Here is a 55287-nt window from a genome sequence, read left to right as displayed (position 1 = left end):
TTAGTGGAATTCTGACTAGCGGATTTTCAATCTATCTGTTTTTCTTTTTTTCGGAGGTTTCAATAAAATGGATTTTGATAATTTATTCCATAACTTTAATTTTCGCGCCTTTATTCGTACTATTCGCTTGGATTTCTGATTGGTTTCTCAAAAGAAAACATAAAAAACGGATTCTTTCTAAAAGACCTTACTCGGAATTAGATAAGATAGGATTTACAAAAAGAGCGATTAAAACTAATCACAACAGTCTTAAAGATTATGTTCTATTTGGAGAAATAAATGGATGTCAAATTACTTTTGACATTTATGTTAGAACACCTAAAATAGTTGAATTTAGGATCTATGGACTGACTGAACATCTGAATTCTAAAGAATATATACAAAAAGCGAAAGAATATGATTATTCGAATATTGACTTCTCAGGTTACTCATTCACAAAACGAATTGATACAAGAAAAGAAAAGCTGAACTCAATACAAGAACTAGAAAAAATATTAACGGAATTGACTCATATTGTGAAAAAAGAAAAATATGAACCGATTCCAATAACCGAAATAAAGCCAGTTGGTAACAATGTATAACCGCAATTACGGCGGATTCGACTACGTCAGAATCCAATTAACTTTACAATCAAAAAATCGTAAATAATAATACACAAAACGTTGTAACCAATTAAATGAAACTTCGAGAATATCTTAAAAATATTAAGTCAATGTCAGATGAAAAAGCTGACTTAATTGCTACATATTTTAAAAACGAAACTTTGCATAAAGGAACTTTAATAATTCAAGAAGGTAAAACAAGTAGAAAATCTTATTTTTTAGAATCTGGAATTATTAGATGTTACATTATTGACTTGAATGGTGATGAAGTAACTACAAGGTTTTTTTCAGCACCAGACTTTTTAAATGATTATTTATCTTTTTTTGAGCAAAAACCCAGTGACGAAAATTATGAACTAATTACTGATTGTGAAGTGTATAGTATTAACTATGATAATGTGCAACATTGCTTCCATAGCATCCCTGAATTTAGAGAATGGGGAAGAATGCTTTTGACATTAAATTATGCCCATATTAATAAAAGAATGATTTCTTTCCATAAAGAAACAGCTCAAGATCGATATTTATATTTGAAAAATAATTGTCCAGAAATTATTGAAAAAGTTCCACTTCATATCATTGCTTCTTATTTAGGTATAACCAAATATTCTTTGAGCAGAATTAGAAAAGAAATTGAAATACTTTAAGCAAGTTGCCTTATGGCAATTTAATATCTAATACAATAATCCATCTTTGTGAAAAACAATAACAATTATGGAATTATCAATTACACAAGTGCCTATTTGGGTATCTTCTCTATTCATTATCAGCTTTAGTACAATACCTCTTTATCTAATTGCAAACGCAGTAAAATTAGCTTATAAAAATGATGGCGATAAAGTCAACTCATCTATAAATAAAAAAATATTTATTTTTTATTGGTCCTATTTTACAATTATAGCTTTAGTGTCATTAACTGGTTTTTTTGAAAAAAATGTGCTTCCTCCTAGAATAATAGCTTTTTCAGCAATACCTCTTTTTCTATTTTATCTTTTTTATATTCAAAAAACTAAATGGTTTAAGTTTGTATTTAAGCATATTAAACTTGAACAATTAATTTTAATACACCTTTTTCGGTTTGTTGGTCTATTTTTCTTTTTGGCTTATTTTTATAACTCTATACCTAAAGAGTTTGCATATATTGGAGGTACTGGTGATATTTTGACCGCTATTTTAGCCATTCCTGTTATGATAGCTTTAAGAAAAAGACTTTCATTTGCAAGACAATTGGTTTGGGTTTGGAATATAATTGGTCTCCTAGATATTCTATCTGTATTAACAACAGCAACAATTTTAACCAGATTTGCAATAGAAAATAATGAATCAGGTGTACAACAATTTGGAACATTTCCTTTTAGTTGGATTCCTGCTTTTGCACCAGCTACAATAATTTTCTTACATTTATTAGTCTTTAGAAAACTAAAAGAATGGAATAAATAACTGGTTACAACAAGGTGTATAATTAATTGCGGCTGAATTTCCTCAGCGGAAATTCAATCTTATTAATTATCTTTCCGCATCAACGGAAAAGAACTCGCGTCCTTTTCCCGCAAAAAAAAATCATACACAAATACGTTAGCGGGCATTTATAAAAACGAATTGACAACTTCAAATCGACATATTATAAAAACAATTTCATCTTCCATTGACATTAACGGAAGACCAGAAAAAACTTGGAGAAATATTACCAATGTTCAAATTGAACAATTTTCAGAACCAACTGCTTTTAAACTTATTGGAATTCCGAGACCATTGAAAGCAGACCTTTTAAAAGAGGGTAAAGGAGGTCAAAGAATTGCTTATTTTGATACAGGTAAAAAATTCATACAAAAGATAACTACCTGGGAACCATTAAAAGAATACTCATTCAACTTTAATCCAGAAAAGGGTTTTGTAGTAGGTCACTTTTTTGATATCTCAGATGGTGTTTTCAGAATCCTAAACGGATCTTACTATTTGAGCAAAAAAGGTGAGAAAATCCAACTTAAACTTTCTACAACTTATAGCCTCGATAGAAGAGTTTATTTATTGTTCAGTATTCCAGTAAAGCTCATTTTGACGGCTTTTCAGAAATACCTATTAACTTCAATAAAAAAGAATAGTGAATAAATGAAAAATATAAAGTTTACAGAAATTATTGAAATTAATTGTACTCCAGAAGTCGTTTTTGATTTAACGCAAGATTATAATCAAAGATTAAGTTGGGACACCTTTCTTAAAAAAGCTCACTTAATCGAAGGCGCAGTCAAAGCTGATAAAGGAGTAAAGGCATATTGTGTTGCAAAAAATGGACTCGGAATGGTTACAGAATATATAACTTACAATAGGCCAAAAGCGACAGCAATTAAAATGACTCAAGGTCCTCTTATCTTCAAATCTTTTTTAGGTTCTTGGACATTCAAGGAAATAAAAAAAGGTATGACAGAAGTAACTTTCTTGTATTCATTCCAATTACGTTTCCCTTTCAGTTTTTTTAATCAAATGGTAAAAAGAAATTTAGAATCAAACGTAAAGAAAAGACTACGTGACTTAAAAATAAAAATTGAAAAAAATGATCCGCTAAAAGAACTATAATAAATAATGACCTTCGGGACATTACTCCTCATAGCCAAATAGATAGATGATACTTTGAAAATAAGTTTCGAAATTTTTGAAGGTGCATCCACCGAAATTGCAGGAAATATCAATTTGAAAAAAGATTCACTAGTTTTAAAATTGGGAATTGAAAATTTATAATAAAAAAATAAATCTTTGAAATTAGAAAATGAAAAATCGAATAATGTATATAGAACACAAGACTGATCAAAGTAACCGAGGAGGTGCTTGGATCGGTAAAGTAGAATTTTCAAAATCAGGAAAGACAGTCTATTTCAACGGGAAAGCATTCAAAAATACAAGTGGATATGCATACGCTTATTCAGACTCTTCCAATTACTACGATTTAGAAACTAAAGATGGATATTGGATTTCTGGGGTAAAAAAGAATGGACAAGATAGACATTATACTGGCGGTGGAAAAATAATGATTGACAGGCAAATAGTTGATAAATACCTTGAATTGGTCGACTTTGATATTCTGGATAAAAATAATTTTGAATTAATTGACATCGTGCCAACTGACAAACAGAGGTTCTCTGAATTAGAAAACGAAAAAATAAACTAAACTCGGTACAACAAAATATATTCTTAATTGCTTGCGGATTTGTTCCTTCGGACTAAATCTCGCAAAACCAAAAGTTCATCACTTTTAATTAATTTTACAAATAAAAAACACACTGAACGTTGCGGTTCATTTAACAGAAATACTATGAATTTGAAGAAATTCCTTTTTTCATCAACTTTATTTTTGCTTCTTAGTTGTAATCAGAAACAGAGAAAAACTGAAAACGAAATCAACTCCAAATTTGAATCAAAAACTCAATCAGAATTTCGGAATTATAAAAACGAAGTTTCTGAATTCGCTATGAATTTTTCACCTAAAGGACCATCTGCTTTGGACTCAATTTCCGAAAATATAATTAATGCATTTAAAGAGTTAAGAACTACAGACAAAATTGCTCACAAAAAATATGTTAGTTTAGTATTCACCAAACTTTATGCAGAACACTTACAATGTTGTCATCAATCATATATTATTGAACATTTCCCTGCGGACAAATCCGATTATGATTTTGACAAACTTACTATGGTTAATGAATTTGCTTTTATGTCAAATTATCTCGACGATGAAAAGTTACCTGAAATTTGGACTTCAGGAATTATAGAAAAATGGTTGACTGAAAATCCCGAATTATTGAAATTTGAACCAATTGGAAAATATAATCAATTCATCAAGACAGTATCTGAAAAGATTAAAAATGGTGATTATTGGAATAAAAAATGAAAAACGACACCACACAAAACATATAGTTAATTACTTTCGAATTTAATCCTTCGGGCTAAATCTCGCAAAGCTAAAAGCTCATCACTTTTAATTAACTTTACAAACAGAATCGCAAATAATAATACGCAGAACGTTGTAGCAAATTTAAAAAATGAATCATAAGACAATTTTTGATAAGGATTTTGAAATTTTAGATAGCGATAGTGAATTCAAATATCAAGCGGAACTAACTAAAAAACTTGATTCTGACAACTCTGATTTTGACCAAAACAAACTGAATGAAATTGTTTTATGGAAAGTTAATCGCTATGCTGATTTTAACAGAGAATTGATTTCAGAATTAAACTCTTTGAATCCCATCGATGAACAAATTAACTTGGAAAAAACCAAGCGAATTTTAAAAATGTTATTAAAGACAAAAGGTGTTCAATTGGCAATGGCTTCGACAATTTTGAGGTTTAGAAATCCAAAAATCTATCAGATAATTGACCAAAGAGTGTATAGAATAATTTATGTTGGACAAGAATTGAATTTGAGTAGTTATTTGAGCGATAAAAATATCGATAATCAAATAGAGTTGTATGTAAAATATTTAGTGGATTTAAAAAAAGTTTGTTCAGATTTAAAAATTGATTTCACTAAAGCAGACAGAATCCTATTTATGGCAGACAGACGTGTTAATAAAAAACATAAGTTGCGAAATTATTAAAACTGTTCACAACAGTGTCTATAATTCATTGTAGTTTTGTCCCACACTAAAATAAATTATAAATCAATGGGGAATTTCTTAACGGAATCATAGCCAAAACCGTTAGCTATAAGTCAAAAAAATGAATCAAACATTCTCTATACTAATGAGCTTTTCTTGGATTTTGGGAATTGTATTAACATTTCTTTCAAATCCTAGCATTATTATATCTAAGATTGAAACCTCTGAAATAATAACAGACAAACCTACATATGCTTTTAAACATATTAGAAAAGCTATCTCTTTAACCTCAGATAAAAAAATCATTAAAAAATTAAATAGAAAAATACTGATGAGAAAAATAGGTTTTTCATTTTTAATAATTACTCCTATTTTCTTTATTCTTGGAGCAATATTTGGACAACGATAAAAATTGAGATGAAATTATACAGTGTTGAAAGATTTTATGAGAAATTATTCTGAAAATTAGTACTAAATCTCACAAAACCAAAAGTCATTAACTTTACAACCAAAAAGCGCAAATAACGTTATCCAAAAAACTAAAAATGGAAAAAGATCAACGAAATCCTAGTGAAACTATCGACTCTTATTGGATTTATGCTGAAAATGAGAAAAACAACTATACTGTAAAAAGAGCTAATAGCGGCAAATGGTTGATATTCGAACATAAAAGTAAAATAGATGAAATTTGGAGCTTAATTCGTAAAGCTACAACAGACGGAAAACTTGGAAATAGTTCTAAAACATCTACAAATAAACCGAATAAAAATGCCTCTAATGCTGACTATTGTGTTATCTGTGTTTTCACAGCTAATTATAATAATCACACAGATGTGAAAAGAATTGAACAAAACATTAGATCATTAGGAATAACAAACAAACTTATATATAAGCTTGATAAAGATGTAGGTAAGTATAAAAATCAAGGACATCAAAATTTAGATCAAGAATACAGTTACTCAAATGAATATTATCTAACGTTAGAATCAATCTCTAATGGAAAAGGTAAAGAAAACATAAATTTTATTGGTCTAAGTAGTTTAAATAAAAAAGAATTTAAATTCTTTAAACTCAATTTAACAACAAAAGAATACTTATCAGAAAAAAGAGAACTACATAGATTAGGGTTTAATATTCATAATGATTCAGATACTGATCATAGCTTTACTTTTTCTGAATAAAATCAATAAATAGTTAACATACGTGTCTTCCCTCGAACAAAACATATCAAAAACAAAAGTAAAATCCATTCAATTAACTTTACAAATAAAAGCGCAAATAACAATACACAAAACGTTATGACGTATTAAAATGAGACAGACATTTTACATATTGACAATTTTGTTTCTACTGATTTCTTGTAAGAATGAATTTCAAAAAAAAGTAAACGAAAACGATGAAAACTCAACGATTGTTGAAGTGGTTGAGTATAACAATAATTTCAATAAATGGTTAATTAATCAAGATTTAGAAAGAAAAATGATTGTAGATACCACAAGACGAAAAGTATTTGAGCTTTGGGCTTACAGTGATAAGTTAATTGAATCCGACTCAGCATTATATTGGTATCCTTCTAAAGATAGTTCATTTTACCTAATTACGAATTTTAACCGAGAAACTAAAAACAGAATAAGTACAGAATATTCCGATAACATAGATTTGAGATTTCTTAGAACGAGTAATCAAAAAGTTTACAGAGGAATATCTCTATTGGATAGTTTAAAAAAAAGAAGCATAGATTTCTATTGATATGATTCAACTTCACTCTTCTTTATCGAAAAAGAAAAAGCGAAAAATAACTTAACAAAATTAAAAGTAGGAATTGACAGTGTTTGGACTTACAAAATTGAAAAATAAAAAATGACACTACAATAATGGTTATAGTTAATTGCTAACGCAATTCATTTCTTCGGACTAAATCTCAAAAAACTAAAAAATGTAAATAAGAATTTGAGAAAAAACGTAACAAATACTTGAATTAAAACACTAATATTTTAAAATTATAATAGAATGAAAAAAATAACGAAAAGAAAAACATTAATTTTATTATCAATCGGAATATTTGTTATTGCATGTCAACAAGTTTTATCTCAATATTTTGAATTAACTGATTTTACGAAAGGTTCTTTTACAGGAGTTGGTATAGGACTATTACTTACGTCTTTATTTTTTGGAAATTTTAAAACTGTGCATAATTAAAAAGAACTGACTCTCTTTAATTTAATTATTCTGACTAAAATTAAACAAACGTATAAATCATAGTTACTTCATCACACTAACTCATAATAATAACGGTATCAAAAAATAAGAAAATGGAGCGAAAAATAGATACAATAGATAAAACTGAATATCAAGAAGTAGTAGATCTTTGGGAAGCTTCAGTAAGAGCAACTCACCACTTTTTAAAAGAAGAGGACATCGAATATTTTAAACCACTAATTTTAAACACATATTTAGATGCTGTTGAACTAAGATGCATCAGAAATAATGAGAAGAAAATAGTTGGCTTTCTTGGTGTAGCTGAACAGAATTTAGAAATGTTATTTATTGACCCAGAATATCGAGGAAAGAAAATTGGAAAAAAATTATTGAACTATTCTATTGACAATTTAAATGTTACTAAAGTTGACGTGAATGAACAGAATGAGCAAGCTGTAGGATTTTACAAACATTGTGGATTTGAAGTAATAGATCGCTCTGAATTAGATTCTTCTGGGAAACCTTATCCAACTTTACACATGGAACTAAAAAAATAAAACAGATACAATTAAATGTATTATTAACTCCTTAAGGATTTACTCTTAAGAACTAAACTTCAAAACATTAAAAGCTCATCACTTTTAATTAACTTTACAACTAAAAGCGCGACAACGTTGTAAACAATTATGAAAAAGAGATTAGCAATTATATTATTTCTGACTTTATCAATTTTCGGTAACGCACAGAGTTTTAAACTGAAAAAACCAAATGTAACAAAACTGAAGTCGGAACTGAAAAAGATAAACTACACACAAGAAGCCACATACCTATATCTAAATCAGAATTACAAAGCAGAATCTGAAAAATTAGAAGTTAAAAAGTATAAATATCCCGATTATAGCATTTGTGCCATTAAACAAAGGTTTGAAAACGGAATTGTATATTCTGAAGAGCAATGTAAAGAAGCTGGCGGAATATCATCAAAACTAACTTTACCAAAAACCGAAAAACAAAATCTAATTCAGTGGATAGAATTAATTTTTGAAAGTTCTCCTATGGAAATGGAGCACGGTTGGAATTCGGATAAAACTAAATTTGGACCGACTGACAATGGTGTTGGATGCTATTTTAAAATTTCAGAAACAAAGAACAATACAAAAATTGATATGTATTGTGGTTGTTAAATTAGAATTATGATATTTACCAAAGAAACAAAAGACAACGAACTTTATGTCTATATGAATGGAAAACTGATCTACAAAAGATGGTTCAAAACAGGGCAATCAAAAGTTTTTGATGTAATGGCTTATGATAAATACACCGAATATTCAATAAATGAAAATGAAAAGCACACTTAAAATTTCTTTCGCAATAATCCTAATGATTTTAATTAATGGATGTGGGAAGACTGAAAAAAAAGAACAAAAATCAATTGTGAAAGAAACACCCACAATTCAAAGAGAATTTGGAAAGTGGAAAACAAAAAATGATAATCTAAGCGTTGAACTAAATACTAAAAAGTTCAATAATTGGAATGATTTAATTGAACGTGTAAGAAAGATTCTTGATAATGATAGTATTCCTAAAATAACGTTTACGACAAATAATGAGATTAGAATCATTTACTTTCATAATCCTTTTCAGGAAGATGGTTCTCTTAAAATAATCAAATCAAAAAATGTTATTGATATTCATAATGACACAATTTTAAAACATGAATTAGGAACTTTTCCTTTAGACAGTTTACAAAGTGTTTTAAAAATGGATATCAACAATAATGGAGTAAATCCTATACTGAGTGAAAACTCAAAAAAACTAGTGATTTCTATTTCTTATGACAAGAAAAATGATTTTAATAAACTGCTTGAAAATTTGGAAGAATTAACCGAACAATACTTTGAAATAACAAATAATACAGATATTAAAATTTGGCTAACTGATAGAGAACTCTTTAAGATTCCAGCTATAAAACAATAGTTGAAATTGAATAAAAAACAAAAATTCTACATCATTCTTAAACTCAAAAAGTAATGAGTCGAAAAAAATGGACATCTGAAAAATTATTCTCTCGACTACTGAATAATAAAACTAAACGAACTTTTTGGGAGAATATAGCTGAATTAAGAAGGAGACCGAGTAATGAAGTTTATAATAAGGCATTCAAACTTGCTAAATTTGAAAGTGAAAAAGAAAAAATTATTGGAATTTATGTATTGGCTCAATTAGGCTTTAATCCAAGGTATCAACAGGATAAAACAGTCGACCTATATTTCGAATTATTAAACAATGAAAAATCTCCAAAAGTTATCTCAGCAATTTTATCATCGATAAGTCATAATAATGAAAATCTTAATCAAGAGCAGGTTTCAAAATTGATAAAGTTTAAAAATCATAATGATTCAAATGTAAGATTTGATCTAACTCTTGCTATTTCTTGCTTAAAAAATGAAGATGCAATAAAAACACTTATTGAGTTATCTAATGATAAACATTCTGATATAAGAAACTGGGCTGTTTTTGGACTTGGAACTCAAATTGAAAATGATACACAAGAAATTAGAACTGCATTGTGGAATAGAGTTAACGATAATCATTTTGAAACAAAATCTGAAGCTATAGTTGGACTAGCGAATAGAAAAGATAAACGAATTAAAAATGTAATTATTTCTGAATTAGAAGCTGGGAATTACGGCAGTTTGTTGTTTGAAGCTATTTTGACCATTAAAGACAAAGATTTTTTACCTTTCCTAAATAAGAACTTAAAAATTGCAAAAACTAACGAAGATGATATTAATAACGGTTGGGATTTGGCTTTAGAAGAAACAATGAATGAATTAAAAATATAATATGAAAAAAATATTAGTAGTCAATGGAGAAAAATATTGGCAAGATATATTACCTGAATTTCAAGTAACTCAAAAATCAATTCAAAAAACATCTTGGATACTAAAGAATGGTAAATTATTTGTAGCTGATGAAAATGGAGTTATTGAACCTGATGGAATATTATGGAGAGTTGGAGCAATTAAACCTACAGAAATTCAAACTACAGCTCTTAATTTAATTGAATTGTCTGGTATTCCTTGTGTGAATTCCGCTGAAACTTTAAAAATAGGTTTTGATCGGTTATCAATGCTATCAACCATTAAAAAACACGGTTTGCCAATTATTAACTTTAATGTAGTCACAAAATCTAATCATTTAAAAAATATAAGAATTGACTTCCCTTTTGTTGTAAAAGTTGGAAATTATCATGGAGGATATGGCAAAGTTCTAATAGAAAATGAAAAGAAATGGCAAGATATTAAAGATTTACTTTTTGTTACCGATCATTACATAACTGTTGAACCATACATTAATTATAAGAGAGATATTAGATATATAGTTATCAATGATAAAGTTTGGGCAATGTCAAGAAAAGGCAAGTATTGGAAAGCAAATATAGAGACTACCGATTTTACTGAAATTGAACCATTAAAAGATTTATCGGATAAACTTAAAACTTTACAAAAAGAAATAAAAGCAGACATTTTAGCAATCGATATTCTTGAAGAGGAAAATGGAAAACTACATATTGTTGAGTACAATGATATCCCTGGATTATCAGGATTTACTGATGAATTGAAATATGAATTAGCCGAAGTATTAAAAAGAAAATTGGTTACAACCACGAATAAAAACAATAATGATTAACAGAAAAATATTAATTCTTATATACATTCTAATTTCAAATAATTTACTTTCTCAAGATAAAAGAGTCAGAGATTACGGAATTGAAATTGGTGTTTTAAAACCTGGGAAATTAAATTCTATTACAGATGTTGAAGGAGTTAAAGTTGGTCATACAACGCTGATAGAAGGTGATAATGTTAGAACTGGGGTTACAGCTATACTTCCACATTCTGGAAATATATTTCAATTAAAAGTCCCTGCTGCAATTTATTTAGGTAATGGTTTTGGGAAATTAGCTGGATATAGCCAAGTAAAAGAATTAGGAAATATTGAAACTCCTATAATTTTAACGAATACACTAAGTGTACCTGAAGCTTCAAATGCCTTAATAACTTATACCTTACAACAAAAAGGCAATGAAAACATACATTCTGTAAATTCAATTGTTGGAGAAACTAATGATGGTTGGCTTAACGATATAAGAGGAAGACACATTAAGGAAAAACACGTTTTAGATGCAATTAATAATGCTAAAAGTGGAGTGATAAAAGAAGGTAATGTTGGTGCCGGAACTGGAACAGTTTGTTTTCAGTATAAAGGTGGAATAGGAACATCTTCTAGAATTATTCCTGAAAAATTCGGATCATATACGGTTGGTGTTTTAGTACAAACTAATTATGGAGGAGTTCTACAAATCAATGGAGTTCCAATAGCAAAAGAATTAGATAATTATCCTAGAAATTACAAGTATGATGTTGATGGTTCTTGTATGATAGTAGTCATGACAGACGCTCCTCTTAGTAATAGAAATTTAGAAAGACTAGCTAAAAGAGCCATGATGGGATTAGCAAGAACAGGCGGAATAGCATCAAATAGTAGTGGAGATTATGTCATAGCCGTATCTACAGCTAAAGATAATTTTATTCCACATTACAAAAACTCTCCATTAATTGAGACTAAAGAATTAGAAAATGGAGCAATGACTCCACTATTCTTAGCTGTGATAGAAGCAACTGAAGAAGCTATTATAAACTCTTTATTTGCTGCTAAAACAATGACTGGTAGAAACAACAATACAAGGAAAGCTATTCCAATTAATGATATAATAAAAATAATGAAAAAATATAATAGAATAAACCCAACTAATTAGTATCATTTATCATTAATAAAAAGTATAAAACTGATAAACAATAATGACAAATAAATTAAATCTAAAACTGATTTTATTAGAATGTTTTGCTTTGTTTTTCATCATAAGTGGAATTGATCGTTTTTATGTAGCATTTAATGGAAAACTATTTGACACCTTAACAAATGAAGGTTGGAAAAAACTTGAAAGTTCAATCGACGTAGGATTAGAACAGCTTATTATTGAGCAATTCTATTGGAATCTTTCTAGTATAGGAATTGGAATATTAATTACTGGAATACTAAATTGGAAATATAAATTCGGAATAATAAACTCAATAATAGTTACAATTATAACTTTGGGAATGAGTCTAACAGGAGTTTATTCATCTAGAATTATAAACAGCTATTTGAACTACTTTTGTGGAATGTTCTCCAAAAAACATGGACTCGCTTTTCTAATTGGTGGAATCATAATATTGTTTATCGGAATTGTTATTCTATGGAAAATTATAGCCATAAATAAAAATATTACTCAAAACAAAAATGTATAATTAATTGCTTACAAATGTTATTCTTTTCAAGAAAAATTCTACCCTAAAAGTTCCATCCTTTTAATTAACTTTACGAGTAAAAGCAAATGAAAGAAATAAGAACAAGTGGATCAAAAGTTACTCCTCCATGGGGAGCTTTTGATGATTATGTTATTTTAGAGTCAATAGAAACTAATGACCGAGTTTTAATTCGTCCAGAAGAATTTCAATTTTTAACTTCAGAATTATTTAATAATTGGAAAAAAGGCAAATCAAAGTATGTTCAACTTCTAAGAGAATGGAACGAATGTATTGGGTTTAATGATGTAGACGAAAATCCATCGATACTTTCAGACATAAAAGACACAATAGAAGCTATCAAATTAATAACAGGTGTAGATAAGCCAGAACATACTAAATTGACTAATACTGACACTAAGTTAATCATTGACTTTTTAATCAAAAATGAGAACAACAAAATTAAAATTTGGAAAGATTTTTAACGCATTCAACCTGATAGAAATTTTGAGATATTATTAAAATTGAACCCCGAAATATAAATCCATAAAAATGAAATACCGATATACAATAATCTACGTAGAGAATGTAAAAGAAACCATTGAATTTTATGAAAAGGCATTCGGATTTATTAAAAAGTTCGTAACACCTGAAAACGATTATGGAGAATTAATTTCTGGAGAAACAACAATTGCTTTCGCTTCAATCGAATTAGGAAACTCTAACTTTAAAAATGGATTTAGAAAAATTGATGATAATCAAAAACCATTTGGCGTAGAAATGGCATTCGTGACAGAAAATATTGAATCTGACTTTCAAAAAGCACTCGAAATGGGAGCAACTGAATTTGAACCTTTAACAGAAAAACCTTGGGGACAAAAAGTTGGCTATTTAAGAGACAATAATGGGTTTTTAATTGAAATATGCACGCCGGTTAAATCGCAATGAAAAAATATTTTTTTTTAATTGTTGAATTTCCTTTTTAATTTATTTGAAAATAAAATCAACCCGATAAAAACAATAAACTATATTTACTCTACCTGAAAAAAATATCAAATTTATAGTGATAAAAAGTAGGTATTAGTAAAAAAATTGAAATGAAAATTAGAGAATCGCACAGAAATGACTATGTTATTTCAACAGACAAGGATAAGCTAGATATTTTAAGCATTCATAATTTCCTTGCAAACGAAACTGATTGGGCTAACGGAATTCCAATCGATACTTTAAAAACATCAATTGAAAACTCTTTAAATTTTGGGCTTTATCATAAAGAGAAGCAAATTGGTTTTGCAAGAATAATTTCAGATTTTTCAACTATCGCATATTTAGGAGATGTTTATATTTTAGATGAATATAGAGGAAAAGGACTAAGTAAATGGTTGATCAATGAAATCATGGAACACCCAAATCTTCAAGGGTTAAGACGCTGGATTTTATTAACGAATACAGCAGAATGGCTTTATAAAAAGTTTGGATTTACTGAAGTTCCTAATCCTGAATATTATATGGAAAAACATGATCCGAATGTATATAAAGGAACCCAAAAAAGTAATACTGATAACATATATCATTAATTGCTTTCGGTTTGTTTTTTACTTGATAAATATCTTAAAACCAAAAGTTCATTCCTTTTAATTAACTTTACAAATAATAATATTCGCAATTTTAACAGCTTGCAAAAATCAATACTCATGAAAAAATTAATTATTTTATTGTTTGTTTCTCTTCCTTTAATCGGATTTTCACAAGAGAAAATTTCTGAATTCACTACAACACATGCAAATACGAGTATGGGAGTTGTTAAGATGGACGTTATGTTTAAACTTTACAATAACAAATTAGTTTTAAACTATCTTGATAAAAACACAGGTACAACAACAGAAAAAAGTGGTATGGAACCTGTGTTAACAATGCCTTATGTATTTTCTAAGGAGTCAAGTGAAGGATCTGAATCATATAAATATGAAGATGAGAAAATTCAAATAATGATTACATTAAAAGAAAATTCTAAATCTTCAGTTTCTATAAAAACAAAAGATAATTTCTCTAACAAAACAACTGAACAATTGTACTTTTCTAAGTAAGAATAGTAACTATTTTAGAAGTTCCATTTTGAATAAAAAGGTTGAAAGAATCAATTTCAGCTCTTTGATAATGATTCTTTGATAAGTTTTTGGAAAACTCACTATTGAATAACAAAAAAACAGTAACAATCTAATTATTAGATTAAAAACAAATTCAATTTACTTCATAAAAGTCAATCCACTAGCTAAAAATGAAGAACTAAAAATAGAAATGGAAAAATTATTTGTTTATGGAACATTAGGACCTGGTAGATCCAATGAACACATTTTGAAAAAAATTGGAGGAGATTGGAAAAAAGGATTTATTTTGGGGAAAATTATATAAAGAAGGTTGGGGATCGGAAATGGGATTTCCTGGTATACCACTTGACGATACTGCTGAAATGATTAACGGGTTTGTATTCTACTCTAATAAGTTAGCGCAAAATTGGACAGAATTAGATGAATTTGAAGGAAAAGCATATCAAAGAGTAAAAGCAACAATAACTTTAGAAGACAACAAAGAGGAAGTTGAGGCTTATATTTATGCCTTGAAATAATAAGATGTACTCAAACTTAATGAGAACTTATCCTAAAAACATTACAGAACTAGAAAAGAAACATGATCTTAGTTTTCCTATTAATAAACAAAAATTAGATCGTATTTATAGTGATATAATTCTGCGTCATGATATTGCATTTTTACTTTTAAAATCAAGAATATTAAATGCCTTAAAGGAACAAAGCAGTTTTAAGGATGAAGTATTTTTAGATTCCTTTTTAGATAAAAAATTTAATAGCAGCGACCGACTTAAAATTTACAATTCAATAAAAGGTAAAATGCCATTACCTGTTAAGGAAGACAAAAACATATTCCTATACTTTTCAATACTTCTAGCTGGTTTTCTTCTTCCTTGGATTGTTTACTTTATCATATATTCTAAAGAAGATTTTTTTATGCTCTTCTCTTTAGCAAACTCTAAACTCTTTATGCTTCTTTTTTTGATTGGTGCTTCAATTCTAGCAAGTTTTGATTACTTCTTTGGTCATTTTTTCAAAAAAGAAAAACCATCAATTAACACAAATGTTTTAACAATTAGAGCGTTTATTACCAACACTATTGGGAAAAACAAAAAAGACATCAGAGAAAAGTTTGAAGTGATTTTTAAAGATGATCTTGAAAACTTAAAACAAAATCACAACAAAATATAATGTTAATTGATTTTGGATTTAATACTTAAAGCTTAAAACATAAATAGCATAAGTTTTATCCTTTTAATTAACTTTACGGTAAATTGAAAATAATAAGACCAATTGGATTATTATAAAACCTATGAATAATTTTGAGAAAATATCACCTTCTAAAATAATAGATTACTCAAACAACAACTTAAAATCAAAACCCCTTGAATTAAAACCTTCAGAACTTTATAAATCTAATTATATATCAGGTCAAACAATTATACTTAAAGGAGAAAAACAAAAATTTGATAACTTAATTAGGTTTTGGTTATCTACTCAAATTTGGTATGGAAGTGATTCAGCTGATTCTTTTTTTGAAAAATTGATATTTGACAATCTTAAAATTTATGCTTCCTGGCAAAATGATCCGAATAGAGTTGGAGTTTGTCGACTAGCAAGTAAAACAGAAAAAGACAACCTAAATAGTAAAGTTTCGAATATTTTGAAAATCAATAAAGAATATGATTTTTTAATTATGGTCCCAAGATGGGATGAATTAAAAGTTCTGTTTATGGACGAAATAAATTACTATTTGTATCACTTTTGGACTGGCGAATAGAAAAACTAACTCATTACTGTAAAGCTAAAGAATACAAATAAACGCATCAAATTAAAACCAATGTATACCCCAAATACAACAAAATTAATTCTAGGAATCCTATTCTATTTATACTCTTTTACTACATTCGGACAAACGCTATTCGATATTTATTTGAAATTACCAGAAAGTAGTGCTATGACAAATTTATCTGTTAGAAAACAAATGATTTCCATATACAAAACAGGTAATAAAAATTCTAATAAAGAAATCTATTTTCATCTCAATAAAGTTGATCATAAAAACGGTTATATGACAATTAATGGTGCAATGGAAGGTTACTGGTCTATGTGTTATTGGAATTTAAAAAATAAAGAAAAACTTGTTGCTGTTTTAATAGTTGGGTGTGGTCCATTATGTAATGTTGAGCAATTAGATTTTTATAAATATAATGGTTCGAGTTTAACCCCAATAAAACAACCACTAATTGAAAGTGTCACAGATTCAGATTTTTTTGACTTAAATTCAAAAGAATTAGAATCTATATATAACAAATACGATACACCAATGTCACTTCTATTTTCACTTCCTCAAAAAGGTAAAAATATTATTGCTCGTATTTATTGCGAACTTGATGGTGAAGGTTCTGACTTTGATAAAATTTTAAAACCACATCAAAAAGGTGATCGAATTTTATTAGAGTTTCAACCAGACGGTACATTTAAAAAAGGAGTTCCATTTTGGAATGAAAAAAAATAATATGAAAGCAGTTAAAATTACAATCGGATTATTCGTAGGAATATGTTCTCTTTTAGTAATGTACATTTATATTTCAAATACTTACGTGCTTCCTTGGGAGAAAAAAGAAGCAATTAAGTTTACTCTTGAAATGGGAGGATTAAATGAATTACCTAAAGAAATTCATGATTTAAAAATTGATAAAAAAGGAAGTATGTTTACTAGACAATTTATACTTGAATTTGAATGTGAAAATTTAAAACAAATAGAAAACTGGATGCGAAAAAGTAAAAGACTAAAAAACAATACTCCTACTATAGAAAACAACAGAAAAATCTTTAAAATTTACCCTGGAGAAAATGGTTCCAACGGAGGAAAAGTTGAGATTCAAGGTAAAAAAGTTAAAATCGATATGAGTTGGAGTTGAAAAACTATATAAGTTTTTCCAGTAACACTAAACATCTAAAATCCAAAACTTAAAGCTTTTTATTTAAATTTACAGTTCAACTAGAAAACATTTATAATTCAAGAACTTATGAGATTTTTAGTATTCTTTGTTTTGCTTGCTCCTCTCCTTTCTTTTGGGCAAACTGATTTGATAGATTCACTTGTGAAAGCAAATATTAATCACGAATCTGAAAATCCTATTCATAGCATTTTATTATATATAGAAAATTTAGAGAAAAATGTTATTTATCACGAAGGCTTTGGAAAACTAGACAAAGACTCAGAAAAAGTTTCGAAGAATGATCAGTTTAAAATAGCTAGCAGCACAAAGCTTTTTGTTTCAACAATAATACTTCAATTGGCAGAAGAAGGAAAACTTAATTTAGATGATAAAGCTTACCGTTATCTTAAAGATTTAGATTATCTAGACTTTGATAATTTTCATATTTACAAAGAGAAAAACTATTCAAAAGAGATTACAATCAAACAGCTTTTGTCGCATCGTTCTGGATTAGCAGATATATTTTCTGATAAACAACAAGAGTTTTTTAACTATCTATTAGAAGATCCTTCAAGGCAATTTTCGCCAAAATCGATAGTTGAATTGTACTATAAGTTTAATTTAAATAAAGCATCACATTTTGATCCGAGTACAGGTTGGATTTATTCTGATATGAATTATCTACTTATTGGATTAATCATTGAACAAATAGACCAAACCACTTTATCTGAATCTATAAGAAAAAGAATCTTGGAACCATTAAAAATGTCGGATACGTATTTTGAATTTTATGAACCACGTCGACAAAAAAACAACTTAATTAATCAATATGTTGGCAATGTGAATTTCACAAAAATCAACACCTCATTTGATTGGTCTGGTGGTGGTCTAGTTTCAACTAATAAAGACTTAGCAACATTCATTACGGCGTTATTCAATTTAAAACTGATTAATGGAAAATCATTACAAAAAATGATTGACGTTCAGTTTACAAAAGATCACGAAAAAAGATATGGATTAGGAATTTACGAATCAGAATACAATGGAAATATTTACTACGGTCATTATGGTTTTTACGGAACCTATGTTGGGTATTGTCCGAAAACAAAAACTGTAATTTCATATTGTATAAGTCAAACCAATTTAACTTTCAATAAAAATGAATTCATAAATAAAACTCTTACATTAGTGGAGTAAAAGTTGTGAAAAAGAAAAAAAGTTATGGTATTACTTATTATTATTGGAATCTCTTTAGTACAATTTGGATTGTATTATTTCATTAAAAAGTATAGAATCAGGTTCCCTAAATTAATAATTTTACTGACTTTATTACTCTGTTATTTTTTTGTTTTCCCTGAAATCTTTTATCCAAAACCAGAAGTAAACAAAATTGATTGTGGAATGCCAACTCTAGGAATAGTCCTTGCCTTTTGGTTTTTTGGAACAATAGCTGGAATAGCTACACACGTAATTTGGGTTATGAAATTCAAAAACACCTAACCACCTAATTATCTGCAACATTTCTTACCACAATAGTTTCTAACTTTTAACTAACTTTACACCAAAAATCGCAAACAATAAAATACGTAACGTTAGTTGCATTAAAAATTGAAATGAAAAAAATATTCTGCGTAATAGTACTAGCAACAACTATAGCATGTAAAAGCAATTATTCTGTAAGAAAAACTAATATTAATATTGACGCCTACACTAATTCTAAATTTAGAAATGGGTTAATCGTTTCAGGAGTTAATTCTGAAAATAATTTTTATTCTTTATTCTATACAGAAATAGTAGACAATAATAAATTAAGTAAGCTGCAAAAATTTAAGGTTGAAAATAGAGAACAGTTTCTGAATATTTCAAATGGAGTTTTTTTGCCTATTTCCAACGAATTTTACTTTACATCCAACAACTCTAAAACTGGAAACCTTCAGTTGTATAAATCTGATTTAAATAATTTAGAACTAACTAATATTAAACTGGTAAAATTAGAACTTGAAAAACTTTCTTATGGGCATTCTACATTTTCAGAAAATGGTTTAATGATGGTATTAGCTTCAATGGAAAATAGCAAAATATTATTAAAGCTTTACACTAGAGATAATCTTACTGCTGAATGGAAGTTTCATAGAAACTTAGATGAATTAAACAACAGCAAGACAAACTTTCATCCTGTATTAACAAAAGACTTGACAATTTTTTACTCACAGAAAAACAAGAATAAAATAGATCTTTATTATTCAGCATACAGACATAATTTAAAACACTGGGATAAACCTAAAAAAATAAAAGGAATTATTGATTCAAGAGAAAAGATTAACTATATCTTAATCAATGAAAATTCAGGCTTTTTTACTTCTAAAGAAAGCAAGAGAATTAAAGAAGAAGAAATAGATGAAATCTATTTTTTTAAAATAGAAAAATAGGTCATTATAATTGTAAAAGAAGATTACTCAATTCATTATCGAATTTAAAATTAACATATTAGAGAAAAGTTCAGTTCGAATAATTATTAAACATACTAAATGAAAAAAACTTTAGCTTTAACATTAAGCTTGTTTGTCTTTTCCCAACTTCAAAGTCAAACATTATCTGAAAAGATTGCTAAAAACGCTTGTAAATTTCTAGATAAAATAACTGATATAAATGTTTTGCAAGATAGCATCAAAGGAAGCATTATAAAATCTATGCTTGAAACTAGAGAGCAAAGCTCTTTAGAAGAACAAAAGCAAATGACAACCGTGGAAGGTATTAGAGGAACGATGAAACAAGTTTTTGATATACTTCCTAGTTACTGCTATAATGTGAGAAAACTAGTTATTGATAACAAAAGAAGTATGTTTTATGGTTTATCTACTAATGTAAAAGCTAATAAATACTTTGATAAAGGAAACAAATATCTTGAATCGAGAAATTTTAAAAAAGCAATTAAAAATTTCAAATCTTCGATAAAAATAGATCCTAATTTTGTTTATGCTATAGATCATCTCGCAATAGCTTATAGGAGACAAAAAAACTTTAAAAAAGCAATTAAATATTATAAGAAATCGCTTGAAATATTTCCTGAAGGGAATTTAGCATTGTTAAATATTGCAGTTTGTTATGCCAGTCTTAAAGACGATGAAAATGCAATTGATAATTATCAAAAATTAAAATTCTATTATCCTAACGATCCAGAAGGATATTTTGGTTTAGCTAAACTATTATTTATCAAAAAAGATTACGAAAACGCACTTGACAATCTATTTATAGCCCATCGAATGTATATTGAAGCTGATTCTGAATATCAAAAAGATAGTCAAAAATTATTTGATTATATCGCAGCTGAGTTAGACAAAATAGGAAAATCAGAAATGCTTGAAAGAAAGGCAAAAGAAAACAACATTACAATTCATTAGTTACAATTTCTTAATTACATAAAATAATGATACTAAAAAGCGATGAAAAAAAGGACTTCGATACTATTTATGAAATAATAAATGATGCTTCAATAGCCTATAAAGGAATTATCCCAGAAGATCGATGGAAAGAACCATACATGTCGAAAAATGAATTAGAAACTCAAATTAATGAAGGTGTAGAATTTTGGAATTATGAGGAAAATAACGAAATTCTTGGTGTAATGGGAATTCAATTTAAAAACGACGTAACCTTAATAAGACATGCTTATGTTAGAACAAAAGCTCGTCAAAAAGGTATTGGTGGCAAATTGTTAAATCATTTAATCGATATGGCTAAAACTCCAGTGTTAATTGGAACCTGGAAAGATGCTTCTTGGGCAATTAGGTTTTACCAAAAACACGGATTCAAATTATTGCTTGGTGAAGAAAAGAATAAACTTCTGAAAACGTATTGGAATATTCCTCAAAGACAGGTTGAAACTTCTATAGTTTTAGCTAGTGAAAATTGGAAAAACAACTAACAAAAAAAATGGATTTAGATGAAAGATTAGAGTTTTGCAAAATATGCAAAAACAGAAAAATTGATTTTAAAATCGGACTCACATGCTCTCTAACCAATGAAAAGCCAACCTTTATTGATTCTTGTTCAGAATTTATAAAAGATGCTGCTGAAGCGGATAGAATATTAAAAATGAGACTTGATTCTGCTGGAAATTCTAGGTCTCAAAACGGCTCGTTAAATCCAGATAAAAACATAAACTACGGAATGTTTCTTGTTATTTCTGGTTTGTTAATATTCTTATTCATTTCAGCCTTATTCGGTGCCATAATTGTATTTGGTGGTATTTCTTTTTATATCAGAGGCGAACAGCAAAAAAGAATTCTAATAAAGAATAACAAGTTGAATAAAAAGATAGATCAAATTAAAAAATGAAAAAACTAATCATAACTCTTATTATTTCGGTTGTCAGTATGAATATATACAGCCAAAATGATTCTATTTTAAAATACACACTCAATAAAGAAAATATTGTCGCTAGTGCTATTGATGGGACTTGGAAATCTAAGAAAAGAAGCCAAGAAATTACCGTATATAAGGACACATCAATTCTAAACTTAATACCAAAAAAATATTACAAGTTTCTGTACAAAAAAGCGATATATCATGCAGGGTATATTACATTAGGAAACAAAGATGAAAAGCAGCAATATCCTTTTCTTTTAATCGAACTTAATGGAAATCCTCATTTAGTATTTTTCAGGAAAAGAAATAATGAACCTTATTGCGATGCAGAATCATTTAATTTATTTATTGCTAGAGGAGAAAAGAAAAGCGAGGATAAACTTTTCGTTGGTGGAGATTTTAATAATCAGCCATTTTTTGAGTTTGTTAGGGTTCAATAAAACACGAATAAGTAATGTATTACAATAAAGTGTAAAATTTAAATGGCAAAAATTTATACAATTTTAATTATAACTTTTCTATTGTTTTCTTGTAAAGCAAAAACAGAAAATGAATATCAAAGTATTGATATTAATTCTCAATTAAGAGAGGTAACTAGTCTTCAAGATAAAAATAACTTTTTAAGTGCTAATAAACTACTTGAATCTCTTGTAAGAAAAAAACCGGATAATGCAGAGTTGTACTTTCGATTAGCACATTCAAAAACTATATCTAATCCAGAACTTTTTGAAATCATAAAGCTTCTTGATCAATGTTTAAAGATAAATCCTATGCATTCAAAAGCATTGTACTTGAAATCTCAAGGACTTATGTTTATGGGTAAATTTAAAGATGCTTTGGAAATTGAAAACAAACTTTTAGAAAGATTCCCTGATAACTTTATTTTAAAAGCTGACAAAGCCTCTACTTTATTATTTAATGGAGATTTTAAAAAAGCTATAGAGTTTGCTAAATCAATTTTACCAGAAACAGAAAATATTTATGAAATAGAGAGATTGACTAGAGTCCAGATTTATGCAAATTATTTTTTAGGAAATATAGAAAAAGTTAAAGTTGGTAAAGACAAATTACGACAATTAGGATTTGAGACTGACTATCTAAATAAACTTATTGATAGTAAAGATCTAAAATTTGAAAATTTTGCTGTTGGTAAGAATGTTGGAAATGTACCTTGCTCTCTTCAACAATTAAACATTATGTTTTCAAAAAAGGAGTAAAATCTTTTTAAAAATGAAGAAGATATATCTTAAAGATTTTATTAAAACTGGTGATTTTGGACCAGTTAAAATCGGAATGAAAAAACAACACGTTATAAACCTTTTAGGAGAACCAGATTCAGATAATGATTTTGGATCAGGTACTTTTGGTCTTTTATATAGCTGGTATGAATTCTTTTTCGATAAAAAAACTCAAGCTTTAAAGTCTATTCAAAATGATCATTTACAAGCAAATTGCTCAGAGCATGATGAAATGATTCTTTTTAAGAATGATAAATTTGAAATCGACACTTGGTTCTTAAAAATTAACCACGACATTACTTATAAAGAGGTAAAAGAAATTTTAAAACGAGAAAACATTTCGTTTTCGGAAGAAAAATATTGGGACAACGATATTATAAAATTTGAAAGTGGTGTTTTTCTAGACTTTGACGACCGTGATGACATTTGGGAAATTTATGAAGACGGAACAACTAAAAAAGATGAAAGTCTGATTATTAACAACAAGGAAAACTTCGTTTTAAACGGGATTCGATATTTCCCTGAATATGATTAATAGTATAAAACTTAGAAACTATAAACCCTTTATAAAGTTAAAGTAACCCACAAAAAACATGATTATTCTAACAATTATTTCAGGATTAACCGCATTACTAACTCCTGTTGTATTTACTATAATTTTGCAAAACTTTATTTTATTCGAAAAACTCGGGACAACTAAAAAAGAATACAAAGCAAATACCTTAATCTTTGTTATTCTTTCCATACTATCAATTACGTTTTTATTTCCTAAGATTTTCACCGATAAAGAATTGATGGAAAAACTAGTGAATACTAATATTATCGACTATTTATTAATATTTCCTCTGTTTATATTAACAATATGGATTTCTTTTTCTTTTGTAGAAAAACTTAAATTTTTAACAGAAGGAAAATATTTAAATGGATTTAGATTTTTAGGATTAACTTATTTCAGCTTTAGACTTTTTATAGGTTCACTTTCTGGAATTGTACCTGTTATGGGAATGATGCTAATTGACGATCATCGAATTTATTTGGCTTCATTTGGTTATTCCCTTGGATTAACAATTCCGTTTCTAATTTTAATGTTATTGCTAGCTAATAAGTACGAACACATAAGAAATAAAAAGTGGTGGAAAGCTATTCAAATTATAACATTGATATTTATTGTAATCTCATTAATTCAGAAGTTAATCGCAAATTAGAAACTACTTAATAAAAACTATGGAAATAGAATATCTAGAAGAAGAAGAAGATCAATATTATTCGCTTGTTACTTTAAAATCTCTTAATCAGTTTGAAAAAATTGACGATCCTAAAGACTTTATCAGTATTGATTTTTATGATATCGGAGAGCAGCCTAATGAAGAACAAATGACAGCTTTTCAGTTTCTTTTAAACAACGAAGAAAAAGTATTCTCTTCTTTAATAAAAGGAGCGTTAGCATCATATAATTCAGTTTATTTGGAAAGATTTAAAGATCTTATAGAATTTCTTCCGAGAATAGAAAACGAAGATGATTTTAAAAAAGCTGTAACTATAGAAAACATAATAATTTCTGATAACCACGAAGATGACGCTTCTTTTGTAATGTTTAAAGGTGAATGTAATTGGGACGAAGAACATGGATTTTGTATCGTAATGCTAAAAGACAAGTTTATTACTATGAAATCTTGGGATTATTATCATTAGTAAAAATCATATATTTAAAATAAAAAATAAATGAAAAACAAGATCATAAAAAGTATTACGTTAATCGTCTTTTCTACCTTAATAATTTCTTTTATAGCTTATAGAGCTGGTTATTTAAATGATATCATCTTTAATTCTTCAACTAATCTACCAGAAGAAGAATCTTCGGAAAATAGCACCCAGAATGATTCTGCTAAAAAAATAGAATTCATGTCTTCATCAAAAACAATAATAATGCAAGATCATCCTATTTTAAGTAAAGATTCAACCAAAATGAAAATGGATTCAATAGTTATGCAAAGTTTTATATCTAGCTCTAAATCTGGTTTGATTTTAAAACCGAAAGATTTAAAAAAAACAACACCAGATGCAATAGTAACTGACTCTCTAAAAAAATAATGACACTAAAAAATATATATGAAATTATTGAAGCCACAGGAATTAGCTTTTTATTTTTAATTATGGTATTCGTACCTATGGAAAAAGTATTTCCTGCGAAAAGAAAACAAAAATTTTTTAGATCGAAATGGCTATTAGATTTCTGTTTCTTTTTAGGACAATATATAATTTGGAGTGGTTTAGTTTTATGGACTCTTAATTATTTTAGAGAGTATTTAACGTTAATCATTCCTAATTCATTTCAAACTAAAGTAAGTAGTCAACCTTTTATTATTCAAGTATTAGAAGTTCTTTTTTTTAGTGATTTTCTTATTTATTGGGGACATCGACTACAACATAAAGTTGACTTTCTCTGGAGATTTCACAAAGTTCATCATAGTTCAGAAGATTTAGATTGGTTAGCTTCTCATCGTGAACATCCAATAGACTCAATTTATACTATAGGATTAATAAATTTACCCGCATTTATTATGGGATTTCCTTTAGAATCAATCGCTGGAGTTATTGCTTTTAGAGGAATTTGGGCAATTTATATTCACTCAAATGTCAGATTACCTATTGGACCATTAAGAATATTGATAGGAGCTCCTGAACTTCATCACTGGCATCATGATTTAGACAGAAGAGCCGGAAATTATGCTAATATTTCTCCCATTATGGATGTTATATTTGGCACTTATAAATGCCCAGATAAGGAACCCGAAAAATTTGGTATTAAAGAAGAAACTCCAAATTCATATATTGGACAATTATTGGAACCTTTGTTACCGAAACGTGTTTGGAATAAAATGAAACGCTATTTATAACTCTTATGAAAATATTATTTGAAAATGCAAAAGAGAGAATTAGTTACAAATCACTTCTGTTGAATATGATTTTGAAAGCACCAATAATTCTTTTCGCTATTTTACTTAATAGTCTATTAACTTGGTCACTTCCTAAACCTGATTCTGTAATAATATTTTTAATAGTATATTGTACCCTTATTATAGTTAGTTTTTTTATCTATAATTATAGAACTCATTTAACAGCTTTAAGTTTAGATCAGGATAAAAAACAACTGATCGCAAAACATATTAAACCAGCAAAAAAGTCATCTGAAACAATTATAAACCTAAAGGATGTAAAGATTTCTGAAATAAAACATATGCCTTTTTCTTCTTTGTCTTTCTTTAATTATTTTCTAATATCGGATAAACAATCTATAGTCAAAATTTCTACTGCTGGACACGGAAATAAAGAAATTAACCTAAAGAAAATTCACACTGAATTAAGTAATCTATAACTACATAAAATCTGAGTAAGTTTCTTCCTCTTTACTTTATACTTAGAACATCGACTTTTCAAGTATTTTAATTAAATTTATAATCAAATAGCCAATATAAATCAATTGATCTTACCATATGACTGCAAAAGAATTAATTACATTTTTTGAGAATGAATTAAATAATGTAATCACAGAATTAGAAAGCTACAAGGATGAAGGAAATATTTGGAAACTAGATAAGACTATTACTAATTCTGCAGGAAATCTAAGTTTACATTTAATAGGAAACTTACATACTTTTATTGGTAAAGAACTTGGTTATACCAATTATGTTAGAAATCGAGAACTAGAATTTTCTCAGAAAAATGTTTCTAGAAACACATTGATCAATAGTATAAACGAAACAAAAGAAATGATAAAAACATCACTTCTTTTTCTTACTGATGACGGTTTAAAAAACGACTATCCAATTTTAAAGTTTGCTGAAAAAACTTCAAATGAATATATGCTGGTTCATTTAATCAAACACTTAACATATCATCTTGGACAAATTAATTATCATAGAAGATTACTCGACGAGTAAAAATTGTAATTCATAATATTTAAACAAGTAATTAACTCACAGTATAGTCTTTCATGAAAAATTATCAAATCATTAAAACAGAAAATCAGGTTGCTAATCTTTTTCAAGTTTTCTTCGATTATGTAAGACATCTGGTTGAGATTCCAGAAAGTGATCAAGAGCATTGTAAAGAAATCTTTGAACCTATTTTTGTAAAAAAAGGTACGATTATAGAAAGTGAAGGTACGATTCATAAATACCATAACTTTATTGTTTCTGGTCATATGCGAAATTTTCATCACGACGAAAATGGTAATGAAGTTACCACTGATATAAATAATGGTCCGAGATTTTTTACTTCTTATTACCATTTTATAAATCAAACTGTATCTAACGAAAATTTACATTGCATTACGGACTGTGAACTACTTCGTATTAGCAAACTAAATGTTGAAAAAGCATCTCACATAGGTTTAACTTCACAAGAATATACAGAGAGAGTACTTCATTTTCATTTAGAATCGAGCAAACAAAGAATTATTGACTTAACAACTTTATCAGGAAAAGAACGATATGTAAAGTTGATGAAAACGAATCCTGAGATTGTAAAAAATGTTCCTTTGATTTATATAGCCTCTTATTTAGGATTAAATCCAGGAAGCTTAAGTAGAATTAGACAAGAATTATCTTAACATAAATTTCTTCACAAATGTGAAGTGTTTTATTTCTACAAAAAAAGATATTTGTCTAGTTTTATTGAACTCATATGCAAATACTTCATTTCATCAAATACTTATTTCAGCCATCTAAAAAATACAAACGCATTTGGCCAATACAAATTTATATTCTCAAGTTATTCTTTTTACTCATGTTTGTCTTTGCTGCAAAAGATGCTTGGACAGAATTAATTACACACAAAGGCGATTGGAATCCTGAAATTGCTGTAGCTTGGTGTTCAATTGCAGCATATACAACACTTTCTGGATTAGGTATTTTTAATACACTTAAAATGTTACCGATAATGCTTTTTATGATTTTCTATAAAGGTTTATGGTTATTTTTTGTAGCCTATCCACTATGGAAAAACGGAACACTGGTAAATAGTGAAGCACAAGATTGGACACAAATCTTTATCTTAATTATAGTTCCAATTACTGTTATGCCTTGGAAATATGTTTTTAAAACCTTTGTTTTGAGTAAAGATTAAAGGATTAAATGAATACAACTTGTTATGAAGGGTTAACAAAATCTAAAAACAATGAAATTTAAAATATTACTATTCTTTCTATTATTTACAACTTGTTTTTTAGCACAAACTACACTTGAACATTTAACTATAGACTCTAAACATATTGATGAATCTAGAAAGCTTACTATTGCTTTACCAAATGAATATCAAAAATCAACTAAGAAATATCCAATTATTTTAATTTTAGATGATGGTTTACTATTCAATACAACAAGTGCAATTGTGAATCAATTAAGCAATACTTCTCGCATGCCAGAATCTATTGTAATTTCGATAAGCCCGGGAGAAAAACATAGAAGTTATTTCGCACCAAATCTATATAGTAATAATCGAGATAGAAGATATAATTATGGAGATCATCAAGATAAATTTGTACAATTCTTAGAGTTAGAAGTGCTGCCTTTAATCAGCGAAAAGTATCGAACTACGAATTTTAAAACGCTTATTGGTTTTTCTCCATCATCAATAATTGGCTTACACACACTCTTACAGAAACCTAATTTATTTCAAGCTTACATTTGTTTTGCTGCAGGAAATATTATCGGTGATGGTTATGAAAAAAATGAAAGGCTTATAGAAAAACTGGAAACTCTTTATGCTAAAAACCAAGTTAATCAAAGTTATTTGTATGTCGTATCAGGAAGTAAAGATGCAATATCACAACCTTTTATACACACAAACATCAAAGATTTCAACGAAAAACTTTCTAAATTCAACAATCGTAAAATTCATACAAAAGCAGAAACAATTGAAGGCGAAGGTCATACAGATGTAATTTTACCAGGATTAATCTCTGCTTTTGATTTCATTTTCCCCAAAGAAAAGTGGTTAGTAGATTACACCAAATTAATTGAAAAAGAAGGATCGGCTAAAGACAATATTTTAGCTTTTTATCAAGATTTATCCAATGAATACGGATTTGAAATTTATCCGAACGTAGATCGACTTTATAGTATGAGTTGTCTTAAAAACATAGGAAGAAGATTGCTTCAAAGAAAAAAAACATCAGAAGCTATAGAAATATGTAAATATTGGGTTGAACTCTACCCTACTTCTCATTTAGGAAATTACTACTTAGGTATATCATACAGAGAGAATAAAGAAAATGATAAAGCAAAAACTTATTTAGAAAAAGCATATAAAATTGCAACATCAGAGAAGAAGAAGAATGCAAAGATGTACAAAGAAGCTATTGAAAAATTAATGAACTAAAAAGTTATCAAACATCGTAAATATTGAATAAAGACGTTTACTTATTTTTTTGACTAACTTTACGATCAAATTGCGAATTATAATATAAAATATGTTGTAAAAATTATGCAACAACTTATAGAAGAAGTTAACAAAACTATTGCGTCTATATCTTTCAAGGTCATAAATACTGATGAAGAGTTAGTGATAAAGTCAAAATTCAACCTTTTAAACAAATCGACTTTTGGGTTAGTTTTAATTTTTTGTGGCGGACTTTTCATGTCGTATATATCAATCACTAGTTTTTTAGAAAATCAAAAATCTAACGAACTATCTGATACCATTTCATTAGTCATTTTTGGATTACTTTCATTAGTGTTATTAGTAGTTGGCATTATTGGAATTTACTCAACTTCCACAGATTATATTAAAGTAACTTCTTCTCACATAGAATTCAAAAACTCCAATTTTAAAACAACCAGAATTAAGTTGAATCTAAACTTTAGAATTACAAAAAGATCGTTTATCAGTAATGTTAGTAATACAAGAGGATTCGGAAGTTCATTTAGAGTAATTGAGTTATACATTGTTGAAAATAACAACAAAAAGTGTATACTTAATTTTCAAATGAATGAGAAAGGCTCAGACAAAGCTGATAAACTAGGAGAACAGATAAAAACGATAATCTCACAGAAAAAAAATATTTTGTTACGCGATAAAATAATTAACCATTAAATTTATCAGTAAAAGTTTACGAACTACAATTCATATACGGTTGGCAGAAAACAAGAAAAAAATATCACTTCAAATAAAGCAAATAATCAGAGAAATTATCCCTGTAATTATCGGAATTCTAATTGCATTGTTTATAAACAATTGGAACGACGAACGAAAGGAAAGAAAATATCTTGATCAAATATTTTCATCTATCGAAAAAGAACTGGAGGAAAGTCTTTTAGACATAAAACGAGTAATTCCTAAACAACTTGCAGCAGTAGATACAATAATGACTCATTTAAACAATGATAAAACTTCATTGTATGATATTATGATAAAATCTAACGGAGTGTATGCTCCTTCTATAAAAACAAATTCTTGGAATGCAATTGCTAGTTCTAAAATTGAATTAATCGAATATGAAAAATTATCGGCATTAGCTGATATTGAAGAAAGAAAAAAGAACTTAAAAAGTAGAGTTGAAAAGCAAGTAGATTTCACGTTTGAAAATTTTGAAGAAACCGATAAGGTGAAAAAAGAAATCTTAAAAATGATGATTCTAGATATTGTTGGAGCTGAGAAAAGACTACAGTTAGAAATTGAAAAATTAATTAAATAACAGAATGGAATACTTCAATAAGATCATAAAAGAGTTATCTAGTGAATATAATTCTTCAGATACTAAATTTCAATATTTAGAAGTAGGACAATTACTAACTCATGGCTTTTCAGTAACACAGAGGAATCAGGATCAAAATTCTTTGATTTTAAAAACATTAGATGAAGCATACGACAATAAAAGAAATTACGTTCTACATCCACCAGTAATAACAGAAAAGAAAATAGCTTTAGACACAACTGAAACACAATTAATTAACGAGTTGTTAAATACTGAAGTAGCAACTATTAAAACTGGCGCAATTGTTCTAGACGGTTTATATTGTCAACTTGAATTCAACGACAGAAAATTAAATTGGAATATTGACGAGGAAATGAATACTTCTCTAAACAAGTTAGTTAATTTCTTAAGAGCTAAGGTTGTTTAAGACAACTTATTCTTATAATTCAGAGTTTAAAATCTCTCTAAAATGCTTATGAAAAAATTAGTTTTACTGATAATAGTACTTATCACTTCACAGTCTTGTAAAAAATCTAAAGAAAAATCAGACTTTATTGGAAACTGGACTTCAACTTCAGAAATGGATATTGATATGGACATTATGTTTTTTAAAGATTCGATGATCTTTATACCATACCGTGATTTCTCGTACGCTTGTAAATGGAATATAAATAACTCCAAAATTGAACAAACTTTAATTCGAGGAGATAGAACTATATTAAAACCCAAACACTCAAATCCATATAAATTCAATTCTACTAAAGATACTTTATCAATTATAAGTGAATTAAATAATCTATCATTAAAATTAGTTCGAGTAGCTAATGCCTATGAATACCTAGAACATAAAATAGATATGAAAATCAACTTAAAAAGCTCACAGAAAAAACTAACTCTTTTTGAAGAAAATAATTATGGATTAAATATTTATATAGGAATCAAAAACAACAAAATTATTGCTAAGACTGATTCTTCAGAAAACTTAAATGGATTAGGAGGAGAAACTCTTCTTTTTTTATCCAATCTTAATGAAAAGGAGGAAAAACTCGCAAGCTATGTCTTGTTCATAGATAAAAATATAACTGATCATAAAATTGACTCTATTAAATCGAAACTTCATACATACATTATTAATAAAGTATTTACTGTTTATGATTATAAAGAAGAACAATGGAATAAACCACCTATTTTATTAGGTTCTTATGATAACTAGATTTCAAATCAGTTATTAAAATGAAAGCTGAAATTATAGAATGATCTTACTATAGTTTCTAATCAATTTTGACAAAGAGTATTATTTTCATTTCAAGATAACTTAAAAATATTATTCATTTTTAAAATGCTAACAGAAAGTAACTTTAAAATACTGAAACTAAAACTTAACCGATACAAAATCACTTTTGATTACAACATTGATTCTGGTAACATCACCTTAGGAAAAGCTCAAAACATGAATCAAAAGCTGATTCTTGGAATTTTAGGTTTATCATTAGCTGTTATATCATTGCTGACTATTGTTTTTCTGAATATTCCTTACGGAAGAATTGTGAATTATGTAGTATCTGGGGGAATAGGATTTTATGGAATAAAGAAACTTTATGAGTATCTTAATGTAAAAGAAACCAGTGAAGAAAAAACTATTCACACCAACGGTATAACTATTGAAAATCAATTTTACCCTTGTGACGAAATATTGGATATCAATTATGAAATTGAATTTGTAGAAGACGGAAATAGTATTGGTCAACTGTATATTACTACCATAAAGAAAAGAGAGAAAATTATTACGCTAATTGAAAAAGAATATAATTATCTAAAAAATGATCTTGAGTTTCTAAAAACAAGTATTATTGAACATTTAGACATCACACTTCCTGATATTATTGAGATACACTAGCTTGTAACTATTCTCGGCTTTTAAAATAAAATCTCAAGATTTTTAATTAAATTTATAAGTAAAGAATTGCAATTATGTTAAAGTTACTACTCAAAATATTTTATATTAAAATACCTGATAGAATTCTTAAAAAAATCATTGAGAAAAAAACTATTTCTTCATTAGAAACTATTCTTGAATCTGGGCATTATAAGAATAGAATTTTCATTTATGAAAACTTAGAAAACATAGAGTTCGACAATAGAAAAGGATTATTGAAAATATTAATAAACGATTCTATTAAAAAGCTTTCTGAAGGAGCTATTAATGCATTAACCTTATTTGAATTATCTGAAGATGAAAAACGTATCATTTAAGAAAAAAAAGAATATTGGTTGTTGAAACATGAGCAAGACGAAAGCAAAAAGATCACTAAACACAAGATTAATAATAAACGAAAGTTTTCAAAAGGTGAAAGTTATTCAAACATGAAAAACATGTTGAAAAAACCTATGAATACAGGAAAATGGTTTTAAAATGATGCTATTATCTAAAAGAAGCTACATATGAAAGTTTTAAACATTCACAAACGAATAATAAATCAGCCTAAAACTAATATCACCAAGCTTCTTGAAACCTTGGCTACAGAAAACGATAAAATATGGCCCAAAGAAAAGTGGCCCGCTATGAAATTTAAAGAAGGTGTGAAAATTGGCTCAAAAGGCGGTCATGGTCCTATTCGATATTCAATAGAAAAATATAATACTGATTTAATTCAATTTAGATTTTCTAAACCATACGGATTTAACGGAATTCATAAATTTGAAATTTCTGCATTATCCGAAGAAGAAACAGAAATTAAACATACAATAGAAATGCGCACCGTGGGAAAAACTACTTTTCTTTGGCTTTTCGTAATTCGTTCGTTGCACAACGCTTTAATTGAAGACGCTTTTGATAAGTTAGAAAATAACTTTATTGAAAAACAAAAATCAACCAAATGGAACTTTTGGGTGAAGTTTTTAAGAAAACAAATGTCACAGAAAAAGTAATACATCAAATAAATAATATACTTTACGCAATATTAAATAGCAATCAATCATGAATACTAAATTTTTGACCTTAGTCTTACTACTATGGACATCATTATGCTTAACTGCTCAATCTTTAAATATTGAAGATCGATTAACTCAGTTACCTGATGTTACTTTTGAAAAAATTAAGTCTTCAAAAAATTCAGACATTACTTATAAACTAAAAATAAAACAACCTATAGATCATTCAAATCCAGAAAAAGGTTTCTTCTTTCAAAAAGTTTATCTTACACATCAAGGTTTTGATAATCCAACAGTTATTGTAACACAAGGATATCAAATGAAAAAGAATCGTAAAAACGAAGTAACAAAGATTTTAAATGCGAATCAAATTAATGTTGAGCATCGTTATTTTGGTGAAAGTCAACCTGAAACTTTAAACTATACGCACCTTAATTTAAAACAAGCAACGGCAGATTTACATCATATCAGAACTTTATTTGATAAGATTTATACTAAAAAATGGATTAGTACCGGAATTAGTAAAGGTGGATCTACAACTATATTTTATAAATATTTTTATCCAAATGATGTTGATGCAAGCATCTCTTATGTAGCTCCGTTAACCAATGCATTTGAAGACACCAGAATTTACGATTTTTTAAATACTGTAGGTACAAAAGAGTGTCGTGAAAAAATTAAAAAATATCAAATTCAATTGCTTCAAAGGAGAGAAGAAATATTAAATATTATTAAATTATACAGTGAGAAAGCTGGCTGGAAACATACGTATCTTTCGTTAGAAGAAGTTTTTGAATATGCTGTTTTAGAATATCCGTTTGGATTTTGGCAATGGGGAAATAATTGTGACGAAATTCCGGATGAAAACAGTACTTTAGAAGAAATTGTCATTCATTTTTTCACAGTTGATCCTATTTCTTTATTTAATGATAAATCCATAAAAAAATATGGTTCACATTACTATCAAGCAGCAACCGAAATGGGTTACTACGGATATCAAATAAAAGATTTTAAAGATCTATTAGTTAGTTTACCAAAAGACAAAAATCCGCATGCAACTTTTCTTCCAAATAAAATGAAAGCTGATTTTGATGGTCGTCTTTTAGATAAGTTACATCGTTGGACTCAAACTGATGGAAATAAATTTATTTATATCTATGGTGAAATGGATACTTGGACTGCTTGTGCTGTTCCAGAAAACGATAAATTAGATTCTGAATGGTTTATGATGAAAGGAAAACATCATGGAAGTGCTCGTATTAAAAATATGACTGAAGCAAATTATAAAAGACTTTGCGCTACTTTGGAAAGATGGTTAGATATAAAAATTGAAAGTAAATAACTAAAAACAAAAACTGTTATCAAATTAAAGAGTTTTCATCCTGAGGTAAAAAGAGCTCTAGACGAAATAATTAATAATAATTGATCATTATCCAAATAGGATTGTTTTTAATAAAAAAGATAATTTAAATGAATAGCATTTACTCCGTTTACTTTACAGGTAAAATTATTCTATTAATATTGATATCAATTATTGGTTTTGCCATATATAACAAAAGTATTCCGAAATGGATATTAGTTGTTGCTATTCCATTTTTTTTATTTGTTGGTTATTTCACATTCTCAGGTCCTAGTATTTTCAATAATGTAAAACTGTATAAGAAACTTCAAAGTATAACTGTAAATGATGTTAAAGAGATAGAAATTTTCAATATTGATCTTAGAAAAAAATACAAACCAATTCCTAATACTCTATATACACTTAGAAAAAAAGAAGAAATCGCCTCTATAATAGCTATTTTACAACAAAGTAAAACTTACTCAGAAAGTATCGATTATATTGATCGTTCATACGGATTATCGATTATATTAAAAGATCGTTCTAAAATTGATTTTGAAATTATTAAAACAAGAAGTGATATTTATTTATCATTATTGAATGAAATTAACAATAAATACTATACAATAGGTAATTATAAAAGTAATGCTATTTCAAAGTTTTTAATTGAATAAATATTAATTTTTACAATTACTCCTGACACACCGCTGTCACATTTCTATTTTTAATTTGTCTTTATAATTTTAAAACAAACAGTTTGCAAGCTAAAATCGAATATCAATTTTCAGGAAAAGTATGGAGAGACAGTCCTAATGGTGGATGGTATTTTGTTTCATTACCTAAAATGATGTCCAAAGAAATTCGAAATTCTTTACAATGGCAAGAAGAAGGTTGGGGACGAATGAAGGCAATTGCAAAAATTAACGAAGTAGAATGGAATACCTCAATTTGGTTCGATAAAAAAAACGAAACTTATCTTCTTCCTTTAAAAGCAGATATTAGAAAAAAAGCGCAATTAACATTAGATCTTAAAATCGATGTTAGTATAAAAGTATAATAGAATGTAACTTGTTTTTCAGATTGCCTTTAATTTAAATAAACTATATTGTCATTAGGGAAAATCAGTTTTATTTCACACCATTATTTTTGCATAAAAAATTGAATATTAGTTTTGATCTTGATAGCACGTTAATTCCAAATGGAAAAGAATTTGAAACCGAAAAACATCATAGTCTTGCTAAAATCTTAAAGATTGAAACAATTCGAAAAGGTAGCAAAACTTTGATTTCAGATTTACAACAACAAGGACATAAAATTCATATTTATACAACTTCTTTTCGAAGTAAAAGAAAAATAAGACGAGCGTTAAAATACTACGGAATTAAGGTTGATCGAATCATAAATGAAAAAGAAAATAGAAAAGTATTTAATTCATTAAGGATAAATGCTTCAAAATATCCTCCAGCTTTTGGTTTTGATGTTCATATTGATGATTTAGAAGGTGTAAATATTGAAGGGAATAAGTTTAATTTTAATGTAATTGTGGTGCAACCGTCTGATAAAAATTGGATTCAAACTATAAAAAATAGAATAAACTCATTCAAGGATTAAATGCAAAAGACAGAACGAATTCACTCTCTAGATGCTTTACGAGCAATTATGATGCTTTTAGGAATCGTATTACATGCTGCATTAACATATAATATAACAGATCATGGAAATGCTTGGTCTATAAAAGATCCGAATACAACAAATCTCTTCAGTGATTTTTTGGTGCTTTTAATTCATTCTTTCAGAATGCAAATCTTCTTTGTTGTTGCTGGTTTTTTTGGCGCCATGTTGTATTATGAAAGACAACCAATACGAATGATTAAAAATAGATTCTCTAGAATCGTTTTACCTCTTATTGTCTTTTTATTTTTATTGTGGCCATTCATTGTATTCGCTTTTAATTATACCAATACAGTTTTTTCTCATCAAGAAAATGCTTTAGATATTTCTTTAGGAATGTATACAAGTTTCTCAAGTGTACTACCAAAAAGTACATCACATTTATGGTTTTTGTATTATCTGTCATGGATTACTGCAACGGTCGTAATCTTCAAACAAGTATTTAAAAACAAACAAATCATTTCAGGTATCAACAATGGTTTTGAGTTTATTATTCAAAGACCGTTTCTTAGAATTTTATCATTTTCAACTTTAATTTTTATCACACTAAATTTTCTAGGAACAGCTATGGTGCAGACTTCAGCTTCATTTATTCCAGATAGAAATACTTATGTGTACTTTTTAGTTTTTTATGTAATTGGATGGTTTTTATATTCCGCGAAACATCATTTAGAAAGTTTTATGCGATACGATTGGAGTTTTACAATTACAGCTATTGTTTTATCTATCGTTCAAGGATTAATAATCCAAATTTATGAACTTGATCCTAGTAGTAATTCTGTATTATTAATTGGATTAAGTGCTTTAATTGTTTGTTTATTTACGTCTGGAATTATCGGACTTTTTGTTCGATATGCCAGTAACCATTCTACTAGAATGCGCTATATTTCAGATTCTTCATATTGGGTATATTTAATTCATTTACCTTTAACTGCTATAATTCCAGCTTTTATTTGGAATTTACCTTTGCCAGCGTTTGCTAAATTTCTAATTGTAGTTATAATAACTAGCGTAATTTGTTTTATTACATATCATTATTTTGTTAGAAATACTGTTATTGGTAAATTCTTAAATGGAAGAAAATATCCAAGGAAATAATTAACTTTAAAAACAAATGCTTTGAGAAAGTTCGTTTTTGAAAATAGAAAATACGGATTTGAGTTGTTGATGGACTTACATACTTTTGAAAACAATTCAAATGTATTCTTTGAACCAACTCCACATACTTGTGATTTTTTTGAAATCATGATTTTTGAACAAGCTTCAGGTACAATTGAACTCAACGGAAAAGTAATTGATATTGTAGATAATAGTTTCTTCTTTATTTGTCCGTCACAGAAGAAATCTTGCAATATTGACCTCAACAATATTAAAGGATTTCATTTAGTTTTTAAGGATAATTTTTTATCTGATTTTTTTGATGATAAGTTATTTGCTTACCGTTTACAATATTTCTACAATTATCAAAACTCTCAATATTTTCATATAAATAATGAAGAGTATAAAGGAATTCAGTTTGTATTAAATGAGATAATTACAGAAATTAACAATTACCAAAATGATAGCACGCATATCATTCGTTCTCTATTGTATTTTTCGCTATCGAAATTAAATCGACTGTATTCTAAATTCTATACTATTTCTCCAGAAACACAATCGAATTCTAAGGTGCATAAATTCAAAGAATTGTTAGAATCAAATATTCGTAAAATCCACAAAGTAAGTACATATTGTGAATTATTAAAAACAGACAGACATCAACTAAACACAATGGTAAAAGCGCACACTGGTTTTACTTCAAAACAAATTATCAATAATCGACTTTTACAAGAAATAAAAACAGAGCTTCGTTATTCAACAAAAACAATAGCGGAAATTGCTTACATCTTAAACTTTGGAGAACCGAATAATCTAACACGATTTTTCAATAAACTAGAAGGTATTAGTCCGACTAAATTCAGAGAAAACTACCAAAATGATAGAACTTAGCAACAAAATGATAGGACGATAAAACTAATCATCATAGAAATTTGCAAATAAAAAACCATGACAAAAATTTTCTATTTCATTATAACAATATGTAGTATTCAATTCCTTTCAGCACAAAATCAAACTACTACCATTGAAATGTCATCCGCTAATTGGGATTTACCTAAAGGAGCAAAATTTGAAAAATTCGACAATAGAAAAACCTTAATCTTACCTCGAAGTAGAGCTACTGTAAAAAACTTACAATTTAAAAACGGGACTATTGAAGTTGACATTTATGCAAATAGCAAAAGAAGTTTTGCTGGAATTACTTTCAGAAAACAAAACAATACTATGGAAGAAGTGTATATGAGAATGCATAAAGCTAATCAGGCTGATGCAATTCAGTACACTCCTATTTTTAATAATGAATCTAACTGGCAATTGTATCGAGAATATCAAGCTAATGTTTCTTTTAAAAATATTGGTTGGAATACTTTAAAAATTGATGTAAACAATCAAATTGCAGATGTTTATGTAAACGGAAATAAAGTATTGACTATCGATAATTTAAGAACTGAACAAACAAATGGAGGAATCGGACTTTTTGCTTTATTTACGAATCGATTTTCGAATTTTAGAGTTACTCATAAAAAACCTATATCAAAAGAAATCACAACGAAAGAAAATATTATCGATCCTACTATTATTAGCCAATGGAATATTACACAGGCAAAACCATATACATCTGAAGACTTATCTTTTAAAAGTTTTGTGAATTACAATTATAGTACAGTAAAAACGGAATCCTCAGGTTTATTACCTATTTCTAAATACGTTAAAAAATCTACTTCTGGTAATTTCGAGCAAAACAAAGAAGATTACATAGTGGCCTCTAAAACTATACACAGTAAAAAAGAGGAAACAAAACTCTTTTCATTTGATTACAGTGATAAGATTATAGTCTATTTAAACGGTCAAAAACTCTTTAAAGGAAATAATGCTTTTCGAACAAAAGGCGTTCAATATATGGGACATACTGGAACTTTTGCTAATCAACTCTATTTACCTCTAAAAAAGGGAAAAAACACAATTCACTGTGTCGTTATAGACAAAGCTAATGGTTGGGGATTGATGGGTAAATTAGAGTAGTAAACACTATCTCTTTATTCATTTAACTTTTTATAAAATTCCGAGTTGAGAATTACTTTTTTAAACAATGATTGTATTTTCTTTTTATCTGTTTCATAACTGATTTCCCAACTTGGAACTTCAATTTCAAAATTGAAAAACCTTATATAGTAATTCGTCCATTCTTCATCATTTCTTTTCTCTATTCGAGAGTAATAATGTTTAATAGAATTATTCAGTTCATCTACTAATCGTTCCTTTGTATATTCAGTTTTCAATAACTTAACAGTAAAATCAATAATATTTGAATTACTAGCTAAACCATTATTAAACATATGAGGTAATAAATAACTTAATGCTTTTTTAGTATCTCCTAGTCCTTTATAAATTTCTCCGTACAATTGCGCGTTGTGTATTTCATCTTCTGCAAATGCACTTCCGCAAAAATGTTGTAAAGGATAATTTTCATTTATTTTTTTGTATTTCAAAGCAGTTTTAAAATCTTTCTTTTGAATATAAATTCCTGTTAATCGATTGCTAGCTTCGTTTTTAAAATTTGCATACGGATTCGACATTATTCCATTTCTTCCACTATTCTCTCTATCATTAGCATTACTTTTTAAAATCATTTCTAAATATTTAATTTCATCATTTTCATAGTCTAACAATGAACTTATTTTTGCGGAGTTATATAGAGATTTATGGTACAAGTTGGATTTAGGATGTTTTTTTATAATCTCTTCGAAATATTCTAAGGCTGTATCAAGTATATCTTCCCTTGTATTATATAAAACTTTAAATTTGATTTTTCCTTCCAGAGAAGTTGTATCTAGTCTAGCTAGTTCATAATCAAAACTTCCTTCTTCAACGATATCAAAAACTGCTATTCCTTTAGTAAATAATTTTTCATCTTCGTTTATCTGCTGACTTTTTAAAGAAGAACATGAAATTAGAATAACAACAACAAATAGATTTAAATAATACTTTTTCATTTTATTATAATTAGCATTTTCATTTTCGAATATACTTTGAGATTAATTATTAATAAATCTATAATGAGTAAATACTCCTTTCCAAAGAGTTATTTAAAATTTTTGATAAAAACCTCACCTTATTTAAGCAGAAAAATCAGATTATATTTTTATTTATTTAAGTATATTCACTTCATAATTATACAACAACAGCTTCTTTCATAAAGCACTATCTTTCGACAGATAAAAACTAAAAAACCGAACTATGAGAAAAATAATTTTAGCTTTAGTCTTAATATCCAATCTTGGATTTTCACAAAATAAACGCACTGACTTAAACTTTAATACTAAATATTTTGATGCTGTTGATAAATGGGTGGCATTTCCTAATAAAGATATAGACTCTTCTTTTGCTTATGGATTTATTTATTTGGACAACCAAGCTGGTTTCACTTTCAATTATGAAGATCGATTTAAAATTGAAAACGGAACTTTTAAAAAAGTAGGAAAGAACTTACAAACTGGTGCTGCAAAATATCGAATCGATACAAATGCTAATCCGGTTTCAATTTTAACAAAAGAACAAATTAAGGATCTGAATTTACCTGATACACCAGAATGGTTATCGGTTTATAAACAAGGATCTGAAAACGTAGGCTATTTAAAAAACGAAGGTTACCATTATAATCATGCTGGAGCTTGTGAACGTGCTTTAGTTCCTTTATTAAAAGCCTATAAAATAAAACCTCATTTCAAAGGTCTTGAGTTTGAATTATCTTACGCTTACAATCATTTGAAACAGTACAAAAAAGCAATTCCTATTTTAGATAAAGCGATTAAAAACAATCCTAAAAACTTCTATTTCTATAGAGAATTAGGTTTTTCTTATGTAAATCTTGATCAAGTTAAAAAGGCTGAAGAAATATATTTAAAAGGAATTTCAGCATCAGATAACGATTTTGAAAAAAGTGAAATGGCTATAAATATGGCACAAGCTTTTTTTAAATTAAAAAATAGAACGAAGTTTGACGAATGGGCTAAACTGACAAAAAAGTATGCTAAAAAAGACTCGAATTATATACAATACATCGAGTATTTTGAAAAGAATTGGAATAAGAATTAAAATTACTTTTTTCAAATGACAGAACTAAATGTTGCTCATTTTTTAGGAGTTTATCAAATAAGGAAAAGGATGCATGAAGAGGGAATAAATAACCCTAGTGAAGAATTCAAAAAGTTCACTAGAGATTTCGTCGAAAAATTATCTAAAATGCCGATGGAAGAAAAAATGAGTTGTAAAAATGGTTCATTTTTCGATTCTAAAGGAAATGTTATTGCAAAACTGCCTTTAAAATAAAATGATTTATCATCTTTCAGTTGAAACTAAAACTGTAATTTGTTGGTTTATTAAAGTTTAATTCATGAAAATAGTTTGTATTTCAGATACCCACGGACTTCATAAATCTCTCTCATTACCAAAAGGGGATATGATTATTCATGCTGGTGATGTAACCAACCGAGGAGAAAAGCATGAAGTTGTAGATTTTCTGAATTGGTTTAAAGCGCTTGATTTCAAACACAAAATATTTATCGCCGGTAATCATGATTTTTTCTTTGAAAAAGCAAGTCCTGAAGAAATTGAAGAACTTATACCTTCCAGTATTATTTATCTTAATGATTCTGGTATAACTATCGAAGGAATCAATATTTGGGGTTCGCCTGTACAACCTTGGTTTTACGATTGGGCTTTTAACCGCCAAAGAGGTGAAGAAATTCAAAAACATTGGGATAAAATTCCAGAAGAAACAGATATTTTAATAACTCATGGTCCTGCTTATGAAGTTCTTGACTTAACCAATAAAAATGAAGCTGTTGGTTGCGAAAACTTACTGAATACGATTAAAAAAATTAAACCTAAAGTTCATTTAGCTGGACATATACATGAGGCTTACGGAACTACTAAAAAATTTGGTGTAGATTTTATTAATGCTAGTGTGCTAAACATTAGATATGAAGTCAAAAATGCGCCAATAACAATAGCTTATTAAATTATTATGAATAGAATTACAGTTTTTTGCGGTTCAAGTTTTGGAACCGATACTGAATTTAAAACTCAAGCAAGAAAGCTTGGTAATCAATTAGCTCTTGAAAACATTGAACTTGTTTACGGCGGAGCAAATGTTGGATTAATGGGGGAAGTAGCCAACGGAGCTCTAGAAAAAAATGGAAAAGTAATTGGTGTTTTACCTAAGTTTTTAGCAGCAAAAGAAATTGCGCATACCGAATTAACTGAGCTTATTTTGGTAGAATCTATGCATGAAAGAAAAACAAAGATGAATGATCTTTGCGACGGAGTAATTGCTTTGCCTGGTGGTTTTGGAACTCTCGAAGAACTTTTTGAAATGTTAACTTGGGGACAATTAGGTCTTCATAAAAAACCGATCGGAATACTTAACAGCAATGGATATTACAATGAACTTATCTCTTTTTTAGATACTATGGTTACAAAAGGTCTTTTAAAAGAAGTAAATAGAAATATGGTTTTAGTTAGTAATAATGTTGATGATCTACTTAGCAAAATGAAAACTTATAAAGCTCCAACAGTAGAAAAATGGATTACGAAAAACACACTTTAAAAAAATCAACAAAAGAAAACAGTGAACATTATTATTGGGGTGATCAATGCAGCGGATGGCATTTAGTAAAATCTAATGATTTAAGTATTATTGAAGAACTCATGCCTCCGAATACTAAAGAACAAAAACATCATCACAAAAAAGCACAGCAGTTCTTTAGAATTTTAAAAGGAATAGCAACTTTTGAAATTGAAAACTCCATTGTTACAGTTGAAAGTGGAGAAGGAATACATGTACCTGCAAACGTAAAACATAGAATTTTGAATCAACAAAATGAAAATTTAGAATTCATCGTAATCTCTCAACCAACTACTCGTAACGATCGTTATAATGAAGTGGATTAAAAAATGAATCTTTTTTAACTTTGATATGAAAAATAGCTAAGAAAACTTCTGAAAAAATGAAATCGATAATACTTATTTTATTTAGCACAAAAAAAGGACTCGAACTACTCGATAATGAATTTGAAGATAATTTAAATAGAAAGAGTAATATCATATTCGGGGTTTATGCAATAATTACTTTTTTATTTTCATTTGATCTTACTGCTGAAACCAAAATTGAGTTTATCTTTTTAATTCTTCAATTAATCTTAACAATCGGGTTTTCTATACTTGTAGGAACATTTTTTTCTTACTTACTTTTTAAAATCGGAGAACGTTTAAACGGAAAGGCTACCTATATTGAAATATTTTCTCTTTTTGCATACAGTTTTATTCCTATCATTATCGGACTTACTTGCATAGGAATTTTAAAAAACACCGAGTTTTTTATTCATGAATATAATAACTCATACTTAAGAAACTCCTTACTTTGTATATCTTGGTTACTTTCTATAGATATTCTATTTCAAGGATTTATAAAATTCAATAAATACAGTATTTTAAATGCTGTAATTAATATTGCTCCTTTGCTAATACTTCAAATAGGAACTTTAATTTCAAACTTCTATTTGTAATTATCTTCTAAGAATGCCAAGTTTTGAATAACAAGACGTATTAAAAAATTAATAAAGCGGTTTAAGAAATATCTTAAATCGCTTTTATTTTTTACTTTTAACTAGAACAAGAAACCGTAAAAAACAGCTATGCTATTAAAACTGAAAATACTTCTAGTTGTAATATCACTATTTTCTTTCAATAACACAGAAGTAATTCATCGAGATACACCTCTAAAATTAGATCGAAAAGGAAACATTATTGGTTTGCCCAAACAATATAAAAACCCCAAATTTATTGTTAAAGACAAAAAGCTATCCATCAATAATAAAACGGTAATATTTCCTGAATGTTTACAACAGTTTTTTAAATCTAAGGAATATTGTGAGATCGATTTATCTGCTTCATGGTATCATTATAAAGATGTAATTCCTTATTACTTAAACTTTTCAATCTCTAGTGATTTGGTAGAATACAGCTACTCTATTTTAATTGATTTAGATACTTTAGAATTTATTAGTGTTAGTAAAAATTACATGGAAGGAAATAGATTTTATAGTCCAGAAATAAAATTAGAGAAGCAATGTCTTTCTGAGTATAAAAGTCGTATCAAAAATATCGAGTAAGTTTATGCAACATTCAGAAAAGATTAAAAAAGACTTTGAAAACTCTTGGAATGAAATAACATCTTATTTTAAAGAGTCGGCAATATTAAAAAACACTGAACAATTAGATCTCATGATTAATCTAATACATGAGTTTAAAGAAAAAGGATATAATTCTTTAGTAAGAGCAGGTACATCTCTTTATTTTTTACAATTAACCAGAGCTCGCTTACATAATGGAAAATATAGTATAGCACTAAAAATTGCAATTAACGATGATAATATGTTTGAAGTGTATAAGTATGATTATGATATTTCAAATGAAAAGACAGGATTTATTTGTGTAAATTCTGTTTTTGAAAATGATACGTTTAATTCTTGGATGTCTGCATTAATAGAAGAAGAAATAAAATAATATTGCTTAACTTTATAAATAACAATACATAAGCTCTTTTTAATATGAAAAATCTACAATTACATTCTTCTGGATTAGATGATCATTTTGAAAGCATAAAACAAAAATATAATGCTCTGAAAAAGAAAATAAAAGACAACGATCAATTAAATACTTCAGAAAAGAAAACCGAATTAGAAAAATTAAATCAATTACTAAAAAAAGAAAAACAAGATTTAGAAAATAACCTTTATTAAAAAATTAAACATGGAAAAGATAAAAAACAACTTCATACAACACCCTACAAGAAAAAACTTATTCGTATTTATTTCTTTATGGCTTTTAGGAACATCTTTATTAGTATTAAGTATGACCGACTTATTTACTGAAAGTTTTTTTCAAAAAGGATACAGTGGAATTTATCTTATTTTAATTAGTTCTACCACGTTCTTGAGTAAACTATATATCAATTACTGGAAAACATCAAAAATAAAATTATAGTTACTTACTATTATTTGTAAACTTTTACTGTAGTGAATCATATATTCACCTTGTGATTTATAAATCATAAGGTTAGAATTGTTATTTCAAAAAATTTCTACTTCGTCTTTTCAAACAAATCATACTTCTTTTTGAATAAATAATCATTCCATTGTTGATCTAATTTTGTCTTGTAATCAGAAAATTATAAGATATGAACACAATCAAAGCAATCTTAATTGGTATCGGAATTTGGACTGTAGCTGTTAGTTTTTTTACACTTTCTTTTGAGTTTCAAATCATGGAAGATTTGAATGAACAAGCTAACATTGTTTTATCAACTGTTATTATTCCATTAGTATGGTTAGGCTCATACTTATACTATAGAAAAGAACATACACCTCATGGTTTTTACACTGGGTTGACATTTTTTCTTGTTGCTGCATTTTTAGATGCAATTGTAACCGTTCCACTTTTCATTATTCCTAATGGAGGTAATCATTTTACTTTTTATATGGACCTTGGTTTTTGGCTTATTGCTCTTGAAATTATGGTAATAGCACTAAGTTATTATTATATCATGATAGCTCATAAAACAAGAAACTTAAATCTATAATCATGATGGAATTTAACTTAGAAACAATAGTAATATTCGTTACAGTTCTATTAACAGGACTAACTGCTGGATTATGTTTTACGTGGACCAACGCTATAACTCCAGGAATTGGTAGAATAAGTGATTTCGGATTTCTATATGCTTTTCAACAAATGAACAGAGCGATTATTAATCCACTATTTATCATTGTATTCTTTGGTCCTTTTATTTCAAACCTCATCTTATTGTATTTGAAATATCAAACTTTTGAAAAGTCTTTCTGGATATTCTTTACTGCTGCCCTACTATTTACACTAGGAGTTGTATTTGTAACCATATTCAAAAACGTTCCATTAAACGAAATACTTGATAAAACAGACCTCACAGCAATCTCAACAGAAGAACTTAAAACTTTACGAAAAAAATTCGAATCACCATGGAATAATTGGCACCTAATACGAACACTAAGTGCTACGACATCTTTTGTCTTACTATTAATCGCGCTAATGTTCAACAAACAATAAATAACACATATAAACAATTAAAAACAAAGATTATGAAACAAAATATTTTAGTTATCGGAGGAACAGGTAAAACTGGAAGAAGAATTGTAAAATTATTAAACAAGCTAGATTACAATGTTAGAGTTGGATCTAGAACGGGAACACCAGCATTTGATTGGCACAATACCGATGGTTGGTCTACAGCTCTAGAAGGTATCGATGCAATTTACATTACCTATCAACCAGATTTAGCAGTTCCTGGCGCTTTAGCTGCTATTGAAGATTTAGTAAAAGTTGCTAAAAAGCAAAATGTAAAAAAATTAGTATTACTTTCTGGAAAAGGTGAAAAAGAAGCTCAATTGTGTGAACAAGTTGTGATTCATTCTGGATTAGAATATACAATTGTAAGAGCCAACTGGTTCAATCAGAATTTTAGTGAAAACTTTTTAGTAGAAGGAATATTAGGCGGTCATGTAGCTTTACCTTTTGCTGAAGCTAAAATTCCTTTTGTAGATGCTAATGATATTGCAGAAGTTGCTGTAAAAGCATTAACAGAAGACAGTCATAATGGTAATATTTATGAACTTACAGGTACTGAAGGTTTAACTTTTGAAGAAGCTGTAGGAATAATTGCCAAAGCTAGCGGAAGATCAATCTTATTCACAAGGATTAGTATCGATGCTTATGTTTCTGCAATGAGACAACAAGAAATTTCAGAAGATTTTATCTGGTTAGTTCAGTACTTATTCACAGAGGTTCTTGGTAATCCGAATAACTCAGAAGTTACTCACGATATTGAAAAAGTTTTAGGGAGGAAGCCAATCAGTTTTAACGAATATGTCGAGAAAACTGTAGGTTCAGGAGTTTGGGATGCTCCAGTGAATCAATTCGATTAATTTTTTCATTTCTATGCGGGGTTTCTTTATAAGAAATCTCGCATTTTTTATTCCAAATAATCTAGTATTAAAATATTAGATTCTTACTTTTTTAATTAGCTTTATAAGCCAATAAAAATTAATTATATGTTCATTGTAAATATAACTTACACTACTGCACTTGAAAAAGTAGATCAACACTTAAACGATCACATCATTTTTTTAAATGAACAATACGAATTAGGAAATTTTATAGCCTCAGGAAGAAAAGTTCCTAGAACAGGTGGTGTAATTTTATCTAATGTCGCGTCAAAATCCGAATTAGAAAATATTATTGAAAAAGATCCTTTCAAAAAAAATGAATTAGCCAACTACGATATCATCGAGTTTATACCTAGTAAAACAAGTAAAGAATTACAATTTTTAATTCCGTAAATTCTATGATGAAAAAAATTCTTTTTACTATCATTCTTATTACTAGTTTTCATGCTTTTTCTCAATCTCCTAGGAGGTTAACAAAAAAAGACTCTATAAAAATTGAAACTTTAGTTACACTTGAAATTAATAAACTGAAGCAATCTTTAGAAGGAAACGATAGAGAATTGTATAATGAATTCAAAATTGATACTTTCAGAATAAAAGAGCGTCAGCGCTTACAATTAGAAATAGATTATTCTACGCTTGGAATGGTTTCTGCAACTTATAAAGCAACAAAAGAATATGATAAACTGCTGAATAAATATTACAAACGTCTTAAAAAGAATTTAAATAAAGAAGACCAAGAAATACTGAAACAATCACAAAGAAACTGGATTAAATTTCGAGACTCTGAACTGAAATTAAATAGCGCGCTTGTAAACGCTTACTTTTCTGGTGGAGGAACAATACAGCAAGTAATCGCAGCCTCTAGAGTTGAAGAACTTACAAAAAAAAGAGTAATTGAACTGTTTCATTATTTGAATCGGAAGTTTTAGTTATCATCCTGAAAAACTTTAATTAACTTCGCTTTCAAATAATTACATGATTAACAAAGACATTCACAGATGTTCCAATGTCGAATTATTAGACATTATTAAAAACGAATATAATAAAGCTCGAATTCGTAATGCAACATCTGAATTAGAATCTAGAGATTTAACAGAAGAACAAAAGAATAAACTTAATTCTGAATATTTACTATACAAAAAACTTCAACTAGAACGTAGTGAAGCTGCTTTAACTAGTGATGAATGGTGGAATTTTTTCTTATTGTCTTTTTTTGCTATGAATAACAGATCTGAAAACGATGATTTTTCTGAGTCTGAGCTTGATCGATTTAGAAGATATGGCTATCATAAAAAGCTAAAAGAAGCGCAAAAGCTCATATTTCTAGGTTTTTTATTTTGGAGTTTTCTACTCATAATTGTGATATCTCTTTTTAAACTTTTCAGATGAATAAAAATCAAGTAGCAACATCGTATTTACAATTTTTAGAAAATGGTGAAATCGAAAAAGTAATTGAATTGTTTGACGAAAATGGCATCGTTGAATCTCCTATTTATGGAGTGAAAAAAGCAAGCGTTTTTTATCGTGAATTACAAAACGACACTTCGAAATCGGAACTAGAATTAAAAGGAATTTTTGAACAGAATGATTCAAATACTATTGCGCTTTATTTTCTATACAAATGGACATTGAAAAATAATAAAATTGTTGAGTTTGATGTCGTTGATATTATTGATATCAATACCGAAGGAAAAATTACTAAACTTAAAATAATTTACGATACCGTTATTTCTAGAAGGTTAGTTGACGAACTAGAGTAACTGACTTCAAAAAGCTATTTAAAATGTGTGACTTCAAAAATAAATTTGTGCTTTGTTCTTGTTTAGAGAATGATATTGAAGAAGATCAAATAGATTGGATTCTTAGAAGACGTAAACCAGAAAACAAAGAGACTAAACATGAAGATTCACTTAAATACACCACATTTAGTTTAGGTCAGCGTATTTTACCTAGCGATTTAAGTAATGAAGATCAACTCTTTCTTAAAAAAGGAGAACTTGCTAAAGCACTATTATCATTAAAAGAAAAGAATGTTACTAATGCTAATCTTGAAAAAATAGAAGCGACAGGTTCTTATATAGTATCTGTATTAAATCAAGATAATTGCTTTGATAAAACTATTGAGCTTTTAGATAAAGATGTGCTATGCATTAGAATAGATAAAACATCTAATCTCTGGGGAAATTTTATCTATAGAAAATCTACTTGGAGAATTGCAAATTTTAGTATGAATAAAGACAAATACACTGAAATTATACAAGGATTCATTAAGGAGTAATTTTATAACTCTATAACAACAACCTTATTCATTATATTTACATGAATGTACCGCAGCGTTAAAATATGTAATATGAAAAAGTTAAATTATCTTATCATTTCAATAATAGCTTTTGGCTTATTCTCTTGTAAAAACACAAAAACTAAAAGTACTATAACAACACGAACGGAAGTACAACAAAATGATTTAACCATTGATCATTTAAACATTTGGGTAAAGCATCCTCAAAAAGCTAAAAATCGTTTGATAGAATTAGGTTTCACTGCGATACCAGATTCTTTATCCAAAGTTCATAAAGGACAAGGAACCGCTGGAAAATACTTCTATTTTTTAAATGGATATTTAGAGTTTATCTACGTTTACGATCAAAAAGAATTAGAACAAAATGCTTCGAAAAACAAAGATTTAGATTTTATAGAACGTTCAAACTTCGATAATAATAATGCACTACCTTTTAGTGTGGCTCTTCAATTAAAAGATTATAACACGGAAAAAATTCCATTCGAAAAAATTCAATATCACCAAGATTGGATGGAAGAAGATTCTAATATTTATGCCGCAAAAAATTCGAAGACGAATCTTAAAGAACCTTCAATTTTTGTCGTGTATCCAGTCATTCAATACGATAAGTTTAATACGCTAGAAGATTTGCAAAAAATCCCTGAAGAATATGCATTATGGAGAACATTTTATAAGCATGAAAACGGAGCTCAAAAAATCACGAAAGTTATTATCACTTCTTCAGATTTAGATTTAAATTCTGAAACTATCAAAACTGTAAATCAAATTGAAGATGTTACAGTTAAAAATGGGGCTGAATATCTTATGGAACTTTATTTTGATGACAATAAACAAGGAAAATCATTTGATTTACGTCCGGAATTACCTTTAAAAATCTACCTGTAATTTATAATTGTATTTTACTATGAAAACTATGTATAAAGGTGTTTTTAAAAATAGCTTTTTAGAAGAAGAAATTGAAATTAAAAATGATTTTGAAACATTGTCTTTTTGTATAGGTCTTTTAAAATTTGAAGGTGTAACTATTGATGATTTTGAATTATTGAATTTTGAAAAGTATACAACTAAACAATTACAAAATTTTAGTTTCAATAAAGTAATTTCTGGTGATAGTTTTATTTATGAAGTCTGTGATTATCAATTAGTTTTTCTCATTCCTATTTCTCTTATTCATTTTAAGAGTAATAAAACACTACCGACTGAACTTAAAATTACTTCTTTATGTGGTAAAGCATCAAAATCTGGTGGATTGGATACATATGAACTAACTCTAGAACTAAATATTAATGGAAAATATTACACTGGATTTGGAGATTTATTCGAAATAGCTGCTGAAAATTTATTAAAAAAATTAAAAAGTGAGTACGTTTTTAAAAATTGTTTTGGATGCAACTTTTCAGATTATAGTCCTTTTGGAACGTCTACTTTTGGAAGCATGATGTGTTTTAAAAATCAGAAAGAAAAATATTTGAAAGTAAAAACGAAAGCCGAATATTTCAATTTAGATGTATGTTATAGTCACGTCCAAGAAACCTTTTATTGCAATGAGTTTGAAATCAGAAAGAAAAATATTGGATACCGTGGATAAATCTAAAAATACAGTTCAAATATTAGATTCATTTACTATTACAGGTTTAGGAATAATTTGTGAAGTTCAACACAATCTGAATGGAATTCCACCAGAAACACAACTAATAGATAAAATAACAGAAGAAATTTGGGTTGTTAAGAAAAGAGTTTTACATGGTATTTTAATATTAGAAGAATCAGAACATTATTTTGATTGTGAAACAGCAACAATGCACGCTGATTTTACGTTCAAAGACGTTGAAACTAGAAAAAAATTCGAACAAAAAGAATTAGAAAAAAGAAAAAGAGGAATTTACTCGTACTTATTAAAACCTATTCATAAAAAACAGAAAGAGAAACCAGCAAAAGACTCTATTTTAACAGTAAAAATAAATTAGAATTCAAATCTCTTATCGATAAATATTTATAAAATATTCTTCCTTTTAATAACAATCAAAACCCCAACAAGAAGCAAACTGCCTAAAATCCAAAATAACCAGTTGGTAGTATCTGTAACTAATGCTTTGTGTTCTCCGTACAATACAAAACCTGCCCAATAAAAAGGTTCAGCAAGTTTGGTATCTTTATTTTTACTAATATAATTGAGTTTCGCATTAGCTAAAGCTTCAGATTTTGTTTTTCCTTTCTTTAAATTCTGATAAAAAACTTCCATAATTTCACTTGTAGCTATATCTGGAACTTCCCATAAACTCGCCACTGTTGCCGACACACCTGAAAAAGTAAACGCACGTTCAAAAGACTCCATACTTCTTCCAGCATTTTCTTTACCTAATCCTGTATTACAAGCACTTAAAACAGCTAAATCTGCATTTAAGTTTAAAGCATACAATTCTTCTAAATATAAATCTTCATGAGCATTATTATCTTTTCCAAAAATTAATCTACTCAATCCAGATTCTTTTTGATTTACCTCTGCATGCATTGCTAAATGTAATACTGAAGCTCTAGGAGCAGTTTCAATAAAAACTTCTTTAGAAACATTGTTTCCTGAGTAAATTTCTGAAGGAAATAACTTACTAATTATCTCAGATTCTTTTAAAGCTCCAACTAACGCAGTATTATTTCCACGAGTTGCCATTGGTATTACTTCTTCTCCGTAGTTCGGCGCATATACAAAGGTCTTTTTCTCTTCTTTCTCTAATACATTATCTGCATGAATAAAACCAAGATTAGAAGTATAACTTACAGTAAAACTACTTAGTAATGAAGATGTATTATAGGTTAGAACTTCAAAAGGAATTTTATACAATTCGCCATCTGGGTTAATAACAATCTTCTTTATTTTTTTTGAAATTGAAGGTATCAATACATTACTCAAAAGCTTGCTTTTTTCAGCAGTAAACTTTCTATTTACGATACTACTCGTAATATCTGAAACCAACTCTTGTTCTTTTAATGTCCATGGAATTAATTGCCATGTTAACTCTTTTGATGTGATTGAAAAAATCGCTAAATGATTTTCTAATAACAAATATTTTAAAACCAATTCATCATCCGCTAGTTTGTTTTGTAATACTGATAACTCAAATTTGTGTTCTCGTAAAAGATCTAGTTTCGGATATATTTTTTTTGTAAAAGTTTCATGTTGATTCATTAACGATTGAATAGAATCTATAGCAGAAGCTTTTTCTTTTTGTTTGGCTATTACTAATGCTGTTCGTAATTCTAAATCGATCGCAGTTAATGAATCTAATTTTGAAAGTGAATTTGTATATCTATTCTGATTGAACTGTTGCCAAGTTCTTCTGTTAATAATTGTTTCTGATTTACTTAAAATATCAGATAATGAAATATGATCCAGTCCGTTTCCTTCTTTTTTTGCGATAAGAAAGCCAAGTAATATTTTACGTAACAAATTATTTTCTTTCGAATTAAATTTTGCTTTTCCGTAACTGTTTTCAAACTGTAACAATGCTATATGATATAGTTGTGCTACTCTTTTCTTTACCTCCGGATCGTCTCCAAAATACAATTCTAATTTTTCAGCAACTCTTCTAATTAATCGCGATTCATTAAACTTTTTACTGGGTTTAAAATTGCTATAATCTTGAGCCAAAACCTCATCTCCTTTGTGTACACGTGTAATAACATCATGAAATGTTTGTATTGCATTTTCCTTCTTTTTCAACTTAGCTTGAATCAATCCTTTTTGTGCGAGAAAAAAAGCATGAATTCCACTACTTTTAGGTAACGAATCTAATAGATGATCAATTAAAGTATCCGCTTCATTTAAATTATTCGATTTTGTTAATGCTTTACATTTATTGTATTTGAAAGAAAAATAATTCCCTGGATATCCTTTATTTTCAATAAGATCTATTGATTTGTTGATATAATGACTTCCTTTTTCAATATCTGCTTTTGTAATTAATGAATCTTCTTTGTAGCTTAAATACCAATCTCCAACGTGATTTAATGCTGTTGTGTAGTAAATTCGCTCGTTTTTATTAAATAGTTTTGATCCGTGTGCTTTTTCTAAAGCTTGCATGGTATGTTCTAATTCTAAACTATCTTTTTTATTTTTTGCATAGCTGTACAATAAATAAATCTTTCTATAAAGAAGTACAATTTCGTAACGATGATAATTACCTGTGGCATCTACTTTTATCGCATCTAGAACTAATTTATTTTTTCTGTAAATACTTTCTGCTAAACGAATATTATGTTTTGCTGCGGCCACATCACCTAAATACGATAATTCACTAGACAACAAAACATAACAATTCACAGTATAATCTAAAACAGACGGGGTTTTATCGGGTAAACCGGTTAAAATTTCAATTCCATCTTTAAGACTTTTTACTGCTTTTTTAGTTTGAGAAAGTTTACTTTCTGGCCAAGCTCTATCTGCCAGTAATCTTCCTTTATATTCTAAACCTGTATTTGTTTTCGGCACGAAAAGAATTCCTTGGTTAGAACTTACAATACTTGCCAAGTTATCTTCTAAATCATAATTCGCTTTCGATTGATAATAGTATAGTTTAGTTACAGTTAAGCTATCTTCTACTGAAGCTACAACAATTGATTGTATAGCTTTTTGTGTATACTCAAGTAATTCTTTCGGTAATTTTTTACTACTTAACAGTTGTGCTGTAGCTACAACAGTATCTTTTTTTTGAAAAGCAGAAATAGGTAGAACACATAAAAATAGAAGTCCTATGATAAAGCACTTTATTTTATAATCTTTCATGAAGAAATTTTGTTAGATGACTTAGTAAAAATACAAAAAGCAACTAAA

The 55287-nt window shown here is 27.9% G+C and carries 84 protein-coding genes (1 of these 84 running past the window's edge); 82 read left to right on the top strand and 2 right to left on the bottom strand.

Going from position 1 to position 55287, the window contains the following annotated elements; all coding sequences use genetic code 11:
- The 61 genes from Q1A15_RS16980 to Q1A15_RS16680 form a co-directional block, all read left to right on the top strand.
- A protein-coding gene (locus tag Q1A15_RS16980; protein WP_299626818.1) for a hypothetical protein crosses the window boundary here: on the top strand, window positions 1-581 show its 3' portion. 55 nt of this gene lie to the left of the window's left edge; 581 of the gene's 636 nt are visible here — the last part of the coding sequence; the start codon falls outside the window, past its left edge; its stop codon occupies window positions 579-581.
- 131 nt (window positions 582-712) lie between these two features.
- Window positions 713-1249, top strand: coding sequence for a Crp/Fnr family transcriptional regulator (locus Q1A15_RS16975; RefSeq protein ID WP_299626815.1), 537 nt, complete (start codon window positions 713-715; stop codon window positions 1247-1249).
- A 67-nt stretch (window positions 1250-1316) separates the two neighbouring features.
- Window positions 1317-2042, top strand: coding sequence for a hypothetical protein (locus Q1A15_RS16970; RefSeq protein ID WP_299626812.1), 726 nt, complete (start codon window positions 1317-1319; stop codon window positions 2040-2042).
- 159 nt (window positions 2043-2201) lie between these two features.
- Complete coding sequence (locus Q1A15_RS16965; RefSeq protein ID WP_299626809.1) at window positions 2202-2711, top strand: hypothetical protein; 510 nt, start codon at window positions 2202-2204, stop codon at window positions 2709-2711.
- Window positions 2712-3176, top strand: a complete 465-nt coding sequence (locus Q1A15_RS16960; RefSeq protein WP_299626806.1) for an SRPBCC family protein — start codon at window positions 2712-2714, stop codon at window positions 3174-3176.
- Between the two features lie 205 nt (window positions 3177-3381).
- Window positions 3382-3765, top strand: a complete 384-nt coding sequence (locus Q1A15_RS16955) for a hypothetical protein (protein ID WP_299626803.1) — start codon at window positions 3382-3384, stop codon at window positions 3763-3765.
- A gap of 144 nt (window positions 3766-3909) precedes the next feature.
- Window positions 3910-4485: a hypothetical protein gene (locus Q1A15_RS16950; RefSeq protein WP_299626800.1), complete on the top strand. Its 576-nt coding sequence runs from the start codon at window positions 3910-3912 to the stop codon at window positions 4483-4485.
- 151 nt (window positions 4486-4636) lie between these two features.
- Window positions 4637-5194 (top strand): hypothetical protein, encoded by a 558-nt coding sequence (locus tag Q1A15_RS16945; RefSeq protein WP_299626797.1) that lies wholly within the window; start codon window positions 4637-4639, stop codon window positions 5192-5194.
- 121 nt (window positions 5195-5315) lie between these two features.
- Window positions 5316-5603 carry a hypothetical protein gene (locus Q1A15_RS16940; RefSeq protein WP_299626794.1) on the top strand — a complete coding sequence of 96 codons (288 nt, stop codon included), beginning with the start codon at window positions 5316-5318 and terminating at the stop codon, window positions 5601-5603.
- A 136-nt stretch (window positions 5604-5739) separates the two neighbouring features.
- Window positions 5740-6375, top strand: a complete 636-nt coding sequence (locus Q1A15_RS16935) for a putative phosphothreonine lyase domain-containg protein (protein ID WP_299626790.1) — start codon at window positions 5740-5742, stop codon at window positions 6373-6375.
- Between the two features lie 130 nt (window positions 6376-6505).
- Window positions 6506-6943: a hypothetical protein gene (locus Q1A15_RS16930; protein ID WP_299626788.1), complete on the top strand. Its 438-nt coding sequence runs from the start codon at window positions 6506-6508 to the stop codon at window positions 6941-6943.
- A 261-nt stretch (window positions 6944-7204) separates the two neighbouring features.
- Window positions 7205-7393 (top strand): hypothetical protein, encoded by a 189-nt coding sequence (locus Q1A15_RS16925; protein WP_299626785.1) that lies wholly within the window; start codon window positions 7205-7207, stop codon window positions 7391-7393.
- Window positions 7394-7506: 113 nt separating this feature from the next.
- On the top strand, window positions 7507-7950 hold the full coding sequence (locus Q1A15_RS16920) for a GNAT family N-acetyltransferase (protein WP_299626782.1): 444 nt from the start codon (window positions 7507-7509) through the stop codon (window positions 7948-7950).
- Between the two features lie 129 nt (window positions 7951-8079).
- Complete coding sequence (locus tag Q1A15_RS16915) at window positions 8080-8577, top strand: hypothetical protein (RefSeq protein WP_299626779.1); 498 nt, start codon at window positions 8080-8082, stop codon at window positions 8575-8577.
- 9 nt (window positions 8578-8586) lie between these two features.
- Window positions 8587-8751 carry a hypothetical protein gene (locus Q1A15_RS16910; RefSeq protein WP_299626775.1) on the top strand — a complete coding sequence of 55 codons (165 nt, stop codon included), beginning with the start codon at window positions 8587-8589 and terminating at the stop codon, window positions 8749-8751.
- The gene (locus tag Q1A15_RS16905) at window positions 8735-9370 is read left to right on the top strand and encodes a hypothetical protein (protein ID WP_299626772.1); all 636 of its coding nucleotides are present in this window, start codon (window positions 8735-8737) and stop codon (window positions 9368-9370) included. The genes Q1A15_RS16910 and Q1A15_RS16905 overlap by 17 nt, the downstream gene beginning before the upstream one ends.
- Window positions 9371-9423: 53 nt before the next feature.
- Window positions 9424-10239, top strand: a complete 816-nt coding sequence (locus tag Q1A15_RS16900; RefSeq protein ID WP_299626769.1) for a hypothetical protein — start codon at window positions 9424-9426, stop codon at window positions 10237-10239.
- 1 nt (window position 10240) lies between these two features.
- Entirely contained in the window at window positions 10241-11086 is an 846-nt protein-coding gene (locus Q1A15_RS16895; RefSeq protein WP_299626766.1) for an ATP-grasp domain-containing protein, read from the top strand.
- Window positions 11079-12215 (top strand): P1 family peptidase, encoded by a 1137-nt coding sequence (locus Q1A15_RS16890; protein WP_299626764.1) that lies wholly within the window; start codon window positions 11079-11081, stop codon window positions 12213-12215. Before Q1A15_RS16895 ends, Q1A15_RS16890 begins: the two co-directional genes overlap by 8 nt.
- A 43-nt stretch (window positions 12216-12258) precedes the next feature.
- On the top strand, window positions 12259-12747 hold the full coding sequence (locus tag Q1A15_RS16885) for a hypothetical protein (RefSeq protein WP_299626761.1): 489 nt from the start codon (window positions 12259-12261) through the stop codon (window positions 12745-12747).
- Window positions 12748-12833: 86 nt separating this feature from the next.
- Complete coding sequence (locus Q1A15_RS16880; protein ID WP_299626758.1) at window positions 12834-13229, top strand: hypothetical protein; 396 nt, start codon at window positions 12834-12836, stop codon at window positions 13227-13229.
- 67 nt (window positions 13230-13296) lie between these two features.
- Complete coding sequence (locus Q1A15_RS16875) at window positions 13297-13692, top strand: VOC family protein (protein ID WP_299626755.1); 396 nt, start codon at window positions 13297-13299, stop codon at window positions 13690-13692.
- Window positions 13693-13841: 149 nt separating this feature from the next.
- A complete protein-coding gene (locus Q1A15_RS16870) occupies window positions 13842-14321 on the top strand; it encodes a GNAT family N-acetyltransferase (RefSeq protein WP_299626752.1) in 480 nt (159 codons plus the stop codon).
- 117 nt (window positions 14322-14438) lie between these two features.
- Entirely contained in the window at window positions 14439-14831 is a 393-nt protein-coding gene (locus Q1A15_RS16865) for a hypothetical protein (protein ID WP_299626749.1), read from the top strand.
- A 278-nt stretch (window positions 14832-15109) separates the two neighbouring features.
- On the top strand, window positions 15110-15370 hold the full coding sequence (locus Q1A15_RS16860; protein ID WP_299626746.1) for a gamma-glutamylcyclotransferase: 261 nt from the start codon (window positions 15110-15112) through the stop codon (window positions 15368-15370).
- A gap of 19 nt (window positions 15371-15389) precedes the next feature.
- Window positions 15390-16022 carry a hypothetical protein gene (locus tag Q1A15_RS16855; RefSeq protein ID WP_299626743.1) on the top strand — a complete coding sequence of 211 codons (633 nt, stop codon included), beginning with the start codon at window positions 15390-15392 and terminating at the stop codon, window positions 16020-16022.
- Between the two features lie 121 nt (window positions 16023-16143).
- Window positions 16144-16611: a hypothetical protein gene (locus Q1A15_RS16850; RefSeq protein WP_299626740.1), complete on the top strand. Its 468-nt coding sequence runs from the start codon at window positions 16144-16146 to the stop codon at window positions 16609-16611.
- A gap of 60 nt (window positions 16612-16671) precedes the next feature.
- The gene (locus Q1A15_RS16845; RefSeq protein ID WP_299626737.1) at window positions 16672-17349 is read left to right on the top strand and encodes a hypothetical protein; all 678 of its coding nucleotides are present in this window, start codon (window positions 16672-16674) and stop codon (window positions 17347-17349) included.
- A 1-nt stretch (window position 17350) separates the two neighbouring features.
- Window positions 17351-17755 (top strand): hypothetical protein, encoded by a 405-nt coding sequence (locus tag Q1A15_RS16840; protein WP_299626733.1) that lies wholly within the window; start codon window positions 17351-17353, stop codon window positions 17753-17755.
- A 108-nt stretch (window positions 17756-17863) separates the two neighbouring features.
- Window positions 17864-18973 carry a serine hydrolase domain-containing protein gene (locus tag Q1A15_RS16835; protein ID WP_299626730.1) on the top strand — a complete coding sequence of 370 codons (1110 nt, stop codon included), beginning with the start codon at window positions 17864-17866 and terminating at the stop codon, window positions 18971-18973.
- Between the two features lie 24 nt (window positions 18974-18997).
- Window positions 18998-19276 (top strand): hypothetical protein, encoded by a 279-nt coding sequence (locus Q1A15_RS16830; RefSeq protein ID WP_299626727.1) that lies wholly within the window; start codon window positions 18998-19000, stop codon window positions 19274-19276.
- A 113-nt stretch (window positions 19277-19389) separates the two neighbouring features.
- Complete coding sequence (locus Q1A15_RS16825) at window positions 19390-20205, top strand: hypothetical protein (RefSeq protein WP_299626724.1); 816 nt, start codon at window positions 19390-19392, stop codon at window positions 20203-20205.
- Window positions 20206-20304: 99 nt separating this feature from the next.
- Window positions 20305-21177, top strand: coding sequence for a tetratricopeptide repeat protein (locus Q1A15_RS16820; protein WP_299626721.1), 873 nt, complete (start codon window positions 20305-20307; stop codon window positions 21175-21177).
- A 26-nt stretch (window positions 21178-21203) separates the two neighbouring features.
- A complete protein-coding gene (locus Q1A15_RS16815; RefSeq protein ID WP_299626718.1) occupies window positions 21204-21701 on the top strand; it encodes a GNAT family N-acetyltransferase in 498 nt (165 codons plus the stop codon).
- 8 nt (window positions 21702-21709) lie between these two features.
- On the top strand, window positions 21710-22114 hold the full coding sequence (locus Q1A15_RS16810; protein ID WP_299626715.1) for a hypothetical protein: 405 nt from the start codon (window positions 21710-21712) through the stop codon (window positions 22112-22114).
- Window positions 22111-22584 (top strand): hypothetical protein, encoded by a 474-nt coding sequence (locus Q1A15_RS16805; RefSeq protein ID WP_299626712.1) that lies wholly within the window; start codon window positions 22111-22113, stop codon window positions 22582-22584. The genes Q1A15_RS16810 and Q1A15_RS16805 overlap by 4 nt, the downstream gene beginning before the upstream one ends.
- A gap of 81 nt (window positions 22585-22665) precedes the next feature.
- Window positions 22666-23361, top strand: a complete 696-nt coding sequence (locus tag Q1A15_RS16800; protein ID WP_299626709.1) for a hypothetical protein — start codon at window positions 22666-22668, stop codon at window positions 23359-23361.
- A 13-nt stretch (window positions 23362-23374) separates the two neighbouring features.
- Window positions 23375-23917 (top strand): hypothetical protein, encoded by a 543-nt coding sequence (locus tag Q1A15_RS16795; RefSeq protein ID WP_299626706.1) that lies wholly within the window; start codon window positions 23375-23377, stop codon window positions 23915-23917.
- Between the two features lie 58 nt (window positions 23918-23975).
- Window positions 23976-24587, top strand: a complete 612-nt coding sequence (locus tag Q1A15_RS16790) for a hypothetical protein (RefSeq protein WP_299626703.1) — start codon at window positions 23976-23978, stop codon at window positions 24585-24587.
- Window positions 24588-24606: 19 nt separating this feature from the next.
- Window positions 24607-25074 carry a hypothetical protein gene (locus Q1A15_RS16785; protein ID WP_299626700.1) on the top strand — a complete coding sequence of 156 codons (468 nt, stop codon included), beginning with the start codon at window positions 24607-24609 and terminating at the stop codon, window positions 25072-25074.
- A gap of 30 nt (window positions 25075-25104) precedes the next feature.
- Window positions 25105-25473, top strand: a complete 369-nt coding sequence (locus tag Q1A15_RS16780) for a hypothetical protein (RefSeq protein ID WP_299626697.1) — start codon at window positions 25105-25107, stop codon at window positions 25471-25473.
- Complete coding sequence (locus tag Q1A15_RS16775; RefSeq protein ID WP_299626694.1) at window positions 25473-26279, top strand: sterol desaturase family protein; 807 nt, start codon at window positions 25473-25475, stop codon at window positions 26277-26279. The genes Q1A15_RS16780 and Q1A15_RS16775 overlap by 1 nt, the downstream gene beginning before the upstream one ends.
- Before the next feature lie 5 nt (window positions 26280-26284).
- Window positions 26285-26758, top strand: coding sequence for a hypothetical protein (locus Q1A15_RS16770; RefSeq protein ID WP_299626691.1), 474 nt, complete (start codon window positions 26285-26287; stop codon window positions 26756-26758).
- A gap of 118 nt (window positions 26759-26876) precedes the next feature.
- On the top strand, window positions 26877-27323 hold the full coding sequence (locus Q1A15_RS16765; RefSeq protein WP_299626688.1) for a DUF1572 family protein: 447 nt from the start codon (window positions 26877-26879) through the stop codon (window positions 27321-27323).
- A 53-nt stretch (window positions 27324-27376) separates the two neighbouring features.
- The gene (locus tag Q1A15_RS16760; RefSeq protein WP_299626685.1) at window positions 27377-27994 is read left to right on the top strand and encodes a Crp/Fnr family transcriptional regulator; all 618 of its coding nucleotides are present in this window, start codon (window positions 27377-27379) and stop codon (window positions 27992-27994) included.
- A 74-nt stretch (window positions 27995-28068) separates the two neighbouring features.
- Window positions 28069-28509, top strand: coding sequence for a hypothetical protein (locus Q1A15_RS16755; RefSeq protein ID WP_299626682.1), 441 nt, complete (start codon window positions 28069-28071; stop codon window positions 28507-28509).
- Window positions 28510-28560: 51 nt separating this feature from the next.
- Window positions 28561-29763 carry an alpha/beta hydrolase-fold protein gene (locus Q1A15_RS16750; protein ID WP_299626679.1) on the top strand — a complete coding sequence of 401 codons (1203 nt, stop codon included), beginning with the start codon at window positions 28561-28563 and terminating at the stop codon, window positions 29761-29763.
- Window positions 29764-29868: 105 nt separating this feature from the next.
- The gene (locus Q1A15_RS16745; protein ID WP_299626676.1) at window positions 29869-30477 is read left to right on the top strand and encodes a hypothetical protein; all 609 of its coding nucleotides are present in this window, start codon (window positions 29869-29871) and stop codon (window positions 30475-30477) included.
- Window positions 30478-30517: 40 nt separating this feature from the next.
- Window positions 30518-31078, top strand: coding sequence for a DUF6090 family protein (locus tag Q1A15_RS16740; RefSeq protein ID WP_299626673.1), 561 nt, complete (start codon window positions 30518-30520; stop codon window positions 31076-31078).
- 4 nt (window positions 31079-31082) lie between these two features.
- Complete coding sequence (locus Q1A15_RS16735) at window positions 31083-31505, top strand: hypothetical protein (protein ID WP_299626670.1); 423 nt, start codon at window positions 31083-31085, stop codon at window positions 31503-31505.
- A 48-nt stretch (window positions 31506-31553) separates the two neighbouring features.
- On the top strand, window positions 31554-32291 hold the full coding sequence (locus tag Q1A15_RS16730; protein ID WP_299626667.1) for a hypothetical protein: 738 nt from the start codon (window positions 31554-31556) through the stop codon (window positions 32289-32291).
- Between the two features lie 126 nt (window positions 32292-32417).
- Window positions 32418-32975, top strand: coding sequence for a hypothetical protein (locus Q1A15_RS16725; RefSeq protein WP_299626665.1), 558 nt, complete (start codon window positions 32418-32420; stop codon window positions 32973-32975).
- 74 nt (window positions 32976-33049) lie between these two features.
- Window positions 33050-33331 (top strand): hypothetical protein, encoded by a 282-nt coding sequence (locus Q1A15_RS16720; protein ID WP_299626662.1) that lies wholly within the window; start codon window positions 33050-33052, stop codon window positions 33329-33331.
- 189 nt (window positions 33332-33520) lie between these two features.
- Window positions 33521-34006 carry a hypothetical protein gene (locus Q1A15_RS16715; protein WP_299626659.1) on the top strand — a complete coding sequence of 162 codons (486 nt, stop codon included), beginning with the start codon at window positions 33521-33523 and terminating at the stop codon, window positions 34004-34006.
- A gap of 49 nt (window positions 34007-34055) precedes the next feature.
- On the top strand, window positions 34056-35351 hold the full coding sequence (locus Q1A15_RS16710) for a S28 family serine protease (RefSeq protein ID WP_299626656.1): 1296 nt from the start codon (window positions 34056-34058) through the stop codon (window positions 35349-35351).
- 128 nt (window positions 35352-35479) lie between these two features.
- The gene (locus Q1A15_RS16705; protein WP_299626653.1) at window positions 35480-36022 is read left to right on the top strand and encodes a hypothetical protein; all 543 of its coding nucleotides are present in this window, start codon (window positions 35480-35482) and stop codon (window positions 36020-36022) included.
- A gap of 83 nt (window positions 36023-36105) precedes the next feature.
- Entirely contained in the window at window positions 36106-36405 is a 300-nt protein-coding gene (locus Q1A15_RS16700; RefSeq protein ID WP_299626650.1) for a DUF1905 domain-containing protein, read from the top strand.
- 89 nt (window positions 36406-36494) lie between these two features.
- On the top strand, window positions 36495-36959 hold the full coding sequence (locus Q1A15_RS16695; RefSeq protein ID WP_299626647.1) for an HAD family hydrolase: 465 nt from the start codon (window positions 36495-36497) through the stop codon (window positions 36957-36959).
- Window positions 36960-38117 carry an acyltransferase family protein gene (locus Q1A15_RS16690; protein ID WP_299626644.1) on the top strand — a complete coding sequence of 386 codons (1158 nt, stop codon included), beginning with the start codon at window positions 36960-36962 and terminating at the stop codon, window positions 38115-38117.
- A gap of 21 nt (window positions 38118-38138) precedes the next feature.
- Window positions 38139-39008, top strand: coding sequence for an AraC family transcriptional regulator (locus Q1A15_RS16685; protein WP_299626641.1), 870 nt, complete (start codon window positions 38139-38141; stop codon window positions 39006-39008).
- Between the two features lie 57 nt (window positions 39009-39065).
- Complete coding sequence (locus tag Q1A15_RS16680) at window positions 39066-40139, top strand: family 16 glycoside hydrolase (RefSeq protein ID WP_299626638.1); 1074 nt, start codon at window positions 39066-39068, stop codon at window positions 40137-40139.
- A gap of 14 nt (window positions 40140-40153) precedes the next feature.
- Here the strand turns inward: Q1A15_RS16680 and Q1A15_RS16675 are convergent, their stop codons facing one another.
- Window positions 40154-41110: a hypothetical protein gene (locus tag Q1A15_RS16675; RefSeq protein ID WP_299626635.1), complete on the bottom strand. Its 957-nt coding sequence runs from the start codon at window positions 41108-41110 to the stop codon at window positions 40154-40156.
- Between the two features lie 244 nt (window positions 41111-41354).
- Here Q1A15_RS16675 and Q1A15_RS16670 point away from each other — a divergent pair, with 244 nt between their 5' ends.
- The 21 genes from Q1A15_RS16670 (at window position 41355) to Q1A15_RS16570 (ending at window position 52426) form a co-directional block, all read left to right on the top strand.
- On the top strand, window positions 41355-42212 hold the full coding sequence (locus Q1A15_RS16670) for a tetratricopeptide repeat protein (RefSeq protein WP_299626632.1): 858 nt from the start codon (window positions 41355-41357) through the stop codon (window positions 42210-42212).
- A gap of 15 nt (window positions 42213-42227) precedes the next feature.
- Entirely contained in the window at window positions 42228-42446 is a 219-nt protein-coding gene (locus Q1A15_RS16665) for a hypothetical protein (RefSeq protein WP_299626629.1), read from the top strand.
- A 64-nt stretch (window positions 42447-42510) separates the two neighbouring features.
- Window positions 42511-43137, top strand: coding sequence for a metallophosphatase domain-containing protein (locus Q1A15_RS16660; protein WP_299626626.1), 627 nt, complete (start codon window positions 42511-42513; stop codon window positions 43135-43137).
- Window positions 43138-43143: 6 nt separating this feature from the next.
- Window positions 43144-43725, top strand: coding sequence for a TIGR00730 family Rossman fold protein (locus tag Q1A15_RS16655; protein WP_299626623.1), 582 nt, complete (start codon window positions 43144-43146; stop codon window positions 43723-43725).
- Window positions 43701-44069: a cupin domain-containing protein gene (locus Q1A15_RS16650; protein WP_299626620.1), complete on the top strand. Its 369-nt coding sequence runs from the start codon at window positions 43701-43703 to the stop codon at window positions 44067-44069. The genes Q1A15_RS16655 and Q1A15_RS16650 overlap by 25 nt, the downstream gene beginning before the upstream one ends.
- Before the next feature lie 56 nt (window positions 44070-44125).
- Window positions 44126-44683, top strand: coding sequence for a YIP1 family protein (locus Q1A15_RS16645; protein WP_299626617.1), 558 nt, complete (start codon window positions 44126-44128; stop codon window positions 44681-44683).
- Between the two features lie 129 nt (window positions 44684-44812).
- Window positions 44813-45289 (top strand): hypothetical protein, encoded by a 477-nt coding sequence (locus Q1A15_RS16640; protein ID WP_299626614.1) that lies wholly within the window; start codon window positions 44813-44815, stop codon window positions 45287-45289.
- Window positions 45290-45293: 4 nt separating this feature from the next.
- Window positions 45294-45683 (top strand): hypothetical protein, encoded by a 390-nt coding sequence (locus tag Q1A15_RS16635; protein WP_299626611.1) that lies wholly within the window; start codon window positions 45294-45296, stop codon window positions 45681-45683.
- 44 nt (window positions 45684-45727) lie between these two features.
- Entirely contained in the window at window positions 45728-45919 is a 192-nt protein-coding gene (locus Q1A15_RS16630) for a hypothetical protein (protein ID WP_299626608.1), read from the top strand.
- A 10-nt stretch (window positions 45920-45929) separates the two neighbouring features.
- Window positions 45930-46163: a hypothetical protein gene (locus Q1A15_RS16625; RefSeq protein ID WP_299626605.1), complete on the top strand. Its 234-nt coding sequence runs from the start codon at window positions 45930-45932 to the stop codon at window positions 46161-46163.
- Between the two features lie 193 nt (window positions 46164-46356).
- Entirely contained in the window at window positions 46357-46758 is a 402-nt protein-coding gene (locus Q1A15_RS16620) for a DUF5367 family protein (protein ID WP_299626602.1), read from the top strand.
- 2 nt (window positions 46759-46760) lie between these two features.
- Entirely contained in the window at window positions 46761-47261 is a 501-nt protein-coding gene (locus Q1A15_RS16615; protein WP_299626599.1) for a DUF1772 domain-containing protein, read from the top strand.
- Window positions 47262-47293: 32 nt separating this feature from the next.
- Window positions 47294-48136 carry an NAD(P)H-binding protein gene (locus Q1A15_RS16610; protein ID WP_299626596.1) on the top strand — a complete coding sequence of 281 codons (843 nt, stop codon included), beginning with the start codon at window positions 47294-47296 and terminating at the stop codon, window positions 48134-48136.
- A 126-nt stretch (window positions 48137-48262) separates the two neighbouring features.
- Window positions 48263-48550, top strand: coding sequence for a YciI family protein (locus tag Q1A15_RS16605; protein WP_299626593.1), 288 nt, complete (start codon window positions 48263-48265; stop codon window positions 48548-48550).
- Between the two features lie 5 nt (window positions 48551-48555).
- Window positions 48556-49089: a lysozyme inhibitor LprI family protein gene (locus tag Q1A15_RS16600; RefSeq protein WP_299626590.1), complete on the top strand. Its 534-nt coding sequence runs from the start codon at window positions 48556-48558 to the stop codon at window positions 49087-49089.
- 46 nt (window positions 49090-49135) lie between these two features.
- A complete protein-coding gene (locus tag Q1A15_RS16595; RefSeq protein ID WP_299626587.1) occupies window positions 49136-49549 on the top strand; it encodes a hypothetical protein in 414 nt (137 codons plus the stop codon).
- The gene (locus Q1A15_RS16590) at window positions 49546-49920 is read left to right on the top strand and encodes a nuclear transport factor 2 family protein (protein WP_299626584.1); all 375 of its coding nucleotides are present in this window, start codon (window positions 49546-49548) and stop codon (window positions 49918-49920) included. Before Q1A15_RS16595 ends, Q1A15_RS16590 begins: the two co-directional genes overlap by 4 nt.
- A gap of 23 nt (window positions 49921-49943) precedes the next feature.
- A complete protein-coding gene (locus Q1A15_RS16585) occupies window positions 49944-50438 on the top strand; it encodes a hypothetical protein (RefSeq protein ID WP_299626581.1) in 495 nt (164 codons plus the stop codon).
- Between the two features lie 72 nt (window positions 50439-50510).
- Window positions 50511-51344, top strand: a complete 834-nt coding sequence (locus tag Q1A15_RS16580) for a VOC family protein (protein WP_299626578.1) — start codon at window positions 50511-50513, stop codon at window positions 51342-51344.
- 19 nt (window positions 51345-51363) lie between these two features.
- Window positions 51364-52047 carry a DUF6304 family protein gene (locus Q1A15_RS16575; protein WP_299626575.1) on the top strand — a complete coding sequence of 228 codons (684 nt, stop codon included), beginning with the start codon at window positions 51364-51366 and terminating at the stop codon, window positions 52045-52047.
- Window positions 52040-52426, top strand: a complete 387-nt coding sequence (locus Q1A15_RS16570; RefSeq protein WP_299626572.1) for a hypothetical protein — start codon at window positions 52040-52042, stop codon at window positions 52424-52426. Before Q1A15_RS16575 ends, Q1A15_RS16570 begins: the two co-directional genes overlap by 8 nt.
- 26 nt (window positions 52427-52452) lie before the next feature.
- Here Q1A15_RS16570 and Q1A15_RS16565 read toward each other — a convergent pair whose 3' ends face one another.
- Window positions 52453-55239 carry a CHAT domain-containing protein gene (locus tag Q1A15_RS16565; protein WP_299626569.1) on the bottom strand — a complete coding sequence of 929 codons (2787 nt, stop codon included), beginning with the start codon at window positions 55237-55239 and terminating at the stop codon, window positions 52453-52455.
- Window positions 55240-55287: the final 48 nt, after the last annotated feature.

This window comes from uncultured Tenacibaculum sp., assembly GCF_947495995.1.
Taxonomy (GTDB): domain Bacteria; phylum Bacteroidota; class Bacteroidia; order Flavobacteriales; family Flavobacteriaceae; genus Polaribacter.
The sequence above is the reverse complement of the archived record's forward strand: the minus strand, read 5'-3'. Positions and strand labels throughout refer to the sequence as shown.

Excerpts from the sequence above, each read along its gene's own strand:
- Q1A15_RS16865 (WP_299626749.1), top strand. The coding sequence starts at position 14,439 with ATGAAAAAATTAATTATTTTATTGTTTGTTTCTCTTCCTTTAATCGGA.
- Q1A15_RS16755 (WP_299626682.1), top strand. The coding sequence starts at position 28,069 with ATGCAAATACTTCATTTCATCAAATACTTATTTCAGCCATCTAAAAAA.
- Q1A15_RS16575 (WP_299626575.1), top strand. The coding sequence starts at position 51,364 with ATGAAAACTATGTATAAAGGTGTTTTTAAAAATAGCTTTTTAGAAGAA.
- Q1A15_RS16940 (WP_299626794.1), top strand. The coding sequence starts at position 5,316 with ATGAATCAAACATTCTCTATACTAATGAGCTTTTCTTGGATTTTGGGA.
- Q1A15_RS16935 (WP_299626790.1), top strand. The coding sequence starts at position 5,740 with ATGGAAAAAGATCAACGAAATCCTAGTGAAACTATCGACTCTTATTGG.
- Q1A15_RS16590 (WP_299626584.1), top strand. The coding sequence starts at position 49,546 with ATGAATAAAAATCAAGTAGCAACATCGTATTTACAATTTTTAGAAAAT.
- Q1A15_RS16675 (WP_299626635.1), bottom strand. The coding sequence starts at position 41,110 with ATGAAAAAGTATTATTTAAATCTATTTGTTGTTGTTATTCTAATTTCA.
- Q1A15_RS16580 (WP_299626578.1), top strand. The coding sequence starts at position 50,511 with ATGAAAAAGTTAAATTATCTTATCATTTCAATAATAGCTTTTGGCTTA.
- Q1A15_RS16610 (WP_299626596.1), top strand. The coding sequence starts at position 47,294 with ATGAAACAAAATATTTTAGTTATCGGAGGAACAGGTAAAACTGGAAGA.
- Q1A15_RS16885 (WP_299626761.1), top strand. The coding sequence starts at position 12,259 with ATGACAAATAAATTAAATCTAAAACTGATTTTATTAGAATGTTTTGCT.
- Q1A15_RS16895 (WP_299626766.1), top strand. The coding sequence starts at position 10,241 with ATGAAAAAAATATTAGTAGTCAATGGAGAAAAATATTGGCAAGATATA.
- Q1A15_RS16925 (WP_299626785.1), top strand. The coding sequence starts at position 7,205 with ATGAAAAAAATAACGAAAAGAAAAACATTAATTTTATTATCAATCGGA.
- Q1A15_RS16715 (WP_299626659.1), top strand. The coding sequence starts at position 33,521 with ATGAAAGTTTTAAACATTCACAAACGAATAATAAATCAGCCTAAAACT.
- Q1A15_RS16565 (WP_299626569.1), bottom strand. The coding sequence starts at position 55,239 with ATGAAAGATTATAAAATAAAGTGCTTTATCATAGGACTTCTATTTTTA.
- Q1A15_RS16910 (WP_299626775.1), top strand. The coding sequence starts at position 8,587 with ATGATATTTACCAAAGAAACAAAAGACAACGAACTTTATGTCTATATG.
- Q1A15_RS16650 (WP_299626620.1), top strand. The coding sequence starts at position 43,701 with ATGGATTACGAAAAACACACTTTAAAAAAATCAACAAAAGAAAACAGT.
- Q1A15_RS16765 (WP_299626688.1), top strand. The coding sequence starts at position 26,877 with ATGACTGCAAAAGAATTAATTACATTTTTTGAGAATGAATTAAATAAT.
- Q1A15_RS16840 (WP_299626733.1), top strand. The coding sequence starts at position 17,351 with ATGAAAGCAGTTAAAATTACAATCGGATTATTCGTAGGAATATGTTCT.
- Q1A15_RS16960 (WP_299626806.1), top strand. The coding sequence starts at position 2,712 with ATGAAAAATATAAAGTTTACAGAAATTATTGAAATTAATTGTACTCCA.
- Q1A15_RS16975 (WP_299626815.1), top strand. The coding sequence starts at position 713 with ATGTCAGATGAAAAAGCTGACTTAATTGCTACATATTTTAAAAACGAA.
- Q1A15_RS16605 (WP_299626593.1), top strand. The coding sequence starts at position 48,263 with ATGTTCATTGTAAATATAACTTACACTACTGCACTTGAAAAAGTAGAT.
- Q1A15_RS16810 (WP_299626715.1), top strand. The coding sequence starts at position 21,710 with ATGGATTTAGATGAAAGATTAGAGTTTTGCAAAATATGCAAAAACAGA.
- Q1A15_RS16600 (WP_299626590.1), top strand. The coding sequence starts at position 48,556 with ATGATGAAAAAAATTCTTTTTACTATCATTCTTATTACTAGTTTTCAT.
- Q1A15_RS16725 (WP_299626665.1), top strand. The coding sequence starts at position 32,418 with ATGCTAACAGAAAGTAACTTTAAAATACTGAAACTAAAACTTAACCGA.
- Q1A15_RS16900 (WP_299626769.1), top strand. The coding sequence starts at position 9,424 with ATGAGTCGAAAAAAATGGACATCTGAAAAATTATTCTCTCGACTACTG.
- Q1A15_RS16915 (WP_299626779.1), top strand. The coding sequence starts at position 8,080 with ATGAAAAAGAGATTAGCAATTATATTATTTCTGACTTTATCAATTTTC.
- Q1A15_RS16845 (WP_299626737.1), top strand. The coding sequence starts at position 16,672 with ATGTATACCCCAAATACAACAAAATTAATTCTAGGAATCCTATTCTAT.
- Q1A15_RS16850 (WP_299626740.1), top strand. The coding sequence starts at position 16,144 with ATGAATAATTTTGAGAAAATATCACCTTCTAAAATAATAGATTACTCA.
- Q1A15_RS16635 (WP_299626611.1), top strand. The coding sequence starts at position 45,294 with ATGCAACATTCAGAAAAGATTAAAAAAGACTTTGAAAACTCTTGGAAT.
- Q1A15_RS16955 (WP_299626803.1), top strand. The coding sequence starts at position 3,382 with ATGTATATAGAACACAAGACTGATCAAAGTAACCGAGGAGGTGCTTGG.
- Q1A15_RS16950 (WP_299626800.1), top strand. The coding sequence starts at position 3,910 with ATGAATTTGAAGAAATTCCTTTTTTCATCAACTTTATTTTTGCTTCTT.
- Q1A15_RS16595 (WP_299626587.1), top strand. The coding sequence starts at position 49,136 with ATGATTAACAAAGACATTCACAGATGTTCCAATGTCGAATTATTAGAC.
- Q1A15_RS16625 (WP_299626605.1), top strand. The coding sequence starts at position 45,930 with ATGGAAAAGATAAAAAACAACTTCATACAACACCCTACAAGAAAAAAC.
- Q1A15_RS16780 (WP_299626697.1), top strand. The coding sequence starts at position 25,105 with ATGAAAAACAAGATCATAAAAAGTATTACGTTAATCGTCTTTTCTACC.
- Q1A15_RS16825 (WP_299626724.1), top strand. The coding sequence starts at position 19,390 with ATGAAAAAAATATTCTGCGTAATAGTACTAGCAACAACTATAGCATGT.
- Q1A15_RS16630 (WP_299626608.1), top strand. The coding sequence starts at position 45,728 with ATGAAAAATCTACAATTACATTCTTCTGGATTAGATGATCATTTTGAA.
- Q1A15_RS16785 (WP_299626700.1), top strand. The coding sequence starts at position 24,607 with ATGGAAATAGAATATCTAGAAGAAGAAGAAGATCAATATTATTCGCTT.
- Q1A15_RS16930 (WP_299626788.1), top strand. The coding sequence starts at position 6,506 with ATGAGACAGACATTTTACATATTGACAATTTTGTTTCTACTGATTTCT.
- Q1A15_RS16585 (WP_299626581.1), top strand. The coding sequence starts at position 49,944 with ATGTGTGACTTCAAAAATAAATTTGTGCTTTGTTCTTGTTTAGAGAAT.
- Q1A15_RS16870 (WP_299626752.1), top strand. The coding sequence starts at position 13,842 with ATGAAAATTAGAGAATCGCACAGAAATGACTATGTTATTTCAACAGAC.
- Q1A15_RS16720 (WP_299626662.1), top strand. The coding sequence starts at position 33,050 with ATGTTAAAGTTACTACTCAAAATATTTTATATTAAAATACCTGATAGA.
- Q1A15_RS16790 (WP_299626703.1), top strand. The coding sequence starts at position 23,976 with ATGATTATTCTAACAATTATTTCAGGATTAACCGCATTACTAACTCCT.
- Q1A15_RS16680 (WP_299626638.1), top strand. The coding sequence starts at position 39,066 with ATGACAAAAATTTTCTATTTCATTATAACAATATGTAGTATTCAATTC.
- Q1A15_RS16655 (WP_299626623.1), top strand. The coding sequence starts at position 43,144 with ATGAATAGAATTACAGTTTTTTGCGGTTCAAGTTTTGGAACCGATACT.
- Q1A15_RS16920 (WP_299626782.1), top strand. The coding sequence starts at position 7,507 with ATGGAGCGAAAAATAGATACAATAGATAAAACTGAATATCAAGAAGTA.
- Q1A15_RS16815 (WP_299626718.1), top strand. The coding sequence starts at position 21,204 with ATGATACTAAAAAGCGATGAAAAAAAGGACTTCGATACTATTTATGAA.
- Q1A15_RS16620 (WP_299626602.1), top strand. The coding sequence starts at position 46,357 with ATGAACACAATCAAAGCAATCTTAATTGGTATCGGAATTTGGACTGTA.
- Q1A15_RS16730 (WP_299626667.1), top strand. The coding sequence starts at position 31,554 with ATGAAAAAATTAGTTTTACTGATAATAGTACTTATCACTTCACAGTCT.
- Q1A15_RS16705 (WP_299626653.1), top strand. The coding sequence starts at position 35,480 with ATGAATAGCATTTACTCCGTTTACTTTACAGGTAAAATTATTCTATTA.
- Q1A15_RS16660 (WP_299626626.1), top strand. The coding sequence starts at position 42,511 with ATGAAAATAGTTTGTATTTCAGATACCCACGGACTTCATAAATCTCTC.
- Q1A15_RS16805 (WP_299626712.1), top strand. The coding sequence starts at position 22,111 with ATGAAAAAACTAATCATAACTCTTATTATTTCGGTTGTCAGTATGAAT.
- Q1A15_RS16710 (WP_299626656.1), top strand. The coding sequence starts at position 34,056 with ATGAATACTAAATTTTTGACCTTAGTCTTACTACTATGGACATCATTA.
- Q1A15_RS16880 (WP_299626758.1), top strand. The coding sequence starts at position 12,834 with ATGAAAGAAATAAGAACAAGTGGATCAAAAGTTACTCCTCCATGGGGA.
- Q1A15_RS16835 (WP_299626730.1), top strand. The coding sequence starts at position 17,864 with ATGAGATTTTTAGTATTCTTTGTTTTGCTTGCTCCTCTCCTTTCTTTT.
- Q1A15_RS16890 (WP_299626764.1), top strand. The coding sequence starts at position 11,079 with ATGATTAACAGAAAAATATTAATTCTTATATACATTCTAATTTCAAAT.
- Q1A15_RS16645 (WP_299626617.1), top strand. The coding sequence starts at position 44,126 with ATGAAATCGATAATACTTATTTTATTTAGCACAAAAAAAGGACTCGAA.
- Q1A15_RS16750 (WP_299626679.1), top strand. The coding sequence starts at position 28,561 with ATGAAATTTAAAATATTACTATTCTTTCTATTATTTACAACTTGTTTT.
- Q1A15_RS16735 (WP_299626670.1), top strand. The coding sequence starts at position 31,083 with ATGGAATACTTCAATAAGATCATAAAAGAGTTATCTAGTGAATATAAT.
- Q1A15_RS16760 (WP_299626685.1), top strand. The coding sequence starts at position 27,377 with ATGAAAAATTATCAAATCATTAAAACAGAAAATCAGGTTGCTAATCTT.
- Q1A15_RS16875 (WP_299626755.1), top strand. The coding sequence starts at position 13,297 with ATGAAATACCGATATACAATAATCTACGTAGAGAATGTAAAAGAAACC.
- Q1A15_RS16690 (WP_299626644.1), top strand. The coding sequence starts at position 36,960 with ATGCAAAAGACAGAACGAATTCACTCTCTAGATGCTTTACGAGCAATT.
- Q1A15_RS16615 (WP_299626599.1), top strand. The coding sequence starts at position 46,761 with ATGATGGAATTTAACTTAGAAACAATAGTAATATTCGTTACAGTTCTA.
- Q1A15_RS16770 (WP_299626691.1), top strand. The coding sequence starts at position 26,285 with ATGAAAATATTATTTGAAAATGCAAAAGAGAGAATTAGTTACAAATCA.
- Q1A15_RS16775 (WP_299626694.1), top strand. The coding sequence starts at position 25,473 with ATGACACTAAAAAATATATATGAAATTATTGAAGCCACAGGAATTAGC.
- Q1A15_RS16970 (WP_299626812.1), top strand. The coding sequence starts at position 1,317 with ATGGAATTATCAATTACACAAGTGCCTATTTGGGTATCTTCTCTATTC.
- Q1A15_RS16640 (WP_299626614.1), top strand. The coding sequence starts at position 44,813 with ATGCTATTAAAACTGAAAATACTTCTAGTTGTAATATCACTATTTTCT.
- Q1A15_RS16670 (WP_299626632.1), top strand. The coding sequence starts at position 41,355 with ATGAGAAAAATAATTTTAGCTTTAGTCTTAATATCCAATCTTGGATTT.
- Q1A15_RS16855 (WP_299626743.1), top strand. The coding sequence starts at position 15,390 with ATGAGAACTTATCCTAAAAACATTACAGAACTAGAAAAGAAACATGAT.
- Q1A15_RS16820 (WP_299626721.1), top strand. The coding sequence starts at position 20,305 with ATGAAAAAAACTTTAGCTTTAACATTAAGCTTGTTTGTCTTTTCCCAA.
- Q1A15_RS16830 (WP_299626727.1), top strand. The coding sequence starts at position 18,998 with ATGGTATTACTTATTATTATTGGAATCTCTTTAGTACAATTTGGATTG.
- Q1A15_RS16745 (WP_299626676.1), top strand. The coding sequence starts at position 29,869 with ATGCAACAACTTATAGAAGAAGTTAACAAAACTATTGCGTCTATATCT.
- Q1A15_RS16905 (WP_299626772.1), top strand. The coding sequence starts at position 8,735 with ATGAAAAGCACACTTAAAATTTCTTTCGCAATAATCCTAATGATTTTA.
- Q1A15_RS16665 (WP_299626629.1), top strand. The coding sequence starts at position 42,228 with ATGACAGAACTAAATGTTGCTCATTTTTTAGGAGTTTATCAAATAAGG.
- Q1A15_RS16945 (WP_299626797.1), top strand. The coding sequence starts at position 4,637 with ATGAATCATAAGACAATTTTTGATAAGGATTTTGAAATTTTAGATAGC.
- Q1A15_RS16795 (WP_299626706.1), top strand. The coding sequence starts at position 23,375 with ATGAAGAAGATATATCTTAAAGATTTTATTAAAACTGGTGATTTTGGA.